General features: G+C 38.6%; 49 protein-coding genes, 2 tRNA genes, 9 pseudogenes and 2 other annotated features (1 of these 62 cut by a window edge). Of the genes and pseudogenes, 32 read left to right on the forward strand and 28 right to left on the reverse strand.

Translation table 11 applies throughout. The features are described 5' to 3' along the window. Together argS and MZO21_RS12040 are read left to right on the forward strand one after the other, a co-directional pair. Window positions 1–401 carry the 3' portion of an arginine--tRNA ligase gene (argS, locus tag MZO21_RS12035; RefSeq protein ID WP_154773178.1) on the forward strand. 1,390 nt of this gene lie to the left of the window's left edge, so 401 of the gene's 1,791 nt are visible here — the last part of the coding sequence; its start codon lies off the left edge, out of view; its stop codon occupies window positions 399–401. Between the two features lie 291 nt (window positions 402–692). Then, a complete protein-coding gene (locus tag MZO21_RS12040; protein WP_171501311.1) occupies window positions 693–1,289 on the forward strand; it encodes an SPOR domain-containing protein in 597 nt (198 codons plus the stop codon). 52 nt (window positions 1,290–1,341) lie between these two features. Here the strand turns inward: MZO21_RS12040 and MZO21_RS12045 are convergent. The 3 genes and pseudogenes from MZO21_RS12045 to MZO21_RS12055 form a co-directional block, all read right to left on the reverse strand. Next, window positions 1,342–1,713: pseudogene (locus MZO21_RS12045) on the reverse strand (glutathione S-transferase); the annotation flags it as partial. Between the two features lie 164 nt (window positions 1,714–1,877). After that, on the reverse strand, window positions 1,878–2,276 hold the full coding sequence (locus MZO21_RS12050) for an OsmC family protein (RefSeq protein ID WP_154773180.1): 399 nt from the start codon (window positions 2,274–2,276) through the stop codon (window positions 1,878–1,880). Window positions 2,277–2,292: 16 nt separating this feature from the next. Next, the gene (locus tag MZO21_RS12055; RefSeq protein WP_154773181.1) at window positions 2,293–3,240 is read right to left on the reverse strand and encodes a pirin family protein; all 948 of its coding nucleotides are present in this window, start codon (window positions 3,238–3,240) and stop codon (window positions 2,293–2,295) included. A 394-nt stretch (window positions 3,241–3,634) separates the two neighbouring features. On the opposite strand from MZO21_RS12055, the gene MZO21_RS12060 reads away from it, so the two are divergent. Together MZO21_RS12060 and MZO21_RS12065 are read left to right on the forward strand one after the other, a co-directional pair. Beyond that, window positions 3,635–4,816, forward strand: coding sequence for a diguanylate cyclase (locus MZO21_RS12060; RefSeq protein WP_154773182.1), 1,182 nt, complete (start codon window positions 3,635–3,637; stop codon window positions 4,814–4,816). 65 nt (window positions 4,817–4,881) lie between these two features. After that, window positions 4,882–5,583 carry an IS1 family transposase gene (locus tag MZO21_RS12065; RefSeq protein ID WP_248129641.1) on the forward strand — a complete coding sequence of 234 codons (702 nt, stop codon included), beginning with the start codon at window positions 4,882–4,884 and terminating at the stop codon, window positions 5,581–5,583. A gap of 252 nt (window positions 5,584–5,835) precedes the next feature. Here the strand turns inward: MZO21_RS12065 and guaA are convergent, their stop codons facing one another. The 3 genes from guaA to MZO21_RS12080 form a co-directional block, all read right to left on the reverse strand. Beyond that, window positions 5,836–7,404: a glutamine-hydrolyzing GMP synthase gene (gene guaA / locus MZO21_RS12070; RefSeq protein WP_154773183.1), complete on the reverse strand. Its 1,569-nt coding sequence runs from the start codon at window positions 7,402–7,404 to the stop codon at window positions 5,836–5,838. 140 nt (window positions 7,405–7,544) lie between these two features. Further along, entirely contained in the window at window positions 7,545–7,913 is a 369-nt protein-coding gene (locus MZO21_RS12075; protein ID WP_154773184.1) for a NirD/YgiW/YdeI family stress tolerance protein, read from the reverse strand. A 127-nt stretch (window positions 7,914–8,040) separates the two neighbouring features. Further along, window positions 8,041–8,457: a DoxX family protein gene (locus tag MZO21_RS12080; protein ID WP_248102606.1), complete on the reverse strand. Its 417-nt coding sequence runs from the start codon at window positions 8,455–8,457 to the stop codon at window positions 8,041–8,043. 193 nt (window positions 8,458–8,650) lie between these two features. On the opposite strand from MZO21_RS12080, the gene MZO21_RS12085 reads away from it, so the two are divergent. Further along, window positions 8,651–9,289, forward strand: coding sequence for a DedA family protein (locus tag MZO21_RS12085; RefSeq protein WP_248102603.1), 639 nt, complete (start codon window positions 8,651–8,653; stop codon window positions 9,287–9,289). On the opposite strand, the gene MZO21_RS12090 is transcribed toward MZO21_RS12085, so the two are convergent. The 5 genes and pseudogenes from MZO21_RS12090 to MZO21_RS12110 all read right to left on the reverse strand — a co-directional run bounded on the left by MZO21_RS12090 (window position 9,286) and on the right by MZO21_RS12110 (window position 12,124). Beyond that, complete coding sequence (locus MZO21_RS12090) at window positions 9,286–9,876, reverse strand: LysE family translocator (RefSeq protein ID WP_154773187.1); 591 nt, start codon at window positions 9,874–9,876, stop codon at window positions 9,286–9,288. The two genes, MZO21_RS12085 and MZO21_RS12090, sit on opposite strands and share 4 nt — an antisense overlap. A gap of 215 nt (window positions 9,877–10,091) precedes the next feature. After that, the gene (locus MZO21_RS12095; RefSeq protein WP_248102600.1) at window positions 10,092–10,481 is read right to left on the reverse strand and encodes a hypothetical protein; all 390 of its coding nucleotides are present in this window, start codon (window positions 10,479–10,481) and stop codon (window positions 10,092–10,094) included. Between the two features lie 4 nt (window positions 10,482–10,485). After that, window positions 10,486–11,328 (reverse strand): annotated as a pseudogene (locus MZO21_RS12100) (ParA family protein). Window positions 11,329–11,407: 79 nt separating this feature from the next. Continuing rightward, window positions 11,408–11,797 carry a SirB2 family protein gene (locus MZO21_RS12105; protein WP_248102597.1) on the reverse strand — a complete coding sequence of 130 codons (390 nt, stop codon included), beginning with the start codon at window positions 11,795–11,797 and terminating at the stop codon, window positions 11,408–11,410. 15 nt (window positions 11,798–11,812) lie between these two features. Further along, window positions 11,813–12,124: a BolA family protein gene (locus MZO21_RS12110; protein ID WP_248102595.1), complete on the reverse strand. Its 312-nt coding sequence runs from the start codon at window positions 12,122–12,124 to the stop codon at window positions 11,813–11,815. Between the two features lie 233 nt (window positions 12,125–12,357). Here MZO21_RS12110 and MZO21_RS12115 point away from each other — a divergent pair. Together MZO21_RS12115 and MZO21_RS12120 are read left to right on the forward strand one after the other, a co-directional pair. Continuing rightward, a tRNA-Gly gene (locus MZO21_RS12115) sits at window positions 12,358–12,430 on the forward strand. Between the two features lie 47 nt (window positions 12,431–12,477). Then, a tRNA-Gly gene (locus MZO21_RS12120) sits at window positions 12,478–12,553 on the forward strand. 388 nt (window positions 12,554–12,941) lie between these two features. On the opposite strand, the gene MZO21_RS12125 is transcribed toward MZO21_RS12120, so the two are convergent. Next, on the reverse strand, window positions 12,942–13,160 hold the full coding sequence (locus tag MZO21_RS12125; protein ID WP_010588955.1) for a helix-turn-helix domain-containing protein: 219 nt from the start codon (window positions 13,158–13,160) through the stop codon (window positions 12,942–12,944). Window positions 13,161–13,270: 110 nt separating this feature from the next. Here MZO21_RS12125 and MZO21_RS12130 point away from each other — a divergent pair, with 110 nt between their 5' ends. The 6 genes and pseudogenes from MZO21_RS12130 to MZO21_RS12155 form a co-directional block, all read left to right on the forward strand. After that, window positions 13,271–13,486, forward strand: coding sequence for a hypothetical protein (locus tag MZO21_RS12130; protein ID WP_001054887.1), 216 nt, complete (start codon window positions 13,271–13,273; stop codon window positions 13,484–13,486). A gap of 13 nt (window positions 13,487–13,499) precedes the next feature. Then, entirely contained in the window at window positions 13,500–14,684 is a 1,185-nt protein-coding gene (locus tag MZO21_RS12135; protein WP_034682258.1) for an Arm DNA-binding domain-containing protein, read from the forward strand. Next, window positions 14,674–14,922 (forward strand): hypothetical protein, encoded by a 249-nt coding sequence (locus tag MZO21_RS12140; RefSeq protein WP_005108379.1) that lies wholly within the window; start codon window positions 14,674–14,676, stop codon window positions 14,920–14,922. The genes MZO21_RS12135 and MZO21_RS12140 overlap by 11 nt, the downstream gene beginning before the upstream one ends. 68 nt (window positions 14,923–14,990) lie before the next feature. Next, entirely contained in the window at window positions 14,991–15,533 is a 543-nt protein-coding gene (locus MZO21_RS12145) for a DUF1376 domain-containing protein (RefSeq protein ID WP_248102592.1), read from the forward strand. Between the two features lie 10 nt (window positions 15,534–15,543). Further along, window positions 15,544–16,287 (forward strand): ATP-binding protein, encoded by a 744-nt coding sequence (locus tag MZO21_RS12150; RefSeq protein WP_248102589.1) that lies wholly within the window; start codon window positions 15,544–15,546, stop codon window positions 16,285–16,287. Window positions 16,288–16,406: 119 nt separating this feature from the next. Beyond that, a pseudogene (locus MZO21_RS12155) lies at window positions 16,407–16,523 on the forward strand (IS5/IS1182 family transposase); the annotation flags it as partial. Window positions 16,524–16,564: 41 nt separating this feature from the next. On the opposite strand, the gene MZO21_RS12160 reads toward MZO21_RS12155, so the two are convergent. The 8 genes from MZO21_RS12160 to MZO21_RS12195 form a co-directional block, all read right to left on the reverse strand. Next, window positions 16,565–19,441 carry a type I restriction endonuclease subunit R gene (locus tag MZO21_RS12160; RefSeq protein WP_248102586.1) on the reverse strand — a complete coding sequence of 959 codons (2,877 nt, stop codon included), beginning with the start codon at window positions 19,439–19,441 and terminating at the stop codon, window positions 16,565–16,567. A gap of 51 nt (window positions 19,442–19,492) precedes the next feature. Beyond that, complete coding sequence (locus tag MZO21_RS12165; protein WP_248102583.1) at window positions 19,493–20,590, reverse strand: PD-(D/E)XK nuclease family protein; 1,098 nt, start codon at window positions 20,588–20,590, stop codon at window positions 19,493–19,495. A 69-nt stretch (window positions 20,591–20,659) separates the two neighbouring features. Further along, a complete protein-coding gene (locus MZO21_RS12170; protein WP_248102580.1) occupies window positions 20,660–21,028 on the reverse strand; it encodes a DUF4431 domain-containing protein in 369 nt (122 codons plus the stop codon). Window positions 21,029–21,064: 36 nt separating this feature from the next. Next, window positions 21,065–21,916 carry a hypothetical protein gene (locus MZO21_RS12175; RefSeq protein ID WP_248102577.1) on the reverse strand — a complete coding sequence of 284 codons (852 nt, stop codon included), beginning with the start codon at window positions 21,914–21,916 and terminating at the stop codon, window positions 21,065–21,067. A gap of 59 nt (window positions 21,917–21,975) precedes the next feature. Beyond that, window positions 21,976–23,154, reverse strand: a complete 1,179-nt coding sequence (locus MZO21_RS12180) for a restriction endonuclease subunit S (protein WP_248102574.1) — start codon at window positions 23,152–23,154, stop codon at window positions 21,976–21,978. Beyond that, a complete protein-coding gene (locus MZO21_RS12185; protein WP_248102571.1) occupies window positions 23,154–24,722 on the reverse strand; it encodes a type I restriction-modification system subunit M in 1,569 nt (522 codons plus the stop codon). The genes MZO21_RS12180 and MZO21_RS12185 overlap by 1 nt, the downstream gene beginning before the upstream one ends. Before the next feature lie 225 nt (window positions 24,723–24,947). Beyond that, window positions 24,948–25,991, reverse strand: coding sequence for an HNH endonuclease (locus MZO21_RS12190; RefSeq protein ID WP_180039811.1), 1,044 nt, complete (start codon window positions 25,989–25,991; stop codon window positions 24,948–24,950). 2 nt (window positions 25,992–25,993) lie between these two features. Next, window positions 25,994–26,584 (reverse strand): class I SAM-dependent methyltransferase, encoded by a 591-nt coding sequence (locus tag MZO21_RS12195; RefSeq protein ID WP_016658949.1) that lies wholly within the window; start codon window positions 26,582–26,584, stop codon window positions 25,994–25,996. A 151-nt stretch (window positions 26,585–26,735) separates the two neighbouring features. On the opposite strand from MZO21_RS12195, the gene MZO21_RS12200 reads away from it, so the two are divergent. Together MZO21_RS12200 and MZO21_RS12205 are read left to right on the forward strand one after the other, a co-directional pair. Then, window positions 26,736–27,065, forward strand: a complete 330-nt coding sequence (locus tag MZO21_RS12200) for a DUF4236 domain-containing protein (protein ID WP_248102568.1) — start codon at window positions 26,736–26,738, stop codon at window positions 27,063–27,065. Window positions 27,066–27,164: 99 nt separating this feature from the next. Next, on the forward strand, window positions 27,165–27,479 hold the full coding sequence (locus MZO21_RS12205) for a hypothetical protein (RefSeq protein WP_248102565.1): 315 nt from the start codon (window positions 27,165–27,167) through the stop codon (window positions 27,477–27,479). A 69-nt stretch (window positions 27,480–27,548) separates the two neighbouring features. Here MZO21_RS12205 and MZO21_RS12210 read toward each other — a convergent pair whose 3' ends face one another. Further along, a complete protein-coding gene (locus tag MZO21_RS12210) occupies window positions 27,549–27,812 on the reverse strand; it encodes a hypothetical protein (RefSeq protein ID WP_005094670.1) in 264 nt (87 codons plus the stop codon). A gap of 211 nt (window positions 27,813–28,023) precedes the next feature. On the opposite strand from MZO21_RS12210, the gene MZO21_RS12215 reads away from it, so the two are divergent. The 13 genes and pseudogenes from MZO21_RS12215 to MZO21_RS12275 form a co-directional block, all read left to right on the forward strand. Next, a complete protein-coding gene (locus MZO21_RS12215; protein ID WP_180164545.1) occupies window positions 28,024–28,698 on the forward strand; it encodes a hypothetical protein in 675 nt (224 codons plus the stop codon). Then, the gene (locus MZO21_RS12220; protein ID WP_248102562.1) at window positions 28,698–30,971 is read left to right on the forward strand and encodes a hypothetical protein; all 2,274 of its coding nucleotides are present in this window, start codon (window positions 28,698–28,700) and stop codon (window positions 30,969–30,971) included. Before MZO21_RS12215 ends, MZO21_RS12220 begins: the two co-directional genes overlap by 1 nt. Continuing rightward, window positions 30,955–34,188, forward strand: a complete 3,234-nt coding sequence (locus tag MZO21_RS12225) for a tyrosine-type recombinase/integrase (protein WP_248102559.1) — start codon at window positions 30,955–30,957, stop codon at window positions 34,186–34,188. Before MZO21_RS12220 ends, MZO21_RS12225 begins: the two co-directional genes overlap by 17 nt. 167 nt (window positions 34,189–34,355) lie before the next feature. After that, a pseudogene (locus MZO21_RS12230) lies at window positions 34,356–34,864 on the forward strand (transposase); the annotation flags it as partial. Further along, window positions 34,631–34,747, forward strand: a sequence feature (AL1L pseudoknot). Its footprint overlaps the pseudogene before it by 117 nt. 173 nt (window positions 34,865–35,037) lie before the next feature. Next, window positions 35,038–35,499 (forward strand): IS66-like element accessory protein TnpA, encoded by a 462-nt coding sequence (tnpA, locus tag MZO21_RS12235; RefSeq protein WP_131290353.1) that lies wholly within the window; start codon window positions 35,038–35,040, stop codon window positions 35,497–35,499. Next, the gene (gene tnpB / locus MZO21_RS12240; protein WP_248102556.1) at window positions 35,496–35,831 is read left to right on the forward strand and encodes an IS66 family insertion sequence element accessory protein TnpB; all 336 of its coding nucleotides are present in this window, start codon (window positions 35,496–35,498) and stop codon (window positions 35,829–35,831) included. Before tnpA ends, tnpB (MZO21_RS12240) begins: the two co-directional genes overlap by 4 nt. 74 nt (window positions 35,832–35,905) lie before the next feature. Continuing rightward, a complete protein-coding gene (gene tnpC / locus MZO21_RS12245; protein WP_248102553.1) occupies window positions 35,906–37,567 on the forward strand; it encodes an IS66 family transposase in 1,662 nt (553 codons plus the stop codon). Window positions 37,568–37,598: 31 nt separating this feature from the next. Beyond that, window positions 37,599–37,919, forward strand: a pseudogene (locus MZO21_RS12250) (IS30 family transposase); the annotation flags it as partial. Window positions 37,920–38,238: 319 nt separating this feature from the next. After that, entirely contained in the window at window positions 38,239–39,597 is a 1,359-nt protein-coding gene (locus tag MZO21_RS12255; RefSeq protein ID WP_248102550.1) for an NAD(P)-binding domain-containing protein, read from the forward strand. A 72-nt stretch (window positions 39,598–39,669) separates the two neighbouring features. Beyond that, window positions 39,670–40,074 (forward strand): IS66 family insertion sequence element accessory protein TnpB, encoded by a 405-nt coding sequence (locus MZO21_RS12260; RefSeq protein ID WP_248102547.1) that lies wholly within the window; start codon window positions 39,670–39,672, stop codon window positions 40,072–40,074. Then, window positions 40,071–40,406, forward strand: a complete 336-nt coding sequence (gene tnpB, locus MZO21_RS12265; protein ID WP_157797526.1) for an IS66 family insertion sequence element accessory protein TnpB — start codon at window positions 40,071–40,073, stop codon at window positions 40,404–40,406. The genes MZO21_RS12260 and tnpB (MZO21_RS12265) overlap by 4 nt, the downstream gene beginning before the upstream one ends. A 74-nt stretch (window positions 40,407–40,480) precedes the next feature. Beyond that, entirely contained in the window at window positions 40,481–42,127 is a 1,647-nt protein-coding gene (gene tnpC, locus MZO21_RS12270; RefSeq protein ID WP_248102544.1) for an IS66 family transposase, read from the forward strand. Window positions 42,128–42,252: 125 nt separating this feature from the next. Continuing rightward, window positions 42,253–42,816: pseudogene (locus MZO21_RS12275) on the forward strand (IS256-like element ISAba26 family transposase); the annotation flags it as partial. 193 nt (window positions 42,817–43,009) lie between these two features. Here MZO21_RS12275 and MZO21_RS12280 read toward each other — a convergent pair. Beyond that, the gene (locus MZO21_RS12280; RefSeq protein ID WP_282441547.1) at window positions 43,010–46,303 is read right to left on the reverse strand and encodes a bifunctional diguanylate cyclase/phosphodiesterase; all 3,294 of its coding nucleotides are present in this window, start codon (window positions 46,301–46,303) and stop codon (window positions 43,010–43,012) included. A gap of 81 nt (window positions 46,304–46,384) precedes the next feature. Here MZO21_RS12280 and MZO21_RS12290 point away from each other — a divergent pair. The 4 genes and pseudogenes from MZO21_RS12290 to MZO21_RS12305 form a co-directional block, all read left to right on the forward strand. After that, window positions 46,385–46,651: pseudogene (locus tag MZO21_RS12290) on the forward strand (IS1595 family transposase); the annotation flags it as partial. Window positions 46,652–46,716: 65 nt separating this feature from the next. Continuing rightward, a protein-coding gene (locus MZO21_RS12295) for an IS3-like element ISAba21 family transposase (protein WP_085940850.1) occupies window positions 46,717–47,882 on the forward strand; the annotation gives its coding sequence in 2 pieces (ribosomal slippage) (window positions 46,717–46,975 and window positions 46,975–47,882; 1,167 coding nt in all). A 462-nt stretch (window positions 47,883–48,344) separates the two neighbouring features. Then, entirely contained in the window at window positions 48,345–48,653 is a 309-nt protein-coding gene (locus MZO21_RS12300; RefSeq protein ID WP_017397672.1) for a helix-turn-helix transcriptional regulator, read from the forward strand. Continuing rightward, entirely contained in the window at window positions 48,650–49,939 is a 1,290-nt protein-coding gene (locus tag MZO21_RS12305) for a type II toxin-antitoxin system HipA family toxin (protein WP_248104109.1), read from the forward strand. Before MZO21_RS12300 ends, MZO21_RS12305 begins: the two co-directional genes overlap by 4 nt. 17 nt (window positions 49,940–49,956) lie before the next feature. Here MZO21_RS12305 and MZO21_RS12310 read toward each other — a convergent pair whose 3' ends face one another. The 6 genes and pseudogenes from MZO21_RS12310 to MZO21_RS12335 all read right to left on the reverse strand — a co-directional run bounded on the left by MZO21_RS12310 (window position 49,957) and on the right by MZO21_RS12335 (window position 57,353). After that, window positions 49,957–53,304, reverse strand: coding sequence for a DEAD/DEAH box helicase (locus MZO21_RS12310; protein ID WP_248104106.1), 3,348 nt, complete (start codon window positions 53,302–53,304; stop codon window positions 49,957–49,959). Between the two features lie 184 nt (window positions 53,305–53,488). Beyond that, window positions 53,489–53,767 (reverse strand): helix-turn-helix domain-containing protein, encoded by a 279-nt coding sequence (locus tag MZO21_RS12315; protein ID WP_053579060.1) that lies wholly within the window; start codon window positions 53,765–53,767, stop codon window positions 53,489–53,491. After that, window positions 53,760–55,052, reverse strand: coding sequence for a type II toxin-antitoxin system HipA family toxin (locus MZO21_RS12320; protein WP_152873950.1), 1,293 nt, complete (start codon window positions 55,050–55,052; stop codon window positions 53,760–53,762). Before MZO21_RS12320 ends, MZO21_RS12315 begins: the two co-directional genes overlap by 8 nt. A gap of 94 nt (window positions 55,053–55,146) precedes the next feature. After that, complete coding sequence (locus MZO21_RS12325; RefSeq protein WP_348983681.1) at window positions 55,147–56,028, reverse strand: hypothetical protein; 882 nt, start codon at window positions 56,026–56,028, stop codon at window positions 55,147–55,149. Between the two features lie 55 nt (window positions 56,029–56,083). Continuing rightward, a pseudogene (locus MZO21_RS12330) lies at window positions 56,084–56,263 on the reverse strand (IS3 family transposase); the annotation flags it as partial. Between the two features lie 40 nt (window positions 56,264–56,303). Beyond that, window positions 56,304–57,353 (reverse strand): annotated as a pseudogene (locus MZO21_RS12335) (IS3 family transposase). Next, window positions 56,962–57,078 (reverse strand) — a sequence feature (AL1L pseudoknot). (Overlaps the previous pseudogene by 117 nt.) Window positions 57,354–57,671: the final 318 nt, after the last annotated feature.

Raw genomic sequence — 57,671 nt, forward strand, 5'->3', positions numbered from 1 at the left:
TTTCGCAAAGCAAAGATAATGCTGTGTATTACATTCAATATGCACATGCACGTATCTGCCGTATGTTAGAAAAAGCTGCTTCAACAGGCATTACTTTCTCTACTGAAAATGCGCGTCAATTCGCTGCAAAACTTGAGCTTGATGCAGAAACTGAAGTACTTGCTAAACTTGCTGCATACCCAGAAATTTTAACTCGTGCTGCGAACAGCTATGAACCTCATCAAGTTGGTAACTACTTAAAAGAACTTGCTGCATTGTTCCACGGTTGGTACAACGAAAATAAAGTTTTAGGTGATGATGCTGAACTTACTCAAGCACGTTTATTGTTATCTGCAAACGTTCAACAAGTACTTAAGAATGGTTTAGAACTTCTTGGCGTATCTGCTCCTGAGAGCATGTAAGCAAAGCATTGCTTTGCATGCTCGCAAGACGAGAGCTTTGCTCGAAGTGAGTAGTAAACATTGCATGTTAGACATTGTTGATATGCAATGAAGCAAAACCAAAAGCTTTGAAGCAATTCAAGAAAGATCATGTTTTTTAGCATGATCTTTCTATTCACAAAAAGGAGATTACAGGAAACACCTTTTCTTGTAATATCAACAACTAAGTAAGATACTAAAAGCAATAAGTTCTCTGTCTTACTAAGTATCATCTTATGGTCATATCGTAACGAATAATAATGAGGTTCCCTCGTGTTTGGAAAAACTCAACGCGGCGTATCAGAAAGACCGAATAAACCTAAAAAGCCACTTATTCCTGCTTGGCTAGGAACACTTGTGATTATTTTAATTGTGCTTTCTTTTGCTGTAGCACTTTTATTATGGAAACCTTGGGAGCCTGTTAAACCCAAAGACCAAATCACTTCCCAACAAAATAAAGAAGAAACCAACAAAGATTACCGTTTTTACGATTTATTGCCTCAACAACAAGTTACACCTATTCCTGAACAAGCCGTTCCTGAAACCAAAGATAAAAGCCCTGTAGTCATTATTGAAGCACCTGCAAATAATCAACCTGCTTCAGAAGCAACAGGATTAAGCGCACAACCAGTTGCGCCAAAAGCAAACTACATATTACAAGTTCGTAGTTATAGCGACCCTGATGCAGCAGATGCTCGACGCGCTGAAATTATTTTGAATGGCTTATCTGCCGATGTGATGAAAACAACAGAAGGTGGTCAAGTTTGGTACCGCGTTATTTCAGGTCCTTATGATTCGCAAGAAGCAGCTCTTATTGCTCAGCAAACCTTACAACATAGTGGTATCGACTCAATTGTTGTAAAACGCTAATTAAATTTATAAAAAAAGATGCTTAAAGCATCTTTTTTTATTTTCAAAATTCTTATGATTTAGATAAATTTTGTTCTCGAATTTTTACCCGATTAAATGCAACTCTTTGCTTAACTCGCTCTAAATAAGTAGAAATATTTGGATAATCACCGCCCATTCGGTCTTGTATTGCCATCAATGGAAATGACATTTGAATATCAGCAAAAGAAAAATCTCCTGCAAAATAATTATTCTTTGCCAAATAATCTTCCAAAAATAAAATATGCTCTTTCATTCGAGGATGAATAAAACCAGCCTTAATGCCTCCTGTAATTTTTTTAGCAACAGGCTTAATTAACCAAGGCACATGCTTAGGTACATTTGTAAGTACTAAAGTCATCACTAAATAAGGCATAAGAGAACCTTCGGCATAATGCATCCAATATTTGGTGGTGTTTCAAAAAGTATGCTAGTTAATTCTGTCAATAGAGAAATTGAAAATAAGTAAATTAAATTCACTATATTTTTAATGCTTTATGAGATATCAATTGTGGTTAAAATATAATCAGCATACTTTTTGAAACACCACCGAAATATCTTCTTTTAGTTTTATACAAGTTGCGTATTAATTTTCAAACTGCGTAATAGTGTTTTAGTCACTGGTGTTTTTGAGCAAATATCCAAAACCTTTTTCTGCAATTCTTCACTCAATGAATCTACAAAATGTAAACGTCGCTCAATCCACTCTTCACCTTCCTTATTGGCTTTAAAGTCAGCTTCAACAGTGAACTCACCCAACGCTATACCTTTATGTTGAGCGTACATTCTCAAGGTAATCATTGTGCAAGAAATTAATCCTGCACAAATAAAATCGTAAGGTGCTAAACCTTGATCTTGCCCACCAAAGGATTCAGGCTTATCTGTAATAAGTTGATGTTTACCACTATTCACCTGACCCGACCAAGGCTCCTTTAAAGTTAAAACTTTTGCATTTGCAATAACTGCCATGTTGAAGCTCCTTCTTTTATTTTGATGCTCTCATTTTATCTGGGAATGTAGGTGCTTCTAATCTTGGGCCTTCATAGCTTGGAATTGTACCAAAACGTGCATCGTGATTATTCCATTGCTCGAGTGCTTGTTTCAATTCTTCTTGAGTACGCCCAACAAAGTTCCACCACAATAAAATTGGCGATTCAAATGGTTCTCCGCCCAACAATAAAACACGTGAATCTTCATGAATTTGAACGTCAATTTCTGTAACACCTGGTTCTAAAACTAAAAGGTTGTCATTGTTTAGCTCATGCCCATTAATTGTTGCCGTGCCTTCCAATGCCATAAATCCATATTCAAATTTAGGATTCAATTTTAAACGTGTTGTTGCAGGCGCTTTTGCAGCTAAATCTACACCTAAAAGTTCTGTATGCACTTCAACTGGAGACTTTGTATTTAAAAACTCACCAACTAAAATTGTAAATTCCACACCATCTTTTTCTACCACAGGTAGCTCAGGATAATGATCAAAACGCGGTGCCATATTTATTTTGTCATCTGGCAATGCAATCCAAAGCTGTGCTGCGTGCATTTTAGTTTCTGTATCTGGTGCAACTTCTGTATGAGAAATACCGTGACCCGCTGTCATTAAATTTACTTGTTTCGGTTTAATTAATAACTCAGAACCCACGCTATCTTGATGAATCATCGTACCTTCAATCATCCACGTAAAAGTCTGCAAACCAATATGCGGATGCGGACCTACATCTAGACCTTCACCTTCTGGAAAAGTTACAGGCCCAGCATGATCTAGAAAACACCATGCACCAATCATTCTTTTATGACGGCTAGGTAACGCACGTTTAATAATTGTGCCACGACCAATTTCTGCACTACGTAATGGAATGTCTTGGATAAATTGATTAATAAACTTTTCACATTCATCTGACTTTGACAGTTCTGTATAATTTGTATTTGTCATAAATTTATCCTTAACATGAGTGGCTATCTTTTTAGATAAAATGGCTACATAGAATAATGAGATATTAGCCTTTATTTTGATATACGCCCATCCCTATATTGGTATGCAGAATATTACTTATAGGACAATGCTACATTCAACAATGTGAATATTTAATAAATAGAAAATTCAATTAACTTATAAACTTATATTTAAATAAGTAACTCACTTGAGAACCCTCTACCAGTTAACTTTCTACACATAAAACTTACAAAAGCTTACATTTCATTGTTTTGATATCAAATTTACTCATTTCAAAATACGATCATTTGCAAGTAATATACCCGCATATAATGAGTATTTTTTAATCGTTTTTTTGCATATTCATGCAGTTTATAATTTTTGGGGTTAATAAGTGATTTATCAAGAATATGAACAAGAGTCTCGCTTATTGGTGCAAAAAGCATTAAAAACCATGTTGGCACGCATTCCCAAGCAATATGATGATGAATATTTAGAATACCAAAAAGATTTAAAACTCAAATATTTACTTCAGATCAATTTAATTGCTCAAGCTGCGTACGCTTTCTATAGCATTGCAGATTGGTATGTTATAGCTGATGTTGGAATGTTAGCAATCACCACTAAGCTTTTGTATACAGCTATTATCTCTGTAATTACACTTTATTTATTTAAATATAATAGAAAAGTTGAACTTTTTGATTTAATTTTACCGTGTTCCATAATTGGTGCATCTGCTCTTTGGTTTTACTTAGTTAACCTTTCTGCAAGCCCCAATGTAACTATTTATATTTATTCCTCTTTAGTCTTTATCGTATTGGCAAACTTATCTATTCAAGTCCGCTTTACGCCAGCTCTTATTGTTTCACTTATTATTACAATAGTCGGTTTAATCGGTGTATATCATGCAATTGATGGTGCTATTGAGCAGTTCATTTTATATTTATTAAGCTACATGCCAATTTTAGGGTTTAGTTTAGTCATGAGTTGGGGGTCCACTTATAAATCTCGTAGCATTTTTTTGCATCATAAATTAGATAGCTTTAACCGCCAAACACTGGAATTTATGGCACATACGGATATGCTCACTGGTATAAATAATCGTAGGTACTTTGAACGCAGAGCAAAAACAACAATTAGTGATCATGCAAACAATGACAAACCAATTTCGCTCTTAATGCTAGATATTGACCACTTTAAATCTATTAATGATACCTATGGTCATGATGTTGGCGATGCAGTTTTAAAAAAAATATCAGATATTTGTAAAACTGTTTTACGCAACAATGACTTATTTGCAAGATACGGTGGTGAGGAATTCATCGCACTATTACCAAATACGCCACAAAAAAATGCTCAATTCATTGCAGAGAGATTACGTCAAAAAATTGAACAAGCCTCGGTTATTGTTCAGGGTTATGGTCCTATTTATTTTACAGCATCTATTGGCGTGACCTTAATTGATTACGATAATTACACTTTTAATGATGCTATCAAACAAGCTGATACTGCTTTATATGCAGCAAAGTCAGCAGGTCGAAATTTAGTGAAACAAGCAACTCAATTGCAAAGTTAATATTTTGGTGGTGTTTCAAAAAGTATGCTGAAAAAAAACAGGTTGGCTTTTGATAAAATAGTGAGATGCAAATAACACTAGAAATCAAATGTCCAACCTGTCGAAGTGACAGTATAAAGAAAAATGGCTTCAAACTAAATGGTAAGCAAAACTATCAATGTAAAAACTGCAAGCGTCAGTTTATTGGGGATCATGCTCTTAGTTACCGAGGTTGTCATTCTGGTATAACAAATAAAATACTCCACCTGATGGTTAGAGGGGGTGGTATAAGAGATATTGCAGAAACTGAGCGTGTCAGCATAGGTAAGGTTTTACGAACATTAAGTAAATCCACTTATAAAATTCGCCCTAAGCAAAATTATTATGAATCTATTGAGGTTGATGAGTTTTGGACTTTTGTAGGAAATAAAAAGAATAAACAATGGCTTATTTACGCATACCATAGAGAAACAGGTGAAATTGTTGCTTATGTTTGGGGTAAACGAGATCTGGCGACAGTCCAACGATTGAAGGCAAAGTTAAAGCAATTAGGTGTTCACTCCACCCGAATTTCAAGTGATCACTGGGATAGTTTTGTGACTGCCTTTAAAAACTGTAAGCAAAGTATTGGTAAGTTTTTTACTGTAGGTATTGAAGGAAATAATTGTAAAATAAGGCATCGAATTAGACGTAGTTTTAGGAAAAGTTGTAATTTTTCGAAAAAGCTTGAAAACCATTTTAAAGCCTTCGACTTAACCTTCTTTTATATCAATAATGGCTTCATTTAATTTCAGCATACTTTTGGAAACACCACCCTATTTTTAATAACCAAGTCATATTTAGAAGCCGTTGAGCTAGATAATTTCTTTTCTTCAATAAGCCATTGATAAAAACCCATATCTAACTCTAACTATCAAATAAATTTAATATACATAAAAAAGGACGCCTAAGCGTCCTTTTTTAATAATTTTCTTCAGTTGGCGCAGGCATAGCCTTTGCCGTAATTTAGGCAAGAAATGTTGTTTCTTGAAAGCCCTAAATTACTCCCATTCAATTGTTGCAGGTGGTTTAGACGATACGTCATAAACAACACGAGAAACTTCAGCAATTTCATTCATAATACGCGTAGAAATCTTATCTACTAAGTCGTATGGAAGATGAGCAAAACGAGCCGTCATGAAGTCAACAGTTTCAACTGCACGTAATGCAATTACCCATGCATAACGACGACCATCACCTACTACACCAACAGATTTAACGGGTTGGAATACAGCAAATGCTTGAGCAGTTTTGTCATACCAACCACTAGCACGTAATTCTTGCATGAAAATATCATCTGCTAAACGAAGAATATCAGCATATTCTTTTTTCACTTCACCAAGAATACGAACACCTAAACCCGGACCTGGGAATGGGTGACGATAAAGCATTTCGAATGGTAAGCCTAAAGTTGTACCTAAACGGCGAACTTCATCTTTGAACAAATCACGGATTGGCTCAACCAATTCAAACGCTAAATCTTCTGGTAAACCACCCACGTTATGGTGTGATTTAATTACATGCGCTTTACCATTTTTAGTCGCAGCAGATTCGATTACGTCTGGATAAATCGTACCTTGAGCAAGGAAGTTTACGCCATCAAGCTTACGTGCTTCTTCAGCAAATACTTCAATGAACTCACGACCAATGATTTTACGTTTTTTCTCAGGATCAACTTCACCTGCAAGTGCAGATAAGAAACGATCTTCAGCATCGGCACGAATTACACGAATACCCATGTTTTTCGCAAACATATCCATTACTTGCTCACCTTCGTTCAAACGAAGTAAGCCGTTATCTACGAATACGCAAGTCAATTGATCGCCAATTGCACGGTGAAGCAATGCAGCCACAACAGATGAATCTACACCACCTGAAAGACCTAATAATACTTTTTGATCACCAATTTGCGCGCGAAGTTGTTCAACACGTAAATCGATAATATTTTCTGAGTTCCACAAGTTACGGCAACCACAAATACCGTGAACAAAGTTAGAAAGTAATTCAGCACCTTTTGCAGTATGTGTTACTTCTGGATGGAACTGGATACCATAAAAACGACGAGCTTCGTCAGATACCATTGCAAATGGGCAGCTTGGCGTACTTGCAGTAACTTGGAATCCTTCTGGAATTGCAGTTACTTTGTCACCGTGGCTCATCCACACTTTTAATTGATTTGCAGTATCTTCAAGATCGCCAATCAATTTATCACGTACTTGGATGTCGACTTCTGCATAACCAAATTCATGTACATCACCTGGCTCTACTTTACCGCCAAGCTGTTGTGACATGGTTTGTAAACCATAGCAGATACCAAGTACAGGCACGCCTAAGTTGAATACAACTTCAGGGGCACGTGGACTACCAGCTTCATAAACACTTTCTGGACCACCTGAAAGAATGATCCCGTTTGGGTTAAATGCACGAATGTCTTCTTCAGACATATCATATGCGTACATTTCTGAATAAACACCAGCTTCACGTACACGACGTGCAATAAGCTGGCTATATTGAGAACCGAAATCCAAGATAAGGATACGATCTTCAGTAATTTGGGTATTGGTAGTCATGGCAAACAACTATGCAGGCAACGAATATAAGCGCGGTATTCTAACATTTTTAAAGCAACTACGCACACTATTCGGACAAGCTAAATAAAAAGGTATTTTTCAAAACAATCTGCTGAAAAATACCTGCTCAATATGAAAAGTTAAGGTGCAATTTTTTCGAGTAAAACAACTTCAATATCAGTTGGTTTATAACGATGCGTATCAACCTCACCAACTACTTTTACTTTATCACCCACTTTAATTGGCGTTGCTCTAGAAATATCATCATCAATCTCTAATAAAATTGTGCCTGTTGCATCTTTAAGTTCAAATTTTTCTGCATCAATTTGCTTAACCAAAGTACCTGTTAAAGTCACAGCAGTTTCATCTGCTAATTTTATAGCTTGAGCTACTTGAACATGATTATTAACAGCTTCTTGAATAATCACATGATCATCTTTACCTGCCCATGCACTCAAAGATGTTGCTAAAGAACCTGCTATTACAGCCAATAACGCAATTTTTTTCATATAATTTACTCACGTTTAAAAATTAATCATATTATTTAAACAAATTAAGCATCTTCAGTACGCTGACTTATTGTAACTAGACAAAAAAAGGCCTTACCTTGTAAAGCCTTTTAAATCAATTTTTTTATTATTTTTCAATTAAATGGTCGATACTCAATTTACCTGCGCCATGTAACATCACAAAGAACAAACCACCAGCGATAGATAAATTTTTCATTAAATTAATTGCGTCTTCTGCGCCACCATGAAAAATAAAAGCAGTGATTAAACTAAATACAGCTAAACCAAATGCTGCAAAGCGAGTTTGAAAGCCAAGTAACAGCGCCAAACCACCACCTAATTCAACCAAAATGGTTAATGGTAATAATGCCGATGGAACACCCATTGCTTCCATATAACCTGCTGTTGTTTCGTAACCTGAAATTTTTCCATAGCCAGCAACAATAAAAATATACGCGACTAAAACACGAGCAAGAGTAGAAACAATCGTATTTACTTGATCTTGATTAACAATATTTTTTACAACAACATTTGGATTCAACATTTTCAAACCTATTTTTAGATTAATTCGGAAGATGTGCCCATTTTATGCATCACGAAATGTAGAATAAATATACAAAATAATACCCATCGTTTTATATATAGAACAAAAAGGTCGGAAATATTTATCTTTTTAATGCTGACTTTAAATACGTTGACTGCTAGGATTTGTGTACATTTTTTAGTGTTTAGCCCCAATGGATCTCGTTAGTTTTATATTGCATGTAGATGACCATCTCTTAGAATTCATTACCAATTATGGGGTATGGATTTATGCCATTTTGTTTCTCATTATTTTTGTAGAAACAGGTTTGGTTATAATGCCATTTTTACCTGGTGATAGCTTATTATTTGCAGCAGGCGCACTTGCTGCATCTACAGGTGTAATGGATCCGTGGATTTTAATCCCTCTTCTTTTTGTTGCAGCTGTACTTGGCGATACCTTGAATTACCACATTGGGAAATATATTGGGCCACGTGTTTTTGAAATTGAATCTCGTTTCATCAATAAACAACATTTAATGAATACCCAAAAATTCTTTGAAAAACATGGTGGAAAAACCATTATTTTTGCACGCTTCGTACCTTTTGCCCGTACATTTGCGCCATTTGTAGCAGGCGCAAGTAGCATGAACTACAAGTACTTTTTAAGCTATAACGTTATTGGTGGTTTCCTTTGGATTTCATCTTTTGTTATTTTAGGTTTCTTATTTGGCAACATGCCTATCGTTAAAGATAATTTCACACATCTTATTTTTGGCATCATTATTCTGAGTGTATTGCCAGGTGTTATTGGCTTCATTAAACAGAAATTTTTTAAATCAAAAACTAACTAAAAAAATCTCGCTACAACTGGCAACATACACACAATAAGTAATAAAGCCGATCCTTTGTAAAATTGATCGGCTTTTAATTTATTCAGCTGACCAGATAAAATTGCACGCCCAAAAGACATCCAAAACATTGCTGTAGGAACTAATACCAAACAAAATACGGCATAAACCAAAAGACAATTTGTTGCACTATCCCATGTTTCCGTAGGAAAAATACCCGCAGCAAAAAGTAATGCTTTCGGATTTTTTAATGTTGCGAAAAATAATTGGCGTGGTCGAATAGAAGTGTGACGCTGATTATGTTGCTCTAAATAAGAAAGCTTCCATAAGCGGAAAGCGAGCCACAACACATATGCTGCACTAAAAAAATGCAAAATAGTAATAAGATGCGGCCATGTTGGTGAACACAAATGAATAAACAATGCCCACAAGCTTATTGCGTACAAATAGCCTAATAACTGGGTAGGAATAAAGAGGCTTGTTTTTGCTATACCTTGCTGATGTGCCGAACTAGCCAACAATGCATTGGTTGGTCCAGGAATCATCAATACCGCAATTACAGCTAAAGTAAAAAGCCAACTTTCTATCATCTATGTACATGTTCAACTATGTTTAAGCTGCACACATTAAACGAATGTTATGAAAAATAACAAGATATTGACTTTTTAAAAATAAAACTTACGAGGTCATTTTCACTCAACAATTTCCTTATATTATTGTTTTTATTTATTTTAATTGTGAAACATTTGCTAATATTTTCACTCTGTTATTTTGCATAAAGTCCTATAACAGAGTGAAATTTCAATTATGAAGTTGCTTTATTTCGTACAATAATTGGGCAAGATTTAAATTGAGCAGATTGAACAATTGCTTCTTGCTCGCCCAATAATTTCGAAATTTCTGTTTTTTTGGTATTTGAAGATTGCCCCATATTGACAGAAATACTTGGTCCAAAGCCCCAACCACCACGTCCCCAGCCACCACCAAGTCCAACTCCAACACCCATACCTGTACGTTTCGCTGGCTGTACACCATTATCTAAATGCTGCTGAATGCGATTATATTCCGCCTGAAGTTGCTGACAATTTAATGCCTGAAACTGCGTAGGTGAAACATAAGTAGGTTTCGTTGTTGTTGCACATGCACCTAAAAATAAAGTACTGCTAGCAACTAAAAAAAGTGGGAGCACTTTCATATTATTATCTCGAATGTTGTTCTAGCTCATTGAACAATAATTGATAAGCTTTAGTCAATTTATGTTCTGTTGCTAAATAAATGAGTGGTAAGTTTTTATGATGCGATTCTTTCATAATAATTGAAGGTGGCAACATACTTTCTAAAACAGGTAGACCTTCATCTTTTAGCTATTGCACAACTTCTTTAGGTAACTTCGCTTGATGTTGATATTGATTGACCACAATTCCCTCAATTGAAAGTCGATCATTATGATCATCTTGAGTTTCCAAAATATTTTCAATAAGCGTATATAAAGCTCGCTTAGAAAAAACATCACAATCGAAAGGAATAAGCACCCGATCTGCGGCAATAAGTGCAGACAAAGTAAAAAAATTAAATGCAGGCGGTGTATCAATAAAAATTCTATCGTAATGCCCTTCTAATTGTTGTAAGGCATCTCTAAGTTTATAAATTTTATGCTTCGATTCTAATGCATGTGCCAAAGCACCTAAATTGGGACTTGCTGGAATAACATCTAAATTTTTAAATGGTGATTGGTGAACAAACGCATCTAAACCTTTAGATCTATTTTTTAAAATATTTCCTAATGCATTTCCAATTAAACCTTTACTTTGATTTGTACCCAAAACTTCATCAAAATAATTTTCAATGTTCGGTTCCAAAGCAGGCTTATCTGTGGAATATGTTGCGTCATCGCCTAATAAATATTGGCTAGAGTTCGCTTGAGGGTCTAAATCTATAACAAGTGTTTTAAAACCTTCATTTGCACTGATTGCTGCCAAATTTACAGTAATACTTGATTTTCCAACTCCACCCTTTTGATTGAAAATAACCCTTGTTAGCATAGACTTCCCCCCAATTTATTTTTATGTCATGCATGTAGATTAAGCTACATGCATTTTCACCAACAAGAAAGTCTAATAATCATCCAAATACAGGTTTCACTAAAACAAGACCATAAATTGCAACGAAAGCAACCAATGCAATACCCCATCCAGCTTTACGTTGAACCAATAAAATCGACTCATCTTTTTTATAGGCTTTAATTAAAGAAGAAACCATCACCAAAAACAGTACAACTTTGGCATAAAACCAAGTTTCCACCTGAAAGTTTTTCATCACCAATAAAGCAATGCCTGTGAATACAACAATGGTTAAAGATGAGTGCTGAAGCGCAACAAAAAGCTTTCTTGAAGATTGATTTGACTGATTGTTTTCTACACCTTTAAATAGTGTCATTCCACGTAAAAGAATAACCACAAAAAGGAGTGCAATTCCTACAAGGTGTATTGAGGCAAGGAGTGTCGGATTCATCTCAATTCGTTCCTTTTAAGATGTTTTTGGTGCATGCGCACATTCAGGGCTTGAAGTATCTTGGTTTTTCCATTCATCGACAATAAATGCATGAATCGCAAGTGCATGAATATTACCTGCGCCTAAAAGCTCACCTACTGCTGCATAAACTTTTTGGTGGCGTTGAACCAAACGTAATCCTGCAAAACACTCGCTCACAATAACAACTTTAAAGTGAGATTCTTTGCCAGGGAAATATCCACCATGACCTGAAGATTCATTTACAATTTCTAAATAGCTTGGCTCTAAAGTTTGTAAACGCTCATTAAGTTGCTGTTCTAAGCTCATATTCAATCTTCCAATAGTTCAAACGTCTTCATCTTTGAGTATAGCCTGTTATTGCTTTTCAAGAAAAATATAATAACGACAATACAAACTTGCATGATTACCAACTAAATTTTGCATATTTTTTCTACGAATAATAAAAAATATCTCTAAAATGGTTTTTATTTATGCAAATGATTAAAGTTTTTAAATAAAAATGTTGACCCTATTTTTTCATACTGTATTATACACGGCATGCGGGAATAGCTCAGTTGGTAGAGCATAACCTTGCCAAGGTTGGGGTCGGGAGTTCGAGTCTCCTTTCCCGCTCAAAATTTTTTCATTTAGTTTTTTATTTAAAAAACTTTATAGACTCCGCGGGAATAGCTCAGTTGGTAGAGCATAACCTTGCCAAGGTTGGGGTCGGGAGTTCGAGTCTCCTTTCCCGCTCCAGATTCAAAAAGCCCTCATCGAAAGATGGGGGCTTTTTTATTGTTGATTATTAATAATATTTTTTCTAAAACCTCTCTGTTCTAGCTTTGGAAGAAGTTCTAAAATTTTTAGACAACGTGTTTTTTGAAGCTGGTGCGTGACCAAAAGTGTCCTAAACGTGCCTTCCCTTTATCATAGACAAATCAACACATTCACTATTTTGGTATTTTTTTAATCAATTTCATTATAAATAATCAGAACACCTCCCCCATACACTTGATTTCTATTTTTTCCATCAATTTTAGTATTTTTTATTTTATTAATTTTTATGGTGACCAAATTTGGTCACCATAAATACATAATTAAAACATTTACTTATGATAAAAAACTCAATTTTATTCTCTTTCAATCAATCATTTTGCTCTTCATTTTTCTTAAATTTTAATAAATCACCCACTTCAACATTAAGCAATACACACAATTTCTCTAACGTTTCAAAATCTATTCGAGTCGATTGACCATTATATAACTTATGTAATGTTGTCTTACTCATTCCAGTCGCCCGCACTACATCCGCTACTTTCATTCTTCGTTCTGCCAAAAGTACTGGCAAGTTACAAACTATCATTAATTACCACCATTGTGTAATAAAGTACTTGCATGGTGTCTTAAATGCATCTATTATTGCATTGTGACCTTAAATAACACCATTGTGATACTTTATAAAAGGATACAGACATGAATCTTACTTATATTACTACAAAAGAACTGGCGGAACGAATCCATTACAACGAGCGTACCATCCGTAATCAGTTGAAGGACAGTGTTCTAATCGAAGGCATTCATTACATCCGCCCTTTTGGTGGACGCAAAATTTTATATGTATGGGAGCGTATTGAAGAAGATATGACCAAAACCACTTTAGGCTCGCTACACAGCCTACAACTTCAGTAAGGAGAACATTATTATGGCTGCCATCCGTACCAGATACGGTAAGTTATGTGTCGATTTTCGATACTTAAACATCCGTTGTCGTGAAACAACAGCTCTGGAAGACAATGCTCAAAATCGCAAAAAGCTTGAAAAAGCGATTGAGCGAATGGAAGCAGAAATCTTATTGGGTATTTTTGACTATGCTAAATACTTTCCAAAAAGTTCTCGTTTGAAAGAAATCAAAAATGCAGAAAACAGAGTAAATGAGATCAGCTCTAAAACACCTCTATTTTCAAAATTCTGTGAAATCTGGTTCACTGATAAAGAAATAGAATGGCGTACGAGCTACAAGGGAAAAATTCAAATTGTGATCAAAAAGTACTTAATCCCTTTTTTTGGCACAATTCCGGTAATTAATATTAAAAAGTCAGACATTCTTGGATTCCGCTCATCCCTCGCCAAAGTGACTCACGGGAAAAACCAAGAATGTCTTTCACCATCAAGAATCAACCAGATTATGATAGCACTTCGCATGATACTCGATAGTGCTGCTGAACGATATGACTTTGATAGCCCTTATAAAAATATCAAGAACTTAAAGCAAGGAAAGATTGAAGTAACACCTTTTTCATTAAAGGAAGTACACGCAATCCTTGCCACAGTTCGTGATGATTTCAAGCCTTATTATACTGTTCGATTTTTCACAGGTATGCGCACCAGTGAGATCGATGGCTTGCAATGGAAAAATGTGGACTTACCACGTCGTGAAATCCATGTCAGAGAAGCGTTAGTAAATGGAGAGCTTGGTGGAACCAAAACTTATGGTTCTGACCGCACCATCCAAATGAGTGATCGGGTTTATCAGGCCTTTCTGCAACAGAAAAGCTTAAATAATGGTAAATCCAGTTTTGTTTTCTGCAATCGTGATGGTGGGCCTCTCGATTATCGCTTGGTAAACAAGCGTGTCTGGCATCCCCTGCTACGCTTTTTAGGGCTAAAGCCCCGTCGTGCTTATCAAACACGTCATACCGCAGCAACACTCTGGTTGTCGGCAGGCGAGAACCCGGAATGGATCGCACGCCAGCTGGGACATTCAACCACTGAAATGCTGTTTCGAGTCTATAGCCGCTACATTCCGAATGTTACACGTCGCGATGGTAGTGCTTTTGAAGCCATGCTGGAGAGACTAAATACAGAGGAGCTTGCCCATGAACAGTAAAGCTTTCTTTGGTGGCGTAGTCGTTAGCCCAGAAGCAGATATGGTCGCGCGTGAACTCATTCAAGAGTTACACATTCCCAAACTGCACAATCTGGCCTTTTTGCTGGAAATCAATAAATGCTTCGATGATCACCAAGCATTAAGACTCTGGCTACAGCGAATGCTGGATGAAGGGCAAGCTCATTACGATGACTTGGCTCAACAGGCCCGTTTCCGGTTAATGAGCCTAGCTCACTAATAAAACAAACATAAAAGGTCATCAAATCGATGACCTTAGCCCCTCTATACCTATAAAAAGGTGAACACATGCATAAAGATATTTCAATTTGGATGCCACTCTATATTGGCGACCTACAGGCAAAATTTGCACGAATGACGGCAGAACAAATTGGTGCGGCACTGCTGTTAATGATGGATTTCTGGAAAAATGGTGCCATTCCTCATGACCTAGCTACTGTATGTAGCATCACGAAATTATCGCAACATACCAAGGCTAAAACTTTGTTGAATACACTGTTGGCCTTGGAATTGTTTGAAATCGAATCTGAGGAGATTCATTCAAATTTTTTAACCAGTTTAAAAAGCCAGGCATTGCAAAATCAGCAAATGAAATCTGATAAAGCTAAAAATGCAGCCCAAGCACGTTGGGGGAAATCCGCAAGTAATGCTCAAGCATCAGCCAAGCAACGCAAAGTAAATGCTCAAGCAACTCCTGAGAAGAGCCCGAGTATTACTCAAGTCATGCTTGAACCATGCCCTTCATCTTCATCTTCATCTTCATCTTCATCTTCATCTTCAAATTTTGAAGAAAAAAATGAGGATTTTTTAGAAAATTCCAAATGGATTTAGGAGAATAATCATGAATACCATGCTTAAAACGCTCCAGTTTCGCGCAGAAACAATAGAAACACTCTGCCCTACCCATCATATACCCCTGATGGAAATCGCCGGTCACAGGCTCTGTAAATTGTGTGCCAAAGAAACCGTCCATCACTCACATGCAGCCTATGCAGATGAGCTGCAACAGCGATTGCTACAACAGAAAATTAAAAATTCAGGGCTCAATAAACGTTACCTGGATCGTGGCTTCAAGAATTATGTAGTTGCATGCCCTGCACAAGACAATACCATCAATCTATGTCAGGCCTTTGCACAGCAGATTATTTCTGACCACAACCCGAACATGTTGATGATTGGTACACCAGGTACAGGTAAAACCCATCTGAGTGCATCAATTATTCGCAACATTCTGCATAACAGTACAAAATCTGCACGCTACTATACCAGTGCAGAAATTGCTCAAAAAATGATGGACACTTGGTCAGATGCTTCACGCTCTGAAAAGGAAGTCATCGACCATTTCTCCAGCTTTGATTTATTAGTGATTGATGAATATGGCCTGCATGACCGGCATGAAAAACGCCTGGAGATGGTGCATAAGGTCTTATATAGTCGTTATGACAATATGAAATCTACCCTGCTGATTTCCAATTTCACAGTCCAAAATATGCAGCGGGATTTAGGTGTCCGATTATGGTCAAGGTTGCATGAAAATAGCCTGATCATTGTTCCATGCTACTGGGCAGATCAAAGGATTACTTAATACTGCTTGCAAAAAAGAGCCTTGTTAGACGGCTCTTTTTAACTTATCTCTTTTTTAAATTAAGTGGCTTTGTTGCACAAACCTATCTGTAAAGGGTTTTTCAGCGATATAATTTTCAAATGAAGAAGCCTACACACAAAATCTACCGCACAACCAATTGGCCCGCATATAACCGAGCACTCATGAGTCGCGGAAATATTGCCATTTGGTTTGATCCTGCTACGCAATGGTATGCGCCCCTTCTAAGCTAGGTTTGTGCAACAAAGCCTTACCTCAATTAAAATCCCACATAAAACTTCTCAATCAATTGCCTTGTCTTCACCATTAAACTGGTCAAAACATTATCCCGCTCAAACAGCTTAACCTTATAGTTTGGTAAGTCCTTCAACTCTTCTTTACGTGGTAGGCGTTTGGTGAACTCATAATGCTCCAGAACCTGCTTCATGGCTTCTGGTTTCAGGTTTTCTTCTTTACAAAGATGCTGATAGGCCTGTTCTTTTTCAGCATCCCAGAATTCAGAAAAAGCTGTTTGGACGCTTTGGCCGTTGATCATCTTCGGCATGTTTTCTTCAATGAATTTTTGAATGAGGTCTTGCTTATCGTGCAAGCTAATATCGCTACTGATTAAATCGTAAATTTGCGCTTGGTACTTCTTACGCTTGTCCTCTGAGTCTGTATCAACAACAAGCTGTAGCAGGTTGATGATATAACCAACATTAATGCGATCACTATGCAGTAAATCCAGTTGAAAATCGACATCATCCAGTACCGATACTTTGTCTCTCTTGGTGGTCTTTCTAACGGCACGACATAGGTCAGCATACTTAGAGGCGAAGTTTGCAAAGTGCTGCTTATCAAGTTGTGTTTGGTCTTGATCGTATTCAATAAAAGTTTGTAATTGCGCGTTATAGCGCATCACTTCACGGAAAGCTTTAATAAATTCCAGTTGCTGTTCTTCAGTGACAAGATCATCGACTGATTGGTAATTAGGCGTTAAGGCAAACAATTTGCTCACCGCAGCTTGATAATCCTGTTCGATTTCCGCATAGCTGGGAACAAGTACAATCTTGGTCGTTTCTTTATTAGAAAATAGCGCCAGCGCTTCATCTGTTGCACGTTTTAGGTTACGGAAACAGATGATATTGCCAAATGGTTTTTTATCGTTATAGACACGGTTGGTGCGTGAGAATGCTTGAATCAAGCCATGATATTTTAGGTTTTTATCGACATACAAGGTATTTAACGGCTTAGAGTCAAAGCCCGTGAGGAACATATTGACCACGATTAGAATATCAATCTGTCTGTTTTTTACGCGCTGTGCAATGTCGCGGTAGTACGCATAAAATTGATCACCTGAATTGTAGTTGGTTTTAAACTGCCGGTTGTAATTGGCAATGTAGCGATCCAGCTTATCCCGACTGGATGAATTGACCTGACTTGGAATATCTGCGGCTTCTTCATGAATTAAGCCATTTAAGTCATCAGTCGGTACAGCCTCATTTGCAGCGTAGGAAAAGATGGTGGCAATGGTCAAAGGCTTAAATATCCGACCTTGTGCTTCATCTTCAATTTGCTTTTCGGCCTGCACCTTTTCAAAGAGGTCGTAATATTGGGTCAGTGTTTCGACCGAACTGACACAGAACATTGCGGTAAATTCGCGATTACGAGTTTTGGTATCGTGAATATTGACAATGTAGCGGGCAATCATTTCAAGGCGTTGCGGATTGTCATACAGTTCTTTGGTATCGATGCCTTCTACATCTTCCTCATAACTTTCATTCGTCGCCATGCCTTTGGCGGTGTATTTGCCACGATAATCAATCTGGAACTGCAAGACGTTACGATCACGGATGGCATCGACAATCACGTATTTATGCAAACACGCATTAAACAGGTAGTCTGTGGTGAGTTTTAAACCTGCTTTGCTTTGGCTGTTCTTTTCAAAAATAGGCGTACCGGTAAAACCAAACATTTGTGCATTGCTGAAGAATTTTTTGATGTTCTGATGGGTCTCACCAAATTGACTGCGATGACATTCATCAAAAATAAAGACTACTTTTTTATTTTTAAGATAATCAATCGATTCTAAATAACGGTCGGTGCTGATGGCCCGATTGAGTTTTTGAATGGTGGTCACAATCAGTTTGTCATGACGTTGATCGAGCTGTTTTACCAAGGTCGATGTGTTATCTGTGCTGTCGACGCTGTCGGCTTTAAAAGCATTAAACTCACGTGAGGTTTGTGTGTCGAGGTCGTTACGATCCACCACAAACAAGACCTTTTCTACATCGGGCATTTGCATGATGATCTGACTGGCTTTAAAAGAAGTCAGGGTCTTGCCTGAACCTGTAGTGTGCCAGATATAGCCGTTCTGATCGGAGTTTTGCACATGCTCCACAATTTTCTGTACCGCATAAATCTGATAGGGACGCAGCACCATCAGGCTTTTGGTGGTTTCTAGCAGCACCATGTACTGGGTCAACATTTGGGTCAGATGCTGCTGATTGAGAAAAGCTTCGGCAAAGTCGACAATTTCATTGATGTGTTTGTTATTGACATCCGCCCATGGAAAGGCAAATTCAATCCCAGTCGTACCGTTGGAGTAATAACGAGTATTGGCACCATTACTAATCACAAAAAGCTGAATAAAACCAAATAATCCTTGCCCTGCCCAATAGGCTTCACGAATATAGCGTTGCGTTTGATTAAAAGCTTCGGCGATTTCCATGCCGCGTTTTTTCAGCTCGATCTGTACCAAAGGTAAACCATTGACCAGTAAGGTCACATCGAAACGGCTGGTACGGCCGTTATAGTCGCGGTGGTCGATGGTGATTTGATTGGTGACCTGATAAATATTTTTGCTTGGATCATCTGATAAAAAGAAAATGTGCTTGCTTGTACCATCATCAAATTTGACCGGAAACAGATCGCGCAGATTTTTGGCGCGCTCAAATACTGTGCCCGTGTTTAAAAAACTGATGACCTGTTTCCATTCCGTTTCTGATAATGGTGCAAGTCCATTGGCACGTTCAATTTGTGTTTTGAGATTAGACAGTAGTTGGCGTTCATCCTTGATGGTCACCGCAGCATATCCCAATTGCTTGAGCTGGCTAATCAGTTCATTTTCAAGTTGATATTCGCTTTGTACTGTCATTTCATCCTCTACTCTCTAAATTCTTATTCGCTTTATATTCAATATACTGATTTATCTTAAAGTTTTTTCAAGCACATCTAACAAACTTGCTTTCTCCAAAATCAAATCTCGAATCGCTTCAAAATTATTTTCAGGTGCTCGCCAATAGATACATAACCAGCGTTCAGCACCACCTTTATATTTTTCAATTTTCCAGTTGAGGTAGCGTGAATCATCGTTGCATTTCAAAATAGAAAATGCTTGCTCCTCTAATGCTTCTGGTAAATTCAAAATATAAGTATTCACCCCAAAGATTGTCTCGCCTTGATTTTCATAAATGTATAAAGTGTTATTTGTCAGGTTATTCCACGCATCGTTATAAAAACGAATCCCTCCCCATGATTCATATTTGTTTCTAGAGATATAACCATCAATGGATTGATTAAGAAGCTGACTGATACTATCGACAACTTCTTGAATAGTATTAGTTTTCAACTTTTGTAACTCTTGTATTTCTTGATAATGATCAAAAATAAATTGGATACGGTTCATATCTAGTTTCTGGGTACGATAATAACTTTCAAGATGCAGCAAAAACTCACGTGCAAACAAATTCCATTTATTCATGGGATTCGTCATCATTTGTTCTGCAAGGTAAGGTCTGACAGCATTCACCAATTCTTGGTAGGAAATACCGAGCCAATTTTGGGCTTCACTTTTACCAGAGATGCTGAGTATCAAGCCAAGGATAGCTTTGCCTTTTGAGCGTGTTTGAGCATATTTCACATAGTCATCAAATGGATTGTTTTGATGATGATAAATTTTAGCTTCCAGTAAAATGAGATGCGTATCGGTATCAATCATTAGGTCGATACGATTGCTGTTATGTGTAACGCATTCTCGCTCCAAGTTTTCCACTTGACCTAAACTAGAATTCTCTAGGGCGCTCATTCCTACAACAACATCACTAAAGCCTTTCCAGAACACCTCTCCCAACTCATGGGATTCTTGAGGGTTTAAGAAAAATTCAAGCAATTCAGTGGTGGGATTTTCGTAATGGCTACGAATCGCAGTATCGAAAAAAGTTTTTTCTCGCGGAATCGCTTTAAACTTTTTTGCAGAATCTAAAAGTTGTGTGAAATGTTCAAAAGGTGAAGTTGCTAAATTCATTATGCCCCCTATACAAACATCTGATGTAACAAGCTTTTCCCATGTTAGGAACTATAATCAGTAATTCCATTATTTATAATCCACAGACTTAACAACACAAAGCACTTTAGTCGTGTGATGGGCAGTATGTGATCTAAATAATTCACTACATTTAATTTGCACCGACTTCCCTTCTTTCTTAAATAGTGAAGAATAACGTGGGTCATTATCCACCAATTGAATAAGTTTAGTTTTGACTAAACCTTCTTCACCATCGACATTGACTTGCCGGTCTAAAGCTAATGCAATTTGATTACCGCCAAAAGCTTCTTGATTAGGATGTAAGCTTTTAATTCTCAGTAATTTTCCTGTTAATGTTGCTGGTTGATCATAATAAAATGTTTGTGCTTGGCTTAATATAGGCATTAAGGCAAGCACAGCAATTAAAAGTTTTTTCATATTCCCCTATCTCTTTTCAATTTTTAACTATTTGAATTACTGATATTCTTTCTTTATTGCATTAAAGTGGAACAATTTTGAGTAATTGACTTTACGGATTTGCTCATAATCCTCAGTTGGTTTTTCTCCCTGATAAGTCACTTTTAGGGGAAAATATGCAGCGCCATTATTGATCACGTCCAAACGACTGTCATAGCTATAATATAGGGGCGAATCTTCTTCATAACTGCCCCCGTTATCAGCTCCAGCATCCGCTACACCATAACTATTGATATAGTCATTTTCAGGGAGGTGCAACGCTTCCCACCACAGTTCTGTCGTTCCTGTGCTGGTGTACCCGTTTTGGAAGATACTGCCGACCAGGTTCTTGCCCAAAGGCTTTAAGTTTTTAGCAATTTCTTCCAGATCAAGCCCCACACGTCCCCAGCTACCAGAAAATTCGGCATCTTTGGCACTTCGGCTGACCAGTTGATACTGACCATTGTTCAGTTTTTTAAAACTAAACAAGTCCGCTGTTCCTGTACAGGCATGGCACGACACCACATTACCTTCACTACCGACCTGTATCTTTTCAATCATGACCAGATAACGGGATTCCTTGGCATTATTTTTATATTCAATCACTGGGTGCATGAGCGCGACAGTTGTATTTTCATCTTCATCCGCCTGTCCCAAGGTAACATGCGGCATTTTGCTCAACTCTTCGTCATCGACATAGCCACGGCTCATCTGACCGCTATAAAACTGGCGCATGATGTTCTTAAAGCTCAGGTTATCCAGTTGTACTTGTGCCATTTGCAGCGTTGAAAATTGTGGATTAGCTGTAGCCATTGGTGCAGCAAACAAAGCGCTGCTGCTTAAAGCCAGACTGAGTAATAATTTTTTCATTTCTACCCCCTATAAAATATAAAAAACCAAATCTCTCCCGAAATCTGGTCATAAAAAATCTACACAAACATCTGCTGCAACAAGCCTTTTTTCCAAGTTTTCGCTTGCTCAATTTGCTGTGCCACGACTTCAATTTTTTGGTCGATAGCAGACAAGAAATTAGAGATTTTGGTTTGTTCTGCTAGGCAAGGGTATTCAATTTCAGCCTCAGATATAACACCCCAATCAGCCCGTGGCATTTTTGAACCTGATTGAATATTTGTTAACTCCGAGAATTGTTCACTTTGGATATACTGAAATAAATAATCATTTGAAACTTTGATTCCAGTCAAAACCCAGATTTCACTTGAGCACACACCTTTAAATTTAGGTTTAGCAAATTTTCTTAAATATGGTCGTAGCTTCCCAAACAAAACACTGTTCTTTTCAAACAAATTTTTTGTACTTTGCTGTTCACAACTTTCAATAGTACCTAATATTTTCCCAGTATTTTGAGATAAATGCTCTAATTCAATACAGGGTAAATTTCCCTCGTTCTGAGGATTAAAATTTTTAGATTTATTTGTGAAAACATCACGAATTATATTTATATCCCACTCCCCAAATTCACTACCATCATCCGTTTTAAAACGAATCTGCTGACTAAACAGCTTTTGCATCATGCCCTGTTTATATTGGCTCAGCAGCGCATGTTTTTGCGTGAGTTGGCTAATCTTTTCATCCACGGCAGAAAGAAAAGAGGCGATTTTGGTTTGTTCTTCTTTGGATGGAAGGCTAATAGGTAAAGATATTAGATCTTCTCTAACAAATCCTTTAATAGACGTCCCTTGATTTAAATCTAACAATCTTGGGGTGACATTTTTCATTAAATATGCAATAAAAAGAGCATAATCTTTTTTAGGTGTGAGAGCTGTAAAATCTTGACTTGTACATAATTCTTGGTTTGTAAGAGCAACTTTTCCAACACCAACACGAGATACTAATAAAATACTATTCTTAGGTATCTTTTTTGTAGCACTATTTTTTATAGCATCTTCTGAAATAAAGCGATTTATACGTATATCGAAGATACTCTCTTCATTTAAATCAGAACTAGATATCCAAGGAATGTTCCCATTCCAATAATCATGAATATCTTTTGAAGGAGTTCCTCCACTGCTAAACTCACCTAACTCCTTAACTTTAGTATTGATCCAATCCCCATCAAACTCTTTAAAACGTAACTTTGGCGTAGCCATTACTTCACCTCCGCAAACGGTGAAACAATGCCTAGCTCATTACAAAAATCTGCAATCACAGCATCAGTTTTTTGGCTGTCTTGTTCCAAAGCTTGAAGCTGCTTTGCAATCGCATCTAAATCAATCTCGGCTTCCGCTTCAAAGGTATCCACATAACGTGGAATATTCAGGTTGTAATCGTTATCTTTCACTTCTTGCAAAGTCGCGACATGCGCATACTTTTCAATATTTTCACGCTTTTCAAATGCCGCAACAATCTTATCCAAATGCTCAGGCAATAACTTGTTTTGGTTCTTCTGCTTTTCAAAATCATTGCTGGCATCAATAAACAGAATATTGCCGCTCTGCTCACGGTTTTTCTTCAATACCAAAATACAGGTCGGAATAGACGTGCCATAGAAAATATTGGCGGGTAGACCAATAATGACATCCACCACGTTCATCTGTTCAATCAAATACTGACGAATCACGCCCTCACTCGAACCACGGAACAATACGCCATGCGGTAACACCACCGCCATCGTGCCATTGTCATCGAGTTGATACAGCATGTGCTGTACAAAAGCCATATCGGCTTTAGAACTTGGCGCCAGTTTGCCATACGCAGCAAAGCGTTCATCTTGTAAAAATAACGGATCGGCTGACCAGTTGGCAGAGAATGGCGGATTCGCCACCACCGCATCAAACTTTTTATCTAAATGCTGCGGACGGGTTAAAGTATTTTCCTGCTTGATGTCGAACTTGGCAAAATGCACATCATGCAGAATCATGTTCATGCGTGCCAAGTTGTAGGTGGTACGGTTCATCTCCTGACCGTAAATCATATCGACATCTTTCACTTCACGTTTTACCCGTAGCAATAACGAACCCGAACCACACGTCGGATCATACACAGAACGCAAACGGTCTTTGCCCTGCGTGACGATTTTCGCCAATAAAGTCGATACGGATTGTGGGGTATAGAATTCCCCTGCTTTTTTACCTGCACCTGATGCAAACTCACCAATCAGGTATTCATAAGCATCACCTAATACATCTGATTCGGTATTGCTAATATCAAAATCAATGTCATCTAAATGACTCAGGACTTTCGCCACCAGTGCATTACGGTCACTGGCATTATTGCCAAGCTTGGTCGAGTTTAGATCCAAATCTTCAAACAGGTTGGCAAAGTCATCGGCAGAGTCGGTGCCTAAAGTGCTTTGTTCAATTGATTTTAAGGTCGCAGTTAAATCATCCAAAATGAATTCGCCCTGACGGCCACGCTCAGCCAGCGTATGGAACAGCTGCTTGGGTGTCAGTGCATAACCCACTTCGGCAATGGCATTCTTTTTAATTTCTTCGATATAAGGCACATGCTCAGGATTGTTTTCATCCAGCTCAAGAAAGCTGACCTCTTCGCCATCCAGTAATTCATTGGCAAAGTTCACCGATTTTTCTGATAAATATTTAAAGAAAATAAAGCCCAGTATGTAATCACGGAATTCATCGGCGCCCATGGTGCCACGCAAAGTATTGGCAATATTCCAAAGTTGTTTTTGTAATTGTTGCAGTTGTACGTGGGTCATTGTTATAGGAGTCCAAATAAGTAAATCATTAATAAAATGATTTTACCTAAAATTCTAAATTATGCAGCAGTAAAAAGGTGGACAAGGACATGAATTGTCGTGGTCAAGCGATGTAATCTGTCAATTCAGGCGCTAGATAGAGACATAATCTAAACTATATAGCAGCCTACTCCAGTAATCTTCACTACAGAAAAATAAAGACATTAAAGTACTCCAGATATGGGACTAAACACCTAATATATGTTTATCTTTTCCACCTAGCCAGACTAAATATTCATTCTCTATTGCCTGCTTATACGCCCAGTCAGCAACCCGATGCGAACGTTGCAGATCGGTTAGAAAACCTAATTGAGAAATTTCCCGAACAATAGATTGATCATGTAGATAGTTCCGCTCCTGCCACTGTTGCAGAAATTGTTCTGACGCCAAATAATTACTTTTTTGTGAGTTGCACTTTTCATCCGCCAGGACAAAATTATGTCCGGTATCGGCAGGATATAATGACCATGGAATAAAATGATCCACGGCATATTTTGAATTTTTTAGGCTTTTGCCACAGTAAAAACACTGGCATTGCTGTACGTCAATTAAGAAGTCCGCGACCTTCCCCAGTTGATTGCGACTTGGGGCAAACATGAATTCATCTAGATCAGGCAAACCATCCAGTACCACTAGGTTCTGCTTGTTTAGCCGAACAAAATCAATCCAGCGCTTCTGGCACAACTCTTCAATGATTTCACTAAATTGTCTTAAGCAATACATCACCTTGGGCAACAGCTTGAGGGACTGCTTGGAATCTTCAAGACTATAGAGAAACTCTATGGTTTGACCATTCAAATTCTGCAAATACACCACCGGCATTTGCTTTACCGTTGTTGCAACTGCTCGCTTCAACCTGTTCCAGTAAAGTACATCCTTTCTCAACGCGGCCAAGGTCTTGAATTGTTGCTGTGCTTTCTGGATTTCACTGATGATCTTTGCCTGCTTACCAGTGCTTTGATGAATAGTAAAAGGCTCATACTGGTTAAACTGAAACGGCAGTGACTGTTTCCAGTATAAGTCAATAAACTTTTCAGCAATATCCTGATATTCTAAATGCAAGGCAGCACCGGTATCTTGACCCTGTTCAATCGCCAGACGCGTGATACTTATCAGCAAAGCAAACTTATATGTCGAAGTAAAAGTCCCTGACTGCAATATCTGCTGAATATGCTTTAAGAATTTCAACTGTTCTTGAGGGGTTGGTATTTCGGCTATACTGAATAACATATCTAAGCCTGCACTTTTCTAATCAGAATATTCATCCACTCTTCTGTACGCTCTGGACGTTTATCTACAGTAATCCATTGTTGTAACAGTAAAGCCTGATCGATCTGCTTAAGTAAGTCATGAGCTTGCTGTTCATTCAAGTCAGTAAAGCTACGCCCCTCTATCTCACGGTCTGTATTGCCATACTTAAAAGACATGTAACACACACCATTTAGCTTTAATGCTTTGAATATAAGCCCCAGCACTTCAGTTAGGCGATCTCTTTCACAATGTAAAAGAGATGCACAAGCCCAAATACCATCGTATTTATTATTCTCAGCTAGGTCATAAAAACTTTGCTGACGTACTTCAATATTGGTCAGCTCCCTGGCCTTTTTAACCAGCTCGGCAGAATAATCAATTGCCTCAACTTGATAGCCTTTTTTCTTAAATGCCAAAGTGTCCCGCCCCGAGCCACAGCCCAAATCCAGGATCAATGCCTGTTCCGGCAAATATCTTAGAAATGGTGCGTAAAGACTTTCCATTTCAACCTGATAGGTATTTTCAAAAAATGCTTGAGCATGTTGATTGTAATAATTTGATGTTTGATTCATTGTCTAAAAGCCAATATCTTATGTTAAAGAACATACTGATTTTTCACTAGATAAGTCAAATGATCAGTCCTATGAATGAATCAAACTCTTATTTCACTGTATCCGGACAACTGAGATAGAAACCAAACTGGTTCTTGTAAATGGAAAAAATATGGGCTTCAGATTTCGCAAGAGTATTAAACTGCTACCTGGATTAAAAATTAATCTGACACACAAAGGTATAAGCAGTGCAAGCATTGGCAAACCTGGTGCTTCCTTAAATATTGGCAAAAAAGGCACCCGAACCAGCGTTGGTATTCCTGGCACAGGCCTATCCTATTCAAAACACCAGCCCTATAAGAACAGAGCTGGCAACCAAGAGAATCCTGTTCAGGAACAACAACCGTTCTATACATCACATACTGAGCAACCCAAATCGAATGTCTGGATTTGGGTAATTTTTGGATTATTTTGTTTTATTGTCGGGGCAATTATTTTTTGAATTTAGCCATTCTTTGTATCCTATAATATCCCCTGCTAGGCAAAATTTAATTCATTCATTACTATGGACGGATGTTAAATACAATAAAGGCTGCCGCTGATGTCTGATAATGACAGTACTCTGGATTATGATGAAAATGATTTAATCGATTCTCCCTTGTCTCAAATTTTACAAGAGGATAATGAGCAAATTGAAGTTCTAATTTATCGATTACCTGATAGTGACTGGACACTGGAAGTGGTAAACCAAAATGGTACTTCTACGGTATGGGATGAAACATTCCCATCAGATCAGGAAGCTCTATCTGTCGCTTTAGATGGAATTAAAGCCGCAGGCGGTATTAAGGCCTTTTCCGAACTCAGTGACCTCGAAGCAAAGAAAAATATTTTTCCTGAATCACTTACTCGCCATTAAAAATGAAGTTGCTGGCTTGGATCTGAGTCAGTATTTTTTGGATTCTTAGAACCTGTCGCGATGATAGGTTCACTTCAACCCAAACCCATCTAGTGTTGAAGGGTCAAAATTTTCATCAAACATAAACTCATCTGCTCGCTCTTTTTTTAATGTCGCAAGTGCATAAAAAAAACATTTCTCACATAACTGCAATTCATATCTTTCCCCATCATGCTTAGAACCATAGCCCCAATGCGCAGATAAAGTTCCAAATTCCAATTTCGTTGATTGGTTGCATACATCACATACAACATCTGTAACAACTTCTACCTGTTTCAGTTGTTTAATTTCCATATACGGCTCCCGATATCAATCAAGTTGAATTTATCTACATACTTATCAAAAATTGATTCCTGTTTGGTTTTAATTACCATTAAAAAAAGATCAAAAATACTATATATAGGGTTTTTATAATTTTACAACACAATATACGGCATATTCAGCCATTGCTCCTCTATTAAAAAATAGATGAATATTACTGTATTGTTTTTACTCAATGCCGTTTATGGATTTGACATCTGAACTACTTTTAAAGTTTCCAAAAACACAGATAAAAGCTGTAAAAAATTTTCAAAAAATCAAAATTATGATTGATCCAAATGCTTATGGTTTACATCTTTGCTACTTAAATATATTTCAAAAACTTGCTGTAGATTTAGATATTTCTAATCGCATAAAAGAGCTCCATGTATGGAAAAGCGAAAAAATTGATGGCTATACCATCTTTAATAATATCCACTTATATCTAAGCTATGTAAAACAAGATGTTAAAGAAATCACTTTAATTATCCATCAACAACCTACTTTTTCAGATGATGAATTAGTATTTCTTAAGGAGTTATGCAGTCGTGAATTTATTCAATTTATCAAAACTGTAAAACTTGACATCAAGTCGTTAAATCCAAGAAAAACTTTACATTTGATTAACACTCATCTTTCGCGTCAAACGTTATTAACACTTAATAAAAAGACTTCGTTCAAACCTCATCATCAAATGAGTCTAGAACTACTCGCACAATTACTTTCATGTTCTCGTAATCAACTCAATCAACGTATAAAAAATATCAAGCAAGAACGTACACAAATTTTTACTGAATTATCACAACACAGCAGGTGTGCAAAAGAACTAATCGATTGCTCTGATAGTTGCATAACTGCAGAAAAAATTTGGAGATCTTGATGTTTAACGAACTAAACGAGCATATTGATTTACCCGTTATTTCACTACAAAAAACGATTGAAAAACTGTTCAATGATGAGCAATTTGAACGTGCACAACATATTAACTTTATAATTAAATTATTATCTTCTCAACAGACTGACAACTTTTTAGATGGTCTCAATCTCGATTACTTTAACGCCGATATAAAATTTCAGTCAGATTTACCAAAGCCGTCGGTAATCTCTTTTTCTAAAAAAGTTAAGATCAGCAATCTGCCAATCACGTCATATATCAATTCAATTGCGCAACTATCTGAATCACAAACTCATGCGCAGCATTGGAATATTTTAGTTTTAAAAGCGGCAATTTATTTAATTGCTCTTCCTGAGCTTAAACCAGAGCTTTTTAAACAAGCACACACAGAACACTTCAATACCGTAAAGCGCTTATTCCAGCGCTTTAGGACTGCAAATAAAAATTTAGATACTGAAAAAAAATATCATAATACAGAAGAATATAAACGCCTCTGGAATGTCTATCTTAAAGATCTAACGCTGAGCTTAGAGCAATTTATTCAACATCTGATCACATTAGATACGGATGAATTGCCTGAGTTTGATCGCAATCTACTCAATGATATTCGCATTACTTTTAACTATGTTTTAAAAAACAAAGCGAAGATTGCACGTGCCAGTATCGATACACAGCTTCAACATCAGTTTCTTGATGAAGAACAATTCATTGAAGAAAGTATCGAAATCAAAAAAGGGGCTAAATCTAAAGCACTGAATATAGAAACATTAATTGATGAACCAGTTGATCGACAGATAGTTGTTGATCCAATTCGCGTTACACCACTCGCAGCACATTCAGAAACAAGTCAAAGCTATGTTCTACCGCTTGTTGCAAAACATATTCAACGCAAAGAACATTTATTCACGTCGAGTAGTTTTTTCCCGAATCCATCTAGCGTGAATCATCTACTGAAAAGACTTCATGTGGACTACTCTGAACATCAAAGCAAAAGTGCCTTGATCCTGCTGCTCGCATTTTTAACAGGCAACAGTGTGAATGAGTGGCTATATATACAAAGCAAGCGAGCTAAAAACTTCAATAACCGCCAAAAATTGATTAATAAAAATGATCAATTTTTCTTAAGCAGTAAATTTAATGTATTTGAGAACCGAGATTTTGAGTACTCAGATAGCCTGCTCAACCAGACCATCTATTTAGACATTCCAATACCCAATATATTTATTACGGATCTACGTGAGATGGATTCGGTTAGTTTCGATGATATACAGCAATATTTACGCAAATTAAGACAAGAATTATTAATTCCAAAACTGTCTGTCGTAAAGGTGAGTTCTCTACTGCATCATACGGTTCTTGCAAAAATAGGGAATAAACAACTCGCAGATTTAATCACAGGGATTGATGCCAATCAGTCATCATCTGTTTCTTATTGTCATCAGAATATCCCACGATTACATGCACAATATATTGATATTCTAAAATCACTTTGTGCAGATGTAGCAAGCACATATGAAAGCTGTGTACCTTTGCTCTCTGATTCCATAACTCATTTTGGTAGTCGTAAAGCTCCAAAACCACAGGTAATTACAGAGATTTTTGCTGTATTGAAATTTAATATTTTTTCACAAGCCGAAGATGACCTAATTTCAATCTTTAATCATTACAACATCTGGCTATGGCATATCCTCCTTCTTTTTACAGCAGCACGCCCCGTTGCTGAATTCCCTGGATTTCTTAAAAACTTTAATTTAAAACGCCAAATTTTGATGGTTTCTGACAAAGAAGTAGGCGGCCGCAATGGATTCGGACGTCTAATCCCACTTTGTTCATTTTTAGTTGAAGAGATAAAAAAATTCCTTAAATTTTTAGAATATTTTTCGACTCAAATCATGATGAGTCATCCAGCTTTAAGTGATGTTATACAACAAATAGAAGCAAGTAAGCTGCCCTTTTTGGGAATCATCCAAGATGATGAGTGGAAACCACTAAGTCCTTCTACAGTCAAAGATTTCCATCCTGAATTAGGACTTGATCATGCAAATTGGCATCGCCATACAGCTCGTGCATTTTTGACTCATAAAATTACTGAACCTGAGATTTTAGCTCTCTTTGGACATGAGCTCATGCAACAAGAAGCAGCACATCCTTTTTCCAGTTTATCACTATCTCAATTTTCTAAAATTGCGAATGTTTTAGAGCAAATGAAAGATCAATTTAAAATTAGCGGGATTGAAGTTCATGTCATCATTCAATAAAAAAATCCCAAAAAAACGCTATGCTGAAGATAGACGTCAACTTCAACGTAATAAATTAGAAAAGAACCTACGAGCTAATGCAGAACAAGAGCTCCGACAGTACTTTGATGAGCAAAAATTCTCAAATGAAGACTTAATTCAAGCTTATCCTGCAATTTATGAGTTTATTAAACGTAAAGCACCGAATCTTGCCTGGAAAAAATATGCTCATGAATTCTTCCGAACATATATCAAAGACCTTAATAAAAGCAATAGCCTAGACCTCCCACTACCTTATCTCACCTTTGAGATGAAACGCGATGAACCAATTTTCACCCTAGATTGGATCCAAGCCGGTCATGAAATTGACATCATCCTCGAAAAACTGTGGGATTACTGGATTCTTGCTCAAGATAGTTCCGCTTTTTCTGATGATGAAATTATCGGGAATATTCTACTTTGCTCAATGTTATACGGTGGATTAAATCAAACAGCTTCATTAAATGCTTTGCTTGAACATTTAAAAAACCCTGAAAAAATCCAAAAAATTTTCGATTTTAATATCATCTTTTTAGAGCCACTTTCTCCAAGCTATGGCGATCTATTTGTTGATGAAAAAACAATACGAAAATCGCGTAATTTTGTTCCAGATCAACTCACACGACTCTGGCTCATTCACTTCAATACAAGACAAATTCGTGACATCAGTCTAGACGTGAATGCGTATCTGCACCTCATTTTTCAAAAAATAAAACATCCATACACCAACAAGACTTTTAAGTTTTTACGTGACTACGCCAATTTTAATTGGCTACAACTGCAGAATGCAGATGTTGATCCTGCCCTCTCACAATGTTTGTTAGAAAATACACTCACGTGTGGTTTATCAGAACATGAGTTTGAAAACTTTGCATTCCCAAAATTTAAAACTCAATTAAGTGATGAAATCGAACGAAATGTCTCTTCTACAGCCAAAGTCCTACCAGATCTCAATACGTCTGAAGCGGTAGAGAATGTGATATTTATTCATAAAAACTTGCTGAAAATAATTCGCACATCATCAACGGAACAACCTATTGCTGAACTCATTATTGATTTTTGCCTGCGTCACCAAGAGCAGTTTAATGAGTTTTCTAAACGTATTATTTTGTGGCTCATCAGTCTCTATCGACCAAGTTCAGCGCAAATAAAAAAATTATCAGCCACCTTTGATTTTGATACAACTCAGTACACGAAGGCATTTCAAGACAATCAAAAACTCGCAGATAGTTCAATCTATACATATTACACCCGGATCGCAGAACCGTTTTTAACTCATGCCTTACAATACTTCGATGCCGACGATGACATTAATGATCTGCTGAACAAAATCTATCAACAAATCATTAGTAATACACGACTTGCTGATGAAGCAGATCGACCTGAGTTTAAAAAATCTAAAGACCAAACAATCCGCATGTTGAAACGCTTTCACACCTTTCAACAAATTGTTTTTCAAGCAGAAGATTTTGAACTTGAATTTATTGCATCGCAAAGTCGACCACGGGCACGCATCATAGGTCATACAGCCTTCCAGGTCATATTAAAGAAGTTAAATCAGCTCTTACATGACCAATCCATCTCAGACCATCACTATAAATTATTAAAAATCATTTATATTTTGGCTTACCGTACTGGTATGCGTATTAACGAAATACTCGGGTTACGTGTAAAAGATATCGAGGGTTTAAATCAATTTTCTATCTGGGTTCAACCTTATGGTTCAAAAAAACAAGGGAATCAACATCTGCTCAAAACTGATAGTGCGGAACGGATTGTGCCTGCCTACGCTTTGCTTAAAGATGATGAGTACCAATTTTTTAGCGATTTTGTTGTTGAAAAACGTTTAGAGAATAAGAAAAGTTTATATTTATTCAGCAACTTGAATGAAAATGAAAAACTGAATAAACACACTGTCACCGTGCCCCTAAAACTGATATTGAATCAGGTCTTTAAAGAGCATCATTATTCATTTCACTCTTTTCGTCACACTACAGCGAATCACTTATCACTGTTACTCAACTGCGAATATGCACCACTTGTGCAAAAGCTGACTGACTATAGCGAAGACGAATATCAAAAAATTCGAGCTGAGCTACTTCAGAATCAACATGGACAAAACCATTGGTTTGTTATTGCACATCTCTTAGGACATATAGAGCCAGTTGAAACTTTCAAAAGCTATATTCATTTAAGTTATCTAATAGCTGGTCAAAAACTACTAAAACATCATCCAGATATGCCTAATGAACTGGCTAAAAAAATCATGGGCCACAATGCAACGTTTAAAAATTTGAAAATAACAAATGATGAAAAAGACTTTAATTTTGAAAAAAACCAGGCAGTTCTAGCAACTATGTTATTGAACGATCAAACAAACTGGCTCCAAAGTAATGCTACTGACATTCTTAACGAACTGTCAGTACAAACAAATCAACCCCATGACTTTTTTGCTTTCTTCGCCGGCACAGAAGATTCTAAAATTTCACTTCAACGCTTTTATGAAACACTCAACTTATTAGAGACTACTCACGATCCTAAAAGTGCAGCTCAACGTATATGCTTACCAGAAGAGCTCGTAAATTATTGGTATGAAAATGCCCTAAATTTAGCAGACATTAAATCAAAAAAAGGGAATCCTCGTTTATTTAGTATTGATAGCTCAACCCTTTTAAAGCCAGCGATGCTTGATACCGCTGAAGAGCTTCACGCTGTGACTTATTTTTTTGAACATCTACAGAAAATAACTCGCAAAAATCCAATACAAATTGAATTCATTTTGAATGTATTTTTGAGTCGAGTGACCGCATCACACACAGGTATCCATTATCGCTGGAAGGATATCAATCAACTCGAACATTTTTATTCCCAGGTTAAGGCTTTATTTCCTGCCAAATTTTGGCACTTACTTGGACAAGATTTGCAAACAAAGTTAGATGCTAAACAACAGCCTCAACTTTTCAAATTAGCAAAAGCATCAACAGATAAACATCCATCGACTCTAGAGGAGTTTCCTCGTCTGCAACTCTATTCAGTAAAAGATGGTCATGCTCTTGCGGCATTTAAGTTTTGCTTACATATAGCATGTATTGGTCGCCCACGATCTGTTCAGCTTAATGACTTAGATGACATATCTCCTGCTACCCTACATAAGCCTATGGCTGTATTACACCAAGAGGAACTTTTTAAAACTGATTAAATCACCGTTAGATTGCCTAAAGCATTTCACTTTAATGGCAACGAAGTTACTATTAAACGTTTTACTCGTGGTGTCTTGTTACTACCTATCGATTTTCCGTAATCGTGACTTTCGTATTGAACCGTACCGGGTTTGTCGGAGACTCAATATTCTGAGAGACTATTCCGATGAAAAAACCAACCTATACCCCCGAAATTAGAGAAAGAGCGGTTCAATTACTAATTGAATCTGAAAAAGATTATCCTTCTACTTGGGCTGCAATCACAGCAATTGCGCCTAAGATTGGTTGTACTCCTGAAACACTTCGTGCCTGGCATCAAAAGCATTTAGATCAGCAAAATCCTATTAAAGTACAACAGATATCTGATCAAGAAAAAATGAAGCAAATGGAACGTGAAATTAAAGAATTAAAGCGTGCCAATGAAATTCTACGTAAAGCAGCCGCTTTTTTCGCCCAGGCGGAGCTCGACCGCCCACACAAATAATGGTGGATTTCATCCATAACAATAAAGACTTATATGGTGTTGATGCGATTTGTAGGATTTTACCGATCGCAGCTTCAACCTATTACCGAACTTTAGATCTCGCTGACAATCCAGAACATCGAGCGAAACGAGATCTACATGATGAGCATCATGCTGAACAAATTAAACGAATTTGGAAGGAAAGTTTAGGGTAAGCGTCCGCTGATCCCCACTTTTTCTAACTCATTAATACCGCGATAGTGTCCACTAAAATTTAAGTGGACACCTATCTATGGATTTAAAGTAAGCGTCCGCTGAACCCCACTTTTCTTATTTTCTCAATATCCCGATAGTGTCCATTATTTATTAAATGGACATTATGTTTATGGCCTTAGACACTTTTATAGACACTGAACAAACGACAGAAAGAACCCGCAGAATCTTCGCAACTGATTTTAAACAGCACCTGGTCGAGCTTTGCCTGCAGCCAGACACATCGGTGGCCAAGGTGGCAATGCAACATCAGGTCAATGCCAATCTGCTACATAAATGGATTCGCCAGTCCAGATCAATGGTCCCGGCACTAAAAAGCCCACCCAGTCCACAGACCGACTTTCTTCCCGTCATTCTTCACCCGACTCCAGTCAGACAAGAAGCACCTCTGCCACCTGACGCAACTAAACAAGAAACACCTCCACCACCTGTGCCGGAGAAGAAAGCTACCGCCCATATCAGGATTCCACTGCATGAGGAACAAGGTTCCGTAAGGGATCAGATGATCGAAATCGAATGGCCGGTGGAGTCTGCAACTGAATTACTGTTGCTGATCCAGGGTTTGACTCAATGATCCGCATCGAAGAAATTTGGCTTGCTACCCAACCCATGGACATGCGTGCAGGGATGGATACTGTCATGGCTCAGGTGCTGAGAGCCTTTGGCTACATCAAACCGCATTGCGCTTACCTGTTCTGTAATAAACGTGGCCATCGCATGAAAGTAATGGTGCATGATGGACTGGGCATCTGGCTCTGTGCCCGGCGTTTGGAACAGGGAAAATTTCACTGGGCTCAAGTTCACCAAGGTGAAACCGTGGCCCTCAGCCCGGAACAGTTACAGGCATTAATCCAGGGTTTGCCCTGGCAGAGAATTGGATTGCAGCAAGTGGTGACTATGCTCTAAACCAAGCTCGGCCATTCTGCCATCCTCCAAACGTTCTATTTCATTCTATTCATGACCTCAGGCATACTGCGGTCATGAATACACTGCCTGACTTAAGCCAACTGACCCATGAACAACTGCTGGAATTCACCAGACAGTTGGCGCTGCAGCATCAACAACTCGCAGAAGATAAACAACAATTAGATGCCAAAGTTCAGCATCTTGAAGTATCCAATCAGCAATTAGATGCCAAAGTTCAGCAACTTGAAGTATCCAATCAGCAATTAGATTCTAAAGTTAAATCTCTCTCTATTCTCAATCAAAAATACGAGCATGAACTTGCGCAGTTTAAACGGCATAAGTTCGCCAAGAAGAATGAACACTTAACAGCCAAACAAATCCATCTGTGGGATGAAGCGGTCGAAGAAGATATTGCCGCTGTTGATCTGGAATTAGAACGATTAAATGCAGGTAAAACTGATGCATCCGCGCAGAAAGCCACAGCAAACAAACCTAAACGTCGACCACTGCCAGATCACCTGCCAACCCTCCGTATTGAGCACGAACCTGCCTCAACGCAATGCAGCTGTGGCTGTACATTGCGTCGTATCGGCGAAGATATCAGTGAAAAACTGAATTTCAGGCCGGCACAGTTCTATAAGGAACAACATATCCGTGGTAAATGGGTCTGTGATCAGTGTGACATCCTGACTCAACAAGCGATGCCTGCCCATGTCATTGATAAAGGCATTGCCAGTGCAGAATTGCTGAGTCATGTGCTGGTGTCGAAATATGCTGATCATTTACCCTTGTACCGTCAACGCCAGATTTTTCTACGTGCGGGAATTGATTTATCCAGATCCACTCTGTCAGATTGGGTTGGTCGCTGTGGGGTTGAACTTGAACCCCTGGCAGATGCCTTAAAACATGTAGTGTTGCAACAACAGGTGATGCATGCGGATGAAACGCCAGTAACGGTGATGCAGATCGGTGAGAAAAAGCCGAAAAAGGGTTATGTCTGGGCCTATGCCACCACACAGAATAATCCAGTTCAGGCGGTGATCTATGACTTTCAGGATAGCCGTTCTGGCCAGCATGCTGAAGACTTCCTGAAAGGCTGGCAGGGTTATCTGGTCTGTGATGATTACAGTGGTTATAAAGCACGCTTTAAATCTGGTCAGATCATTGAAGTGGGCTGCATGGCACATGCACGTCGTAAATTTCATGAACTGCATGTGACCGGGAAAAGTCAGATCGCTGAACAGGCATTAGTGCTGATTCAGAAATTATATGCGATAGAAGCAGAATTAAGAAAAAAGACCGATGGTACAGCGCAACAACGCTGCGAATACCGGCAACAGCATAGTCGACCTGTCATGCAACAACTGTATGAGTGGCTCAACCAACATCATCTGACGGTGCCATCGAGTTCCGCCACCGCCAAGGCAATCAATTACAGGCTAAAACGTTGGACTGCTTTAAGCCGCTATCTGGATGATGGCAATCTACCCATTGACAATAATTGGATAGAGAACCAAATGCGTCCCTGGGCCTTGGGGCGTAAGAACTGGCTGTTTGCTGGCTCGCTGCGCAGTGGTCAGCGAGCGGCGAACATCATGACGCTGATTCAGTCAGCAAAGCTGAATGGGCTTGATCCGTATGCCTATTTAAGTAATGTGCTAAAAAGGCTGCCGACACATAAAGTGACCCAAATAGAAGAATTACTTCCACACCGCTGGAAACCCAACTCAAATTAAAAAATAGCTATGGGGCTCAGCGGACGCTTACTTAGATCGTTTACGGATGAGCCATGCTTATAGTGTTACTTTTGATAATGGTAAGGAATTTGCCGAACACAAAAGAATCACTGATGCCGGCATAGATACGTATTTTGCTGATCCTTACAAGTCTATTCAACGAGCAAGGAATGAAAATACGAATGGTTTAATCCGGCAATATCTGCCAAAATCATCATCGTTTGATGACGTGTCAAACGAACAAATAGAGCAGATAGAATTTGCACTCAACCATCGTCCTAGAAAAACACTAGGTTGGTATACGCCTAGTGAAGTTATGGCTGGTTTTTATACTGTTGCACTTGCCGCTTGAATCCGCCAATATTAATGGAATGACTTTAAATTCACTTTTATAACTAAGCAAAGCCACAATTAATCAGAAATTATGATAAGATCAGCTTTCTTAAAAATGTGTTTTTTATAAAGATGAATTGCTTAGGTAATTTTTACTGTCTTTAGCACATTTTATTATTTTTTCTTTTTTTTAATTCACATCCTATTTTGAACAGATTTTTAATCGCTCAATTTAGGATTGTATTTGCTTATCTTTATAATGCTTATATTTCAAATCCTAAATTGTGACACTCAAAATTGGAGAGGTAATTAAGAACTCAAAACTAATGGAGATAGCAATGGATCGAATTGCAATTATTGGTGCTGGCCCAAGTGGCATGGCCCAATTAAGAGCGTTTCAGTCAGCAAAGGCCAAAGGTCTACAAGTTCCTGAAATTGTATGTTTCGAAAAACAAAATGATTGGGGCGGGCTATGGAACTATACTTGGCGCACTGGTATAGATGAACATGGGGAACCTGTCCACGGCAGTATGTACCGCTATTTATGGTCAAATGGCCCCAAAGAAGCGCTAGAATTTGCCGATTATACTTTTGATGAACATTTCAAAAAACCAATCGCTTCATATCCGCCACGTGCAGTACTGTGGGATTACATCAAAGGCCGTGCAGAAAAAGCACAGGTCAAAGATTTAGTCCGTTTCAATAGTGCCGTTCAGCATATTGCCTATGATGAAACAACGCAAAAATTCACGGTAGATGTCGAAGATTATGCACAACAACAGCACTATTCAGAACAATTTGATTATGTTGTCGTTGCATCTGGACACTTCTCTACCCCACGTGTTCCTGTTTATGAAGGCTTTGATCAATTCCATGGTCGCATTTTGCACGCACACGACTTCCGTGATGCGCTGGAATTTAAAGGTAAGTCTGTGTTATTGGTTGGCAGCAGCTACTCTGCCGAAGACATTGGTTCACAATGTTATAAATACGGTGCTAAGCAAATTTACAGTTGCTATCGCAGTAAAGCCATGGGTTTTAAATGGCCTAAAAACTGGTCTGAAAAGCCACAATTACTGCGTGTAGATGAAAATACTGCTTATTTTGGTGATGGAACATCTGCCAAAATTGATGCCATTATTTTATGCACAGGCTATTTGCACCACTTCCCATTTATTGAAGATAACCTACGCCTCAGAACACATAACTGCCTTTATCCGCAGGGTTTATATCAGGGTGTGGTGTGGGAAAAGAATCCTCGCTTGTTCTACTTGGGCATGCAAGATCAATGGTACACCTTCAATATGTTCGATGCGCAAGCATGGTTTGTCCGTGATGTGATTTTGGGCAAAATTACTTTACCAAGCACGGCAGAAATGCAGAGCCATACGCAGACCTTACATGAAAAAGAGCAGCGCCTATTGAACGATGAACAATCTGCCCGCTTCCAAGGCGATTACATCAAACGCCTGATTGCGCAGACGGACTATCCATCATTCAATATTGATGCAGTGCATGATATTTTCATGCAATGGAAAAAGCATAAAAAAGAAAACATTATGGGCTTTAGAGATAAAGTCTATCGCTCAGTAATGACTGGAAAAATGGCTAAGCCACATCACACGCCATGGTTATATGCGCTAGATGATTCTTTAGAAAGCTATTTGGAAGATGAAGCGCAGCGTGGAGCGATGTAAGGCTTAATCACAAAAAGCCACACAATACGCAGCAAAATAGCCAACAAGCCCCATAAGTTATGGTCATGGGGTTTGTTGTTTGGACTGCCACCACTCTCCGAGACAAATAAGGCCGTACAGCCTTTACGACGTAACAACCCTGATGAACATGAACCTCTCGAAGCAAAGAAAGAAATCCTTTGCCTTAAAGCACCGAACGTTTCAATTGCTTCGGTCGCTTTGCAACATGGATTGAATACAAATCTTGTATCCAAATGGATTCGCTTAATTGATGCTAAGCCAGGGAATGATCGCTCACCACTACCGAATAAACCTGCATTTATTGCCTTATCTTGCTCTGCACCATTAGATCCTACTCCTACTGACATGTTAACGGTTCAAATTACTTTACCCCACTCAAAAGCAGAAATTGACTTGAAATGGCAAGTATCAGAAATATCTGCTTTAGCAGAATTACTCAAGGCACTTGCAACATGATCCATATCGATGAAATCTGGCTCTCTACCCAGCCGATGGACATGCGTGCGGGTATGGATACTGCCATGGCTCAGGTGCTGAGAGCCTTTGGCTCGATCAAACCGCATTGCGCCTACCTGTTCTGTAATAAGCGTGGCCATCGCATGAAAGTGCTGGTGCATGATGGATTGGGCATCTGGCTGTGTGCCCGGCGGCTGGAACAGGGAAAATTCCACTGGGCTAAAGTTCACCAGGGTGAAAATGTAGCCCTCAGCCCAGAGCAGTTGCAGGCACTGATCCAGGGTTTACCCTGGCAGAGAATTGGACGACAGCAGGTGGTGACGATGCTCTAAACCAGGCTCGTACATTCTGCTATTCTCCAAACGTTCTATTTCATTCTCTTCATGACCTCAGGCATACTGCGGTCATGAAAACGCTGCCTGATTTAAACCAACTGACCCATGAGCAACTGCTGGAATTTACCCGGCAATTAGCGATGCAGCATCAGTCTTTGGCACAATCAAATCAGCAATTAGATGCCAAAGTTCAACATCTGGAAGTCACCAATCAACAATTAGATGGCAAAGTTCAACATCTGGAAGCATGCAACCAACATCTCTCTATTCTCACTCAAAAATACGAGCATGAACTGGCGCTGTTTAAACAGCACAAATTCGGCAATAAAAATGAACATCTCACCGCAAAACAAATCCATCTCTGGGATGAGGCGGTTGAAGAAGATATCGCAGCGGTTGATCTGGAACTGGAACGGCTGAATGCAGATAAAACCAATGCAGCTGCACAGAAAGCCCCAGTCAACAAACCTAAACGTCGACTGCTGCCAGATCATCTACACACCATCCGTATTGAGCATGAACCTGCATCAACCCAATGCAGCTGTGGCTGCACCTTGCGTCGTATCGGTGAAGATGTCAGCGAGAAACTGAATTTCAGACCGGCACAGTTCTATAAGGAACAGCATGTGCGTGGCAAATGGGTCTGTGATGAGTGTGACACCCTGACTCAGCAAGCGATGCCCGCCTATGTGATTGATAAAGGCATTGCTTCACCTGAATTGCTTAGCCATGTACTGGTATCGAAATATGCCGATCATTTACCGCTGTACCGTCAACGTCAAATCTTTCTACGCGCAGGTGTTGATCTGTCCAGATCAACCTTATCTGACTGGATTGGCCGCTGTGGGGTGGAACTGGAACCTCTGGCCAATGCCTTAAAACAGGTGGTACTGCAACAGCAGGTGATCCATGCAGATGAAACACCGGTGACGGTCATGCAGATGGGTGAAAATGAGAAAAAGCCCAAAAAAGGTTATGTCTGGGCCTATGCCAGCACACAGTACAATCCAGTTCAGGCAGTGATCTATGACTTTCAAGATAGCCGTTCTGGCCAGCATGCTGAAGACTTCCTGAAAGGCTGGCAGGGTCATTTGGTCTGTGATGATTACAGTGGTTATAAAGCACGCTTTAAATCTGGTCAGATCATTGAAGTGGGCTGCATGGCACATGCACGTCGTAAATTCCATGAACTACATGTGACCAAGAAAAGTCAGGTCGCTGAACAGGCATTAGTGCTGATTCAGAAACTGTATGCTATAGAAGCAGAACTCAGGAAAAAGATTGATGGTACGGCAGAACAACGCCGGGAATACCGACAACAGTATAGTCAACCAGTGATGCAACAACTGTATGAATGGCTTAACCAACATTATCTGACGGTGCCGTCGAGTTCTCCAATCGCCAAGGCTATTCATTATACGCTGAAGCGTTGGCCAGCCTTAAGCCGCTATCTGGATGATGGCAATCTACCTATTTGCAATAACTGGGTCGAGAACCAAATGCGACCTTGGGCGTTAGGACGCAAGAACTGGCTGTTTGCGGGCTCGCTGCGTAGTGGTCAACGAGCTGCCAATATCATGACTTTAATCCAGTCAGCAAAGCTGAATGGACTGGATCCGTATGCTTATTTAAGTGATGTGCTGAAAAGGTTACCGACACATAAAGTGACTCAAATAGAAGAATTACTGCCACACTGCTGGAAACCTGAACCGAATTAAAAAATAGCGATGGGGTTTAGCGGACGCTTACGATTTAAAGACAGTTATAGACACTGCACCAACGCTAAAAAAGCCCCGTCGAACCTTCACGGCTGAATTTAAACATCAACTTATTCAGCAATGCCACCGAACTTAAAAATCGAGGGGTACAAGATATTCTTGTTGCGTGTGTAGATGGACTAAAAGGCTTTCCTGATGCAATAGCCTCTGTTTACCCCCATACCGATATTCAACTGTGTATCGTGCATGTTGTGCGTAATAGCTTGAGATTTGTAAGTTGGAAAGACTACAAGGCTGTTACATCTGGACTAAAAGCAATTTATCAGGCCAGTACAGAAGAAAATGCATTAAAGTCCCTAGAACTCTTTTGTGATCAATGGAATCATCAATATCCAAAAATTGGAGAATCCTGGCGAGCAAATTGGGAAAACATACGGACAATCTTTAGCTATCCAGCTGAAATACGTCATGCTATTTATACGACGAATGCGATTGAATCACTGAATAGCGTAATCCGCCATTCAACAAAAAAGAGAAAGATCTTCTCTTCAGATGATTCAGTAAAAAAGGTCATTTATTTAGCAACATCAAACGCTGCTAAAAAATGGACGATGCCAATCCAAAATTGGCGTTTAGCGATGAATTGGTTTACGATTCATTTCGATGATCGATTAAAAGATCATTTATAAAAAATGGAACTTACACAAAATAATTTACAGGCTCGATTGGACCGCTTTGAGCGAATTGCGGAAATTTCTCTTCGTATCATAGTGCTCATTCAAAAGTATGCTTTGTTTGATATAGCGGACATTACCTTTTCGGATTTTATTGCCCATAAACTACTAAATTAAAACCCGCTTAATGTACCTTACTAATTATCTTTTAAAAATGCAGCTCTTCTATCCGACACGGTTTTCCGTATAAATAGCCTTGATAGGTGTGACACCCCATACTCTGCAATAACGCGCGCTGGGCTTCTGTTTCAACACCCTCAGCTATGACTTGCAGTTCCATTGAGTTGGCTAATGTTATAACTGCCTGAGCTATGGCCCTATCATTACTGCTATTGATAATATCTCGAACAAACCCTTGGTCAATTTTCAACTGATTTATAGGCAATTGTTTTAAGTAGGATAAGGATGAATAGCCTGTACCAAAATCATCGATTGAAAAAGTCACGCCGTGCTGCTGCAACTCTTTCATCTTAGCTTTAACATCAGGAATGTTATTTGCGAGCAACGTTTCCGTAATTTCCAGCTTTAGCAACTGTGGATTTGCACCTGAGGTTTTCAATGCATTTAAAACAGTCTGAACAAAATTATCTTTGCTAAATTGAACTACGCTTATGTTAACCGCAATGCTTAGGTGTTGTTTTTCGGATTCTAAAGACCATTTTGCCAGAGTGGAGCAAGCTTCCTCTAGCACCCACTCGCCAATCGGTACAATAAGACCTGTTTCCTCCGCTAATGGGATAAATTGCAGTGGCGACACCATGCCTTTTTCTGGGTGTATCCAGCGTAACAATACCTCAACACCAATACACTGCTTCAGGTGATTGACCTGTTTTTGATAGAAAAGTACAAATTGCTGGCTTTGTATTGCAGAGTATAAGTCGCTAATAATCGCTGCTCTTGAGCTTACTGCAACTTGCATTTGCGGGTCAAAAAACTGCACACCATTTCGGCCAGCATATTTAGCCTTGTACATAGCCATATCAGCTTGCTTTAACAAATCTTCTTTTGACAGATTTTCACTGTTAAAAAGTGTTACACCAATGCTTGCCGAACTATTGTAAGTTAGACCGTCAAGATTATATTCCCTTGTTAAATTACTCACGATTTTTTGTGCAAGTCTCTCAGCCTGGTTCGCTGCTAATGTTGGTTCATGACTTAAATCTGATGCAATAATAACAAACTCATCGCCGCCTAAACGCGCTACGGTATCACCTTGTCTCACTGAGTTGACAAGACGCTCAGCGACCTGACACAACAGCAAATCACCTTTATTATGACCAGCACTATCATTAAGGTTTTTAAAGTTATCTAAATCAAGAAAAAATAATGCTGAGAAGTTCCTTGTACGAACGCTATGATTTATAGCTCCCGTCAATCTGTCCAACAACAGACGTCGATTAGGTAGCAATGTTAATGGGTCATAAAATGCTAACTTGTGAATTTCATTTTCACGTTGTTTACGCTCAGTGATATCCCTGACAACACCGATAAAGTTAACTTCACCAGCCATTTGAACTTCAACTACACCAAGCTCGATTGGAAACATAGAACCATCTTTGCGCAAGGCCTCAAGCTCACGAATACGCCCAGTAATGTCACTGACACCACGTTCTATATAATTTGATAAGTAGCTATCGTGATGCTCTCGATGAGGTGACCCCATCAACATGCTAATATTTTTGCCAAGCGTTTCATCTTCCGTATAGCCGAAGATTTCCTGTGCGGCTTGGTTAAATGTCAGAATTTTACCACGACCATCAATAGTAATAATGCCATCAAGCAACCCTTCAACAACAGCTTCCATCTGCCTTGACTTATCACTAAGCGCTTTTTCTGCAATTATTTGGTCATTGATATCAAAGTGTGTACCCAATAACCATAGAGCTTTGCCATCATATGTCCTTGAAGAAATACGCCCTCTGGTGTTTATCCATTTCCATTCACCATTTTTGTGTTTCATACGAAGATTGGCTTCATATATGGGTATTAGGCCTGACATGTGCTTTTCAAGAATAGTTGCACAATAAGCCAGGTCATCAGGATGCGTTAGCCTTTCCCACGTGTATCTGTTTCCCGGTAATAACTCAGAAAGTGTGTAACCCAGTAATGCGGCCCATTCATCATTGATAATCAACTCGCCTGTTTGAATATTAAAATGCCATGTGCCTATATTGTTAGCGTCTATTACGGCCTTAAGTAAATTCTGACTGTTCCTTATGAGCTCTTCATCCTGTTTCTCTTTTGTAATATCTGTTTCAATTGCAATATAGCCGCTCAAACTACCACTTTCACTAAACAGAGGGTTACAAGCTATTCTCACCCAGTAGGAATTTTGCGCTTTTGAATAATTTACAACATCAACATTAAAGCCGTTCTGTTGAGCAAGCGCATCTCTCATTATTGCAACAGTGGCAGGATCAGTGTCGGGCCTTTGTAATAACTCCCCAGGCTTTTTACCCTGCATTTCTTCAATGCTATATCCTGTAAGAAAGGAGAAGGCTTCATTAATCCATATAATTCGACCTTTGACATCAGTTATTACCACACCATTGGTTGTCTGCCTTGCAACTTCAGAAAGGCGTCTTATTTCTGACTGCGCTTCAACTTGTGCAGAGGTATTACGAATGACCACTAATACTTCATTATCATCAATCTTTTTGTATCGGGCTTCGAACGATTGATTTGACTTTTCAAACGTGTAGTTATGATGAATCACATCGTTGTTACAAAAGGCTTGCTTGAGGCACTCTACGAGTTGATGACCTAGCTCATTGGGTAGTATCTCATGAACGGTACGCCCCAAAATCGCTTGTTGAGGTTTAAGTAAGTCAGGATGCTCTTTGCAAACCAAAAAACGAAAGTTTCGGTCAATAACAAATACCATATCAGGCAGTGTTGCCAGTATTGAGGTTGTTTTTGCCATGCCTTTTAAAAACTGCTCTTGAAGTCGAGCTTGATCTTCTTTGGCAATTTCATACTCAACCATGTCTGCAAATTCGCGCAGTTCTTGCTGCTCTTTTGCTGAAAAGTCTCTGGCCACGGAGTCAATGAGACATAGAGTGCCGATGAGTTGCCCACTTGTCTCTCGCAGCGGTGCACCCGCATAAAAACGAATATGCGGCGCGTGGGTTACTAAAGGATTTGACGAAAAGCGCTCATCTTTTGTTGCATCTGAAACAATTAAAATATCCTCATGCAATATCGCATGGCCACAAAATGAGATATCACGGCCTGTTTCACAAGCGTCAAGACCCACTTTAGATTTAAACCATTGCCGGTCACTATCCACCAAAGAGATAAGGCATATTGGCACTTTAAATACAGACGCTGCTAATCTTGTAATGCGGTCAAAGCGCTTCTCTGCTGGCGTATCCAGCAAATTAGTTCGCTGTAATGCAAGTAAACGAGCAGCTTCATCAACAGGGAATTCAGGTGCGTTCAAAACGTTACTCCAATAATTTGCTGCTTAATCGATTATTATCAAGGCTCTAGACTAGCAGAATAGATATATTAGTCTAGAATCATGATAGAAAACAGTAAATTAAGTCACTATAAGATTAAAAAAATTATTCAGTGCTTTTGCATTGATATTCCTGCTTCTAAAACAGCCTTATTGCTTAACTTGAACCGTAATACCATCAACTATTGGTACATGCTTTTTAGAGAAGCAATCTACGATCATCAAACAGATTTAAGAGCAAAGTTTGTAGGTTCTATTGAAGTTGATGAGAGCTATTTTGGAGCAAAAAGACAACGTGGTTTTCATGGGAAATTGAAGCGAGGTCGAGGTGATGTGTGCTGAGAAAACAGGAGGTTTTAACTTGGTAAACTATAGACACTCATCAGGAGTTTACCATGAGCAAGAAACAGAAGACTTACACCGCAGAATTTAAAGTTGAAGCAATAAAATTGATTGAAGCCAATCAAGGCAATGTATCGGAAACAGCCAGACAACTTGGCATTTCAATGCAAACTCTTTCAAATTGGAATAATAAAGCAAAGACTGGCACCTTAGCAGGCACTAAACAATATTCACCTGATCTAAATGCCTTACTCGAAGAAAATAAAAAGCTCAAACAACAGCTCAAAACAGCTGAAATGGAACGTGAATTTCTAAAAAAGGCAGCAGCGTACTTTGCGAAAGAAAGTCAGTAAGGTACGCCTATATGAAACAGCAAAGACATTTATTCCCGATTAGCTTTATGGCTAGATTACTTCACGTTTCAGTGTCACGATTTTATGATTGGCTAAAACGAGGCATGAATAAAAGATTGGTTCAGCGAAATCAACAGACAATTTTGGTCAAAATAGCTCATGAGGAAACTAAACAAAGCTATGGCTATATTCGATTAACTAAACATTTACAAGCGCAAGGTATCAAAATCAGTACGTATGCTGTACGTCAAATAAAAAAGCTCAACCAGCTGTATTGTAAGCGTCATAAGCGTTTCAAAAGAACTACGAAGAGTGATCATAATCGAGCGATCTACGCAAATTTACTAGAGCAACAGTTTTCAATGACTAAGCCCAATCTTGCATGGTCAAGCGATATTACATACATTTGGACTGCTGAAGGTTGGTTATACTTGGCAGCAGTAAAAGACCTGTACACGAAACAAGTGGTTGGCTATAGCTTAAATGAGCGTATGACCGCACAACTTGTTTGCAATGCACTGACTATGGCGATTCGTAATCAAAAACCAACGAAAGGCTTAATTGTTCATTCGGACAGAGGCAGCCAATATTGCAGCCATGAATATCGAAAGATACTGGAAAAATGTGATTTTCAAGGTTCAATGAGCAAACGTGGGGACTGTTACGATAATGCACCGATTGAAAGTTTCTGGGGCATACTCAAGAATGAATTAGTGCATCATTGCAACTATAAAACCAGAGATGAAGCTAAAGCAGATATTACAAAATACATTGTGTTATTTTATAATCAGCGAAGAATTCAAAAGAGTTTGGATTTTAAAACGCCAAATCAAATAGCAGAGAACTTTTATCGGTTAGCTGCCTAGCATATCCCAAGTGAAAGTCTCCTGCTAATTCAGCACATATCAGTGTTCTGAACCGACGGTTAATGTTTCTAAAGTATTAAAACTATTGATATTACTATACTTAGCCGTCTAGTTTCCCTCCAGCTTGATATGCTATTTTCATGATCACAGTCAACCATTCCTTTACTTACTCTATACTAACTGCACGGCGGGTTTGTTATTATTTAGGCGCTAGGCAGTTAAATGCAGGGCTGCCAGGGAATTTTGCCAGAGAGTTGCCAACAGTTCAGATCTGGCTGCCAATTACGTAAGGAGATTAAGGTAAATTGAACCGCGTATTTTAACTGTATTTTCAGAGTGATTTCAGATCACTACGTAGCTAAGGCTTTTATAGATCGAAATGATAAATTCATAAATTGCTTTTCAAAAAAAAAGAAACTAATATGTTTCTTATATGACCTAAAAGCAATAAATGTATCTACAATGAATAAGTCTTTACTTCAGCAAATCAAAAAAAGACGAACCCAATTAGGCTTAAAGCAAGTTGATATGCAATCCCGTACAGGCATTTCAAGACAGCAATACCAAAAGCTGGAAAGTCAGGGTAACCCTCGATTAGAGACCTTAGAAATTATCGCGGCAGGATTAAATGCTCAACTGATGCTCATCCCTGATGATAAGGTTCATTTGATTAGACAATTATTGAATGATGAAATTAAAGTCACTATTGAAGATCAGGATAACTTAATGACTAACCCATGGAAGGGTCTTCTCGGAGGAGAGGAACCATGAATACTGTTGCCGTCCTGAAATTAACATTACATCACGCTGTCGTTGGATACTTGGCAGGATTTCAGAGTGGAAAAAATATTCTGGTTTTTACAGATTCTTTCCGCTTTGATCAGCAACGTCCGACCTTGAGCCTGCTGACTTCCCCCTTGTATCCTCAAGCGGATAAAATTTTAGAAAAGACCTATGTTACACATCAGCGCTTACACCCCTTGCTATCAAACTTGCTACCAGAAGGGGCATTACGTGAACTGATTGCACAAAGCCTCAAAGTACATATAGACAATGAATTTCAGTTATTGGCAGATTTAGGTCATGATTTACCTGGAGCACTCATTGCGACTCCATTAGATCCAGAAGAAATTCCAGATGAAATAAAATTCAAACTGCAGATCTCGAATCCAGATCAAATTTTAAAGCAAGAGATTCGAACAGATAATAAGTTTTCCTTGGCCGGCGTCCAAATGAAGTTTTCCATGAAAGCCAAAGATGGGCGTTTTACACTAGCACAGGCAACGGAAACGACTCTACTCGGGGACTGGATTATCAAAACTCCTTCTTCCAGACATGCTTTTGTTCCGCTAAATGAATATTCTATGATGACCCTTGCCAAAACGGTCGGAATAGATGTCCCTGAGATTCGCTTGGTGGATATGGCCCTTTTACAAGACCTTCCACCATTAAATTTACCCCAAGAGCAATATGCTTTCGCAATCAAAAGATTTGATAGACAGAGTACTGCTGATACTACAGAGCTTATTCACATCGAAGATTTTGCTCAGATCTTCGGCGCATATCCACATCAGAAATACAGCACCACAAATTATGAGCAGATAGGAAAGATCATTTATCAATTTTCAGATAACAAAATTTTTGATATTCAGCAATTTGCTAGCCGTTTACTCATAAATATTTTACTCGCCAATGGAGATGCACACTTAAAGAACTGGAGTATGATTTATCACGATAAAAGAATCCCAAGATTATCTCCCGCATACGATATATTAATGACCAGTGTATATATTGAAAATGAGCGTCATTTCGCATTAAATCTTGCCAAAAATAAAGATTGGTATCTAGCTGAGATGAAGCATTTTAAGCAATGGGCAGAAAAAGTCGGCGTTCCATGGCGTGTTATTGAAAAACAACTTCACGCGATCATGGACAAAGCACGGTCAGTATGGCCAGTGCTATTACTAGACTTACCTATGATTTCCGCTCATAAAGAAAAATTAAGAGCACATTGGAAAAAATTGCATCCAGACTTTCAGATACTTACAGATGATTAGGGTAATCTGAAACCAAACTAAAATTTCTCAAACAAGTTCATCACGTCATTTTCCGTCAGTTTCGCTTCGCCCTCATGATCGGTACTTAGAATAGACTGTGCCAGTTCTGCTTTATTTTGCTGTAAGGCAAGAATTTTTTCTTCTATGCTTTTATTGGTAATCAGCTTATACACAAATACTGGCTTGTCCTGTCCAATCCGCCATGCACGATCTGAAGCTTGATCTTCAGCAGCAGGGTTCCACCATGGATCATAGTGAATGACTGTATCTGCGGCGGTTAAATTCAGACCGACCCCTCCTGCTTTCAGACTGATTAAAAATACCGGCACTTGTCCAGACTGAAATGCTGTAATGACTTCATCTCGCTTTTTGGTCTTTCCAGTCAGCTTCACATAGCCAATTTCTGCGTGATGGAGCTGTTGCTCAATCAGTTCCAACATTGAGGTAAACTGAGAGAAGATCAGAATTTTTCGCCCCTCCTCCACCATTGGAACGACCATATCCATCAACTGTTCAAGTTTGGCAGAGTGTGCCTGCCCGGTTTTCACTGAATCCAGCTTTAGTAAGCTAGGATGGCAGCACACCTGACGTAGCTTCAGTAAGGCATCTAAAATTTGAATTTGACTACGTTTAAAGCCTTTTTCTGCCACAATTTTCTGAATATTTTCCTGCATCGTGGCACGAACAGCCTCATATAACTTGGATTGCTGGTCATTCATATCAATATTGACTTCAATCGTAGTTTTTTCTGGCAATTCTTTGGCTACGTCAGTTTTCAAGCGACGTAAAATGAAGGGCTTAATCCGGTTGACCAGCTTTTGCCTTAACTGCTGATCACCGCGTTTTTCAATCGGATGACGGTACTTTTTATTAAAAATTTCTTGTGAATATAAAAATCCTGGCATCAGGAAATAAAATAGTGCCCACAGTTCACCCAAATGATTTTCCATCGGGGTACCTGTTAGACACAAACGATGTCGTGCTTTTAATTGGCGTACTACCTGTGCAGCTTTGGCACGCGGATTTTTGATATTCTGCGCCTCATCCAAAATGAGTTGATGATATTCATATTGCTTTAGTTGTTCTTCATCTCTCGCTAGAAGCGGATAGGTGGTTAACACAATATCATAGTGCGGAATCTGCTCAAAATTCTGATGGCGGTCGGGCCCCTGTAGCAGCAATACCTTGAGCTCAGGGGTAAATTTCTCCGCTTCTTTGAACCAGTTATGCATCAGCGATGTGGGTGCAACAATTAAGGCGGGACTGTCCTGCAAATATCCAGCCTGCTTTTCCATGAGTAAATGGGCTAAAGTTTGTGCTGTTTTCCCCAAGCCCATATCATCTGCCAGAATCCCGCCATGCTGGGTTTCCCTTAAAAACTGTAACCAGCCTAAGCCCTGCTGCTGGTATGGACGCAACTCCCCCTGAAAACCTTGTGGTGTCGGCAGTTGTTGCTGATAGCCTTGTTTGAATTTCTGTACAAATTGCTGCAGGCGATCACTGACCTGCCATGTCATCCCAAGATTATGCTGTAATTCTAATAATTGACTCGCATCATAGCGATCAATACTGCGCTCTTCTTGCTGTAAAATGCTCTGCAGATGTAACAATACCGGCTTAATATCCCTAGCGGATAGAGCCAAATCAGGTTGATCAACTGCAGTTTTCACGGTGAAAATTTGACTGTCATGCAGATGAATAAACGTCCGCGGATCAAGTAAATCAGGATTTACTCGCACCAAAGCTACGAGCGCATCAAGCAAATTATAAGAATTGCCTGCACTGTCTTGAACCGTCGCCCCGATATTGAACCAGTCCTGCTGACCTTCAGATTCAGTGATAGAAATATTTAAATTTTCAACATATTGCAGATTAAAGGGGCTGTTATTCAGATGCTCTATCTGCCAGCCCATCAACTCAATTTGATTGATGGGCATCAGCTGTTTGATCCAATCTCCATAGAAAGCAAAAACCATAGAATCAAGACGTTGTTTATTCAGTTTTAATTGATGGTCATAACTAAGATCTTTCACCCACTTCAGTGATTCGACCAATAGCTGTAAACGTTGGATTGACTGTTGTTCCTGAACTAAGTCCCGAAGCTGTCGTACCATTTTGTCATGCTGCTCACCAATAAAACTGTCGCCTGATGTACCTGCTTTTATTCTTCCACCTGCATAGGAGAATTCAATTTCAGCACAAACAGACTCTTCCCATTTCCAATCAAATTTATCTAAAACACCGAAGCGTAAAATTGGCTGGGGACTACCCTCAAGGACATCAATATGCTGAATAGACTCGGGCTGAGGCAGATTTTTCACGTCTGAATATTGATGAGTCAGTTTCTCAAACTCTGGCAAGAGCATAGATGGAAGATCAGGCATCTGTAAAAAATGGTACAGAAGATTTGCCGTATATTCACCATATAACTGGCCCACCGTGTTCTGTTGAATATCCACATAACATGGTGGATGACTCGCGAGAATCTGAATATGTGGATTTGATTTCAAATCGAGTCGAATATCACCATTGACCAATTCAATGTTTAAATGCTCTGTCTGTTTGTTTACACCTTGTTGCCAGATCAGTTCGATGTGATAGCCTTGTTCTGACCATTGAAGTGCAGTATGGCTCTTTTTTTGCCAGTACACATCGCCACTTTGAATAAAAGATTTGAAATGCTCCAATAAAATTCCGGAGATATCAAGATTGCTTTGATAAAATCGTTCGTCACTGTTTATTTTGGCATAATAATAAATCTGGTTAAATAATTGTCGTTTTTGTTCAGGTAAAGTCAGATGCTTTCTGGTGATATTTTCATATTGGGTATAATAACTTTCCCCCGCAATTGAGCCGTTTTTATTGCGTCTGGCCTTCTGAACATCAACTGTCAATTTCTTTAAGCTGACCGACTGATCTAGCAGGTAAATTAAATAATTGTTTGTTTTGACAGATTGCTCTGGTTCAGTCTGTTGTAAATACCGTTTAAAATCATTCAACCAGCGCTGCGCCTGATCATCCCCCCATCGGCGTTTTGCGATTCCCTGCGGAGATTGAGATTCAGCATAACGCTGTTGAAATTCCTGACGATATTCTTGAAAGAATAACCGCGCTAAAGCAGCAGCATGTTTACAGTTATATCCAACTGGACAAGTGCAGTCATCATCGATTAAACGGTCTTTTTTAAGATTATAGGTAATCGCGGTATCGTAATAATCTGTCCCTTCAATTTGAGCATACATCGTGACATCATCATTTTCCTCAAAGAACTCAATTGTTTCCCTATCAATGTGTTTAGCATAGCTCAGACTGCGCTGAAGAGTTGCAGTACTAAAGCGAGATAGAAAATTGATCAATAAGGACATAATTACCAGACACCAAAATGTTTATACAATTATAACGGACAAAGCTGTCATTTCAGAATAGTAGCCGAACTGCTCAACCTGAGCACAGATTCGACTCACTCAATAGGAATATTGTGAGTAAAGACAATCAAATCAGAGAAGTTAAACAGATCATTGAGGTCGAAAATATCCTGATAGAAAGTTCTCATTTCTTCACGACAGTTAATTTTAAACCAAATGGGGTTAAAAGTTTTAGCATTGTTTCTAAGGTTGGATTTGCATCTGATCGCTCGAGCTTCTGTAAAGTCTGAAGCGAAATTTTAGTGATCTTGGACATTTCATGTAATGTCAGATGCAGCTCTGTTCTAATGAATTTTGCAATGACATGTATCGGCCAGTCTGGATTAAGCTGAATCATTTCTAAGACATATTGTCTTTTTCTAATTTGCTCTATTTGAGAGAGTGGAATAAAACGTTTATCCATAACAAATCTCCTTTAATTGTGCGCAAATACCTTCAATGCGATATGCACAATTTTCTAGAATTTCATCATCTATCCCGATAGATTTCATATGGGTTAAAAGCCCTTGATACAAAGGTAATTGTTCAGAAAATACAGATTTTATTTGTTCTATGGTTAAAGAACTGCATTCTACAATTTGATGAGCAATTGAAGCCCAGTTGTTATCGTCTTTTTCCCATCGAGTAGATCTCGCGATTCCATCAGGATGTAGCCACATAGGGGCAAAATCAAATAAAGGCGTTAATTGAATATCGCCATTGTTAAGCCTTTGAAATGCCGTATTACGGGTATGATTATCTTTATTTCCTAAAGCGATATTGGCTAAATCTCTTTTTACATATTCAAGAATTTCTGTTTCTGGATCCGTACAATAATTCATGATAATTTTGCAGACTTCGTTATGAGACATTTTTACTCCGAAGCCCGCTTTTCCACTAAAAGAAGCTAAACTTTCTTGGGCTATTCTTTCAACACGGTTATCAACCACTTGCCGATCAAAACGTGGAATAAATAAAGTTCTTCCATGTAATTCTAGAGGTCTAAACACTCGCAATCCTAAATATGCTGCTATTTGCATATATAAGGGTTCTTGATTCAAAATTTTGTTTAGACGTTGATCCGTTCCTCGGCTAAATTTAACCAACCAGTGCTGTTTAGCCATTTCATCAGGTAACGTATGATCAAGATAAAATAACTCATCATGACCTTGTGTGAGTAATAGTTTTGGCCACTCACCTTGAACACCCGATGATCCAGAGATAAATAGTCCAAAAGATGATAATGACTCAAGAAACTCTTCACTACGTTCGATAATTTCCTGTATTGAAAATCCTTGTACTAACTGATCTGACTGTTGAGTTAAAAGCCATTCATGAGCTTCTTTTATTCTTAAGTTACCAATAGGGTTGCTCGCTCCTACTTTAAGCAATGACCAATCTGCCGACTCTTCTTCATACTCAGGGCGACCAAGTTTTTTTAATAGTTCTTTTCGACCATATCCTTGAGGTAATAGATCAATTAGAAAAGCTGGCCACGTAGGCTCAATATTGCTTTCTAAATTAATCGGATAATGGTTTGAAACAGCATGACCATCTCGTAACCCCATATGTTCAATTGCATAATCCATTGAATAATATGTTCCGCAGCTAGCTTTCCAACCTTTAGCTTTTTCACCTATTACTTCAATAGTGGCACAATCGATCCATTGATTATTCAGAAATATTTGGACAGAGCAAAAATCATTCATAATTCTATTTAAATAGTAAAGTATAGGCAGTTTTGCCTATTATATACTTATTATAGTAGTAAAGTATTATTTTTATCCAAGTGAGTTTTCAAAATTATGCTTCATCCATAATCCATTCTTTAAAAAGAGCATCCTCGATTTCATAAGTACCATTTTCTGGTTTAAAAATAATTTGTTTTTTTGATAAAGAACGTAGGGCCGATTGAATACTTGATACCGCAATGTTATCTACACCAATGGAATCAGCCAGATGTTGTCTAAATTGACTACTATAAAGTTCAACTTGTGATTCCGCTATGGCTTTTAAAATTAGCTGTTCTAATAACTTAAACTCTCCCCATAATCCCGAAAAGTCACGATGCCCCATTGTATCGGCTATAAGCTGTTCCTTGGCAAAATCTATAGCCAGCATTGGGTTTAAGGCTAAACGCTCCACTAATGATCTTGCTAGTTGAGGACTTTGCTTCATATCTAAAAAAGCGTGCCATAAAATTTCTTTATTCAAACTACGTCCTGTTGTCTGATTAAATACATCTGCCAGATAATCTGTAAATGCTTTTGTTAGATTTGCAAAAGGTAAATTCTGTCCATAATGAAAAAATGGAGCACTACTCACAGAAAACATTTGTCTCAGGCCTTCTCGACTTGAACCAGTAAAAATCACCTTTATTGTTTCTTTATGCATATCTAAAGCGGTACGTAAACTGGCAATCGTGGTTTTATATTTTGAACTAGCTAAAGCCTGAATCTCATCAAGTAACAGTAAAATAGGTTTCCCCTGCTGAGCCAGTTTAGTAATGCTAGACAAAATACTGGAATTCACTTGTCCTTGTAGAAGTGTCACTTCAGCTTTTACCTCTGCCACCTCTGTACTTAAAGAACCAATATTTTTAATCCAATGTGTGGCTTTCCCCATTAAGCCATTTTGTTTTGAAAACTCATCAAGAGCTTTTACAAACTGCCCTTCACTATGCAGGCCTGCATCTAAATGATATACGCTGAATTATCAGGAGACTTTCCCTTGGGAGATTCTAGGCAGCCAACTTATAAAAGTCTTCGGCCATTTGATTTGGTGTCTTAAAACCCAAACCCTTTTGAATTCTTCGATGATTATAAAATAACTCAATGTATTTTATAATATCTGCTTTGGCTTCTTCTCTGGTTTGATAGTTGTAATGATGCACTAACTCATTTTTCAGTATTCCCCAAAAGTGAACTGTACCGGGTTTGTCGGAGACTTTTTTATTTAAGTTAGGCCACCTGACCTAACGGATTAATCTTATCATAGTACATTGCTTCAAACTCAATCAGCCAAAGCATTATCGTATGAATCACCCGTTGTACCGACTGATGCTCGTAAATTTGCTGCTTCTAAACGATTGGTATAGCGAATAGAAAGATATTGAACACCTCTATCGGAATGATGAATTACATTCTTTGGCATGCCTCGATCGTGCAATGCTTGCTCCAATGCATCGAGCACCATATCTGTATTCATCCGTGTAGATACTTTCCATCCAACAATTGCTCGTGAGAACACATCAATAATAAATGCGGTGTAGACCCAGCCAGAATTGGTTTGAATATACGTAAAGTCACTGACCTGAGAAGCACTGCTTCGCAAGGGTCAGGTCGATCAGCACTAAAATTCCGTTTCACTAAATCACTTGCCCGTTTTTGATCATCTCGGCTGCGGGTAGTTTGTTTGTTCTTACCACGCCAAACACCTTGTATATCTAGCTTTTGCATCAATCGAGCAACTGTACAACGTGCAATAACATAACCCTCACGTTTCAATTGTTGCCAAACTTTACGTACACCATATCGACCTGAACTTTCTTTCCAAATACGTTTGATTTGCTCGATGTTCTGGGTTATCAACGAGATCTAAAGCCCTATAATAGGTCGAAGCTGCAATCGGTAAAATTCTACAAATCGCTTCAACACCATATCGATCTTTATTGTTATGGATAAAATCCACCATTATTTGTGTGGGCGGTCGAGCTCCGCCTGGGCGAAAAAAGCGGCTGCTTTACGTAGAATTTCATTGGCACGTTTTAATTCTTTAATTTCACGTTCCATTTGCTTCATTTTTTCTTGGTCAGATACCTGTTGTACTTTGGCTGGATTTTGTTGATCTAAGTATTTTTGATACCAAACACGTAGTGTTTCAGGAGTACAGCCAATTTTAGGAGCAATTGCGGAAACTGCTGCCCAATTCGATGGATAATCTTTTTCAGATTCAATTAGTAATTGAACCGCTCTTTCTCTAATTTCGGGGGTATAGTTTGGTTTTTTCATCGGAATAGTCTCTCAGAATATTGACTCTCCGACAAACCCGGTACGGTTCACAATAAAAACTGCCTAATCCTGGATCGTAGAGACTTCATTTTTGAGAAAACGGAAGACCTAAAAGGCTTCAATGGCATCCATTGATTATTCGCCAAAGCTAAACAAAACCGTGGAACATTGATTGTTTTTTGATCGTGGAACATAAAAAATCACTAAAACAGCCTGAGCGTGACTGCTCAGGCTGTTTTTACATTTATAAGATATTGTTTTTAAATGGTTTTTACAAAATATTTCGTATAAGGTGTATTATGTTAATTTTAGCGAAAC

The organism is Acinetobacter portensis (assembly GCF_023158935.1).
GTDB classification, from domain to species: domain Bacteria; phylum Pseudomonadota; class Gammaproteobacteria; order Pseudomonadales; family Moraxellaceae; genus Acinetobacter; species Acinetobacter faecalis.

Bases quoted from the DNA above. Each gene is read 5' to 3' on its own strand.
- MZO21_RS12105 (WP_248102597.1), bottom strand. From the start codon at position 11,797: ATGAATCCGACACTCCTTGCCTCAATACACCTTGTAGGAATTGCACTC.
- MZO21_RS12085 (WP_248102603.1), top strand. From the start codon at position 8,651: ATGGATCTCGTTAGTTTTATATTGCATGTAGATGACCATCTCTTAGAA.
- MZO21_RS12165 (WP_248102583.1), bottom strand. From the start codon at position 20,590: ATGAATTTAGCAACTTCACCTTTTGAACATTTCACACAACTTTTAGAT.
- tnpA (WP_131290353.1), top strand. From the start codon at position 35,038: ATGGCCTTAGACACTTTTATAGACACTGAACAAACGACAGAAAGAACC.
- MZO21_RS12170 (WP_248102580.1), bottom strand. From the start codon at position 21,028: ATGAAAAAACTTTTAATTGCTGTGCTTGCCTTAATGCCTATATTAAGC.
- MZO21_RS12090 (WP_154773187.1), bottom strand. From the start codon at position 9,876: ATGATAGAAAGTTGGCTTTTTACTTTAGCTGTAATTGCGGTATTGATG.
- tnpB (WP_157797526.1), top strand. From the start codon at position 40,071: ATGATCCATATCGATGAAATCTGGCTCTCTACCCAGCCGATGGACATG.
- MZO21_RS12145 (WP_248102592.1), top strand. From the start codon at position 14,991: ATGCATAAAGATATTTCAATTTGGATGCCACTCTATATTGGCGACCTA.
- MZO21_RS12055 (WP_154773181.1), bottom strand. From the start codon at position 3,240: ATGACAAATACAAATTATACAGAACTGTCAAAGTCAGATGAATGTGAA.
- MZO21_RS12075 (WP_154773184.1), bottom strand. From the start codon at position 7,913: ATGAAAAAAATTGCGTTATTGGCTGTAATAGCAGGTTCTTTAGCAACA.
- MZO21_RS12320 (WP_152873950.1), bottom strand. From the start codon at position 55,052: ATGAATGATTTTTGCTCTGTCCAAATATTTCTGAATAATCAATGGATC.
- MZO21_RS12175 (WP_248102577.1), bottom strand. From the start codon at position 21,916: ATGAAAAAATTATTACTCAGTCTGGCTTTAAGCAGCAGCGCTTTGTTT.
- MZO21_RS12125 (WP_010588955.1), bottom strand. From the start codon at position 13,160: ATGATAGTTTGTAACTTGCCAGTACTTTTGGCAGAACGAAGAATGAAA.
- tnpB (WP_248102556.1), top strand. From the start codon at position 35,496: ATGATCCGCATCGAAGAAATTTGGCTTGCTACCCAACCCATGGACATG.
- MZO21_RS12305 (WP_248104109.1), top strand. From the start codon at position 48,650: ATGAATACTGTTGCCGTCCTGAAATTAACATTACATCACGCTGTCGTT.
- MZO21_RS12185 (WP_248102571.1), bottom strand. From the start codon at position 24,722: ATGACCCACGTACAACTGCAACAATTACAAAAACAACTTTGGAATATT.
- MZO21_RS12080 (WP_248102606.1), bottom strand. From the start codon at position 8,457: ATGTTGAATCCAAATGTTGTTGTAAAAAATATTGTTAATCAAGATCAA.
- MZO21_RS12205 (WP_248102565.1), top strand. From the start codon at position 27,165: ATGTCTGATAATGACAGTACTCTGGATTATGATGAAAATGATTTAATC.
- MZO21_RS12160 (WP_248102586.1), bottom strand. From the start codon at position 19,441: ATGACAGTACAAAGCGAATATCAACTTGAAAATGAACTGATTAGCCAG.
- MZO21_RS12050 (WP_154773180.1), bottom strand. From the start codon at position 2,276: ATGGCAGTTATTGCAAATGCAAAAGTTTTAACTTTAAAGGAGCCTTGG.
- MZO21_RS12300 (WP_017397672.1), top strand. From the start codon at position 48,345: ATGAATAAGTCTTTACTTCAGCAAATCAAAAAAAGACGAACCCAATTA.
- MZO21_RS12200 (WP_248102568.1), top strand. From the start codon at position 26,736: ATGGGCTTCAGATTTCGCAAGAGTATTAAACTGCTACCTGGATTAAAA.
- MZO21_RS12195 (WP_016658949.1), bottom strand. From the start codon at position 26,584: ATGAATCAAACATCAAATTATTACAATCAACATGCTCAAGCATTTTTT.
- tnpC (WP_248102553.1), top strand. From the start codon at position 35,906: ATGAATACACTGCCTGACTTAAGCCAACTGACCCATGAACAACTGCTG.
- MZO21_RS12220 (WP_248102562.1), top strand. From the start codon at position 28,698: ATGTTTAACGAACTAAACGAGCATATTGATTTACCCGTTATTTCACTA.
- MZO21_RS12095 (WP_248102600.1), bottom strand. From the start codon at position 10,481: ATGAAAGTGCTCCCACTTTTTTTAGTTGCTAGCAGTACTTTATTTTTA.
- MZO21_RS12215 (WP_180164545.1), top strand. From the start codon at position 28,024: ATGGATTTGACATCTGAACTACTTTTAAAGTTTCCAAAAACACAGATA.
- MZO21_RS12150 (WP_248102589.1), top strand. From the start codon at position 15,544: ATGAATACCATGCTTAAAACGCTCCAGTTTCGCGCAGAAACAATAGAA.
- MZO21_RS12225 (WP_248102559.1), top strand. From the start codon at position 30,955: ATGTCATCATTCAATAAAAAAATCCCAAAAAAACGCTATGCTGAAGAT.
- MZO21_RS12135 (WP_034682258.1), top strand. From the start codon at position 13,500: ATGGCTGCCATCCGTACCAGATACGGTAAGTTATGTGTCGATTTTCGA.
- tnpC (WP_248102544.1), top strand. From the start codon at position 40,481: ATGAAAACGCTGCCTGATTTAAACCAACTGACCCATGAGCAACTGCTG.
- MZO21_RS12180 (WP_248102574.1), bottom strand. From the start codon at position 23,154: ATGGCTACGCCAAAGTTACGTTTTAAAGAGTTTGATGGGGATTGGATC.
- MZO21_RS12110 (WP_248102595.1), bottom strand. From the start codon at position 12,124: ATGAGCTTAGAACAGCAACTTAATGAGCGTTTACAAACTTTAGAGCCA.
- MZO21_RS12065 (WP_248129641.1), top strand. From the start codon at position 4,882: ATGCAAATAACACTAGAAATCAAATGTCCAACCTGTCGAAGTGACAGT.
- MZO21_RS12315 (WP_053579060.1), bottom strand. From the start codon at position 53,767: ATGGATAAACGTTTTATTCCACTCTCTCAAATAGAGCAAATTAGAAAA.
- MZO21_RS12190 (WP_180039811.1), bottom strand. From the start codon at position 25,991: ATGTTATTCAGTATAGCCGAAATACCAACCCCTCAAGAACAGTTGAAA.
- MZO21_RS12130 (WP_001054887.1), top strand. From the start codon at position 13,271: ATGAATCTTACTTATATTACTACAAAAGAACTGGCGGAACGAATCCAT.
- MZO21_RS12140 (WP_005108379.1), top strand. From the start codon at position 14,674: ATGAACAGTAAAGCTTTCTTTGGTGGCGTAGTCGTTAGCCCAGAAGCA.
- MZO21_RS12255 (WP_248102550.1), top strand. From the start codon at position 38,239: ATGGATCGAATTGCAATTATTGGTGCTGGCCCAAGTGGCATGGCCCAA.
- guaA (WP_154773183.1), bottom strand. From the start codon at position 7,404: ATGACTACCAATACCCAAATTACTGAAGATCGTATCCTTATCTTGGAT.
- MZO21_RS12310 (WP_248104106.1), bottom strand. From the start codon at position 53,304: ATGTCCTTATTGATCAATTTTCTATCTCGCTTTAGTACTGCAACTCTT.
- MZO21_RS12210 (WP_005094670.1), bottom strand. From the start codon at position 27,812: ATGGAAATTAAACAACTGAAACAGGTAGAAGTTGTTACAGATGTTGTA.